Annotated in this window: 51 protein-coding genes (2 of these 51 cut by a window edge); 25 read left to right on the forward strand and 26 right to left on the reverse strand. The window is 69.3% G+C overall.

What is annotated here, in order from left to right; genetic code table 11:
• The 4 genes from fdhF to ACO073_RS10675 form a co-directional block, all read left to right on the forward strand.
• On the forward strand, positions 1-2,689 hold the 3' portion of the coding sequence (gene fdhF, locus ACO073_RS10660; RefSeq protein ID WP_421997266.1) for a formate dehydrogenase subunit alpha. Its footprint begins 155 nt before the window's first position; only the last 2,689 of its 2,844 coding nucleotides appear in the window; its start codon lies beyond the left edge, outside the window; the stop codon is at positions 2,687-2,689.
• A gap of 3 nt (positions 2,690-2,692) precedes the next feature.
• A complete protein-coding gene (locus ACO073_RS10665) occupies positions 2,693-2,944 on the forward strand; it encodes a formate dehydrogenase subunit delta (RefSeq protein WP_421997267.1) in 252 nt (83 codons plus the stop codon).
• A complete protein-coding gene (locus ACO073_RS10670; RefSeq protein ID WP_421997268.1) occupies positions 2,928-3,353 on the forward strand; it encodes a GNAT family N-acetyltransferase in 426 nt (141 codons plus the stop codon). The genes ACO073_RS10665 and ACO073_RS10670 overlap by 17 nt, the downstream gene beginning before the upstream one ends.
• A gap of 126 nt (positions 3,354-3,479) precedes the next feature.
• The gene (locus ACO073_RS10675) at positions 3,480-5,744 is read left to right on the forward strand and encodes a xanthine dehydrogenase family protein molybdopterin-binding subunit (protein WP_421997270.1); all 2,265 of its coding nucleotides are present in this window, start codon (positions 3,480-3,482) and stop codon (positions 5,742-5,744) included.
• Between the two features lie 51 nt (positions 5,745-5,795).
• Here ACO073_RS10675 and ACO073_RS10680 read toward each other — a convergent pair whose 3' ends face one another.
• Genes ACO073_RS10680 through ACO073_RS10690 form a run of 3 tightly spaced genes read right to left on the reverse strand, consistent with a single transcriptional unit; the run spans position 5,796 to position 8,169 of the window.
• A complete protein-coding gene (locus ACO073_RS10680; protein ID WP_421997271.1) occupies positions 5,796-6,224 on the reverse strand; it encodes a GFA family protein in 429 nt (142 codons plus the stop codon).
• Complete coding sequence (locus ACO073_RS10685; RefSeq protein ID WP_421997273.1) at positions 6,221-7,105, reverse strand: uracil-DNA glycosylase family protein; 885 nt, start codon at positions 7,103-7,105, stop codon at positions 6,221-6,223. Before ACO073_RS10685 ends, ACO073_RS10680 begins: the two co-directional genes overlap by 4 nt.
• Complete coding sequence (locus ACO073_RS10690; protein ID WP_421997274.1) at positions 7,102-8,169, reverse strand: homoserine O-acetyltransferase family protein; 1,068 nt, start codon at positions 8,167-8,169, stop codon at positions 7,102-7,104. The genes ACO073_RS10685 and ACO073_RS10690 overlap by 4 nt, the downstream gene beginning before the upstream one ends.
• A 119-nt stretch (positions 8,170-8,288) precedes the next feature.
• On the opposite strand from ACO073_RS10690, the gene ACO073_RS10695 reads away from it, so the two are divergent.
• The 3 genes from ACO073_RS10695 (at position 8,289) to ACO073_RS10705 (ending at position 12,777) form a co-directional block, all read left to right on the forward strand.
• Positions 8,289-9,944 carry an electron transfer flavoprotein-ubiquinone oxidoreductase gene (locus tag ACO073_RS10695; protein WP_421997275.1) on the forward strand — a complete coding sequence of 552 codons (1,656 nt, stop codon included), beginning with the start codon at positions 8,289-8,291 and terminating at the stop codon, positions 9,942-9,944.
• Positions 9,945-9,948: 4 nt separating this feature from the next.
• Positions 9,949-11,724 carry a tetratricopeptide repeat protein gene (locus ACO073_RS10700; RefSeq protein WP_421997276.1) on the forward strand — a complete coding sequence of 592 codons (1,776 nt, stop codon included), beginning with the start codon at positions 9,949-9,951 and terminating at the stop codon, positions 11,722-11,724.
• Between the two features lie 177 nt (positions 11,725-11,901).
• A complete protein-coding gene (locus tag ACO073_RS10705) occupies positions 11,902-12,777 on the forward strand; it encodes a 4-(cytidine 5'-diphospho)-2-C-methyl-D-erythritol kinase (RefSeq protein ID WP_421997277.1) in 876 nt (291 codons plus the stop codon).
• 4 nt (positions 12,778-12,781) lie between these two features.
• Here ACO073_RS10705 and ACO073_RS10710 read toward each other — a convergent pair whose 3' ends face one another.
• Together ACO073_RS10710 and ACO073_RS10715 are read right to left on the reverse strand one after the other, a co-directional pair.
• Entirely contained in the window at positions 12,782-14,593 is a 1,812-nt protein-coding gene (locus ACO073_RS10710) for a peptidoglycan-binding protein (RefSeq protein ID WP_421997278.1), read from the reverse strand.
• Between the two features lie 25 nt (positions 14,594-14,618).
• Entirely contained in the window at positions 14,619-15,641 is a 1,023-nt protein-coding gene (locus ACO073_RS10715) for a COX15/CtaA family protein (protein ID WP_421997279.1), read from the reverse strand.
• Between the two features lie 142 nt (positions 15,642-15,783).
• Between ACO073_RS10715 and ACO073_RS10720 the strand changes: the two genes are divergently transcribed.
• Positions 15,784-19,272: an FAD-dependent oxidoreductase gene (locus tag ACO073_RS10720; protein ID WP_421997280.1), complete on the forward strand. Its 3,489-nt coding sequence runs from the start codon at positions 15,784-15,786 to the stop codon at positions 19,270-19,272.
• A gap of 115 nt (positions 19,273-19,387) precedes the next feature.
• On the opposite strand, the gene ACO073_RS10725 is transcribed toward ACO073_RS10720, so the two are convergent.
• The gene (locus tag ACO073_RS10725; protein WP_421997282.1) at positions 19,388-20,071 is read right to left on the reverse strand and encodes a class I SAM-dependent methyltransferase; all 684 of its coding nucleotides are present in this window, start codon (positions 20,069-20,071) and stop codon (positions 19,388-19,390) included.
• A complete protein-coding gene (locus tag ACO073_RS10730) occupies positions 20,025-21,440 on the reverse strand; it encodes an MATE family efflux transporter (protein WP_421997283.1) in 1,416 nt (471 codons plus the stop codon). Before ACO073_RS10730 ends, ACO073_RS10725 begins: the two co-directional genes overlap by 47 nt.
• A gap of 94 nt (positions 21,441-21,534) precedes the next feature.
• On the opposite strand from ACO073_RS10730, the gene ACO073_RS10735 reads away from it, so the two are divergent.
• The 5 genes from ACO073_RS10735 to ACO073_RS10755 all read left to right on the forward strand — a co-directional run bounded on the left by ACO073_RS10735 (position 21,535) and on the right by ACO073_RS10755 (position 25,051).
• Positions 21,535-21,831 (forward strand): cupin domain-containing protein, encoded by a 297-nt coding sequence (locus tag ACO073_RS10735; protein WP_421997284.1) that lies wholly within the window; start codon positions 21,535-21,537, stop codon positions 21,829-21,831.
• A 171-nt stretch (positions 21,832-22,002) separates the two neighbouring features.
• Positions 22,003-23,559, forward strand: a complete 1,557-nt coding sequence (locus ACO073_RS10740; RefSeq protein ID WP_421997285.1) for a DEAD/DEAH box helicase — start codon at positions 22,003-22,005, stop codon at positions 23,557-23,559.
• A gap of 90 nt (positions 23,560-23,649) precedes the next feature.
• Positions 23,650-23,889, forward strand: a complete 240-nt coding sequence (locus tag ACO073_RS10745) for an Lrp/AsnC ligand binding domain-containing protein (RefSeq protein WP_421997286.1) — start codon at positions 23,650-23,652, stop codon at positions 23,887-23,889.
• A gap of 2 nt (positions 23,890-23,891) precedes the next feature.
• The gene (locus ACO073_RS10750) at positions 23,892-24,434 is read left to right on the forward strand and encodes a TIGR00645 family protein (protein WP_421997287.1); all 543 of its coding nucleotides are present in this window, start codon (positions 23,892-23,894) and stop codon (positions 24,432-24,434) included.
• The gene (locus ACO073_RS10755) at positions 24,431-25,051 is read left to right on the forward strand and encodes a hypothetical protein (RefSeq protein WP_421997289.1); all 621 of its coding nucleotides are present in this window, start codon (positions 24,431-24,433) and stop codon (positions 25,049-25,051) included. Before ACO073_RS10750 ends, ACO073_RS10755 begins: the two co-directional genes overlap by 4 nt.
• A 41-nt stretch (positions 25,052-25,092) precedes the next feature.
• Here ACO073_RS10755 and ACO073_RS10760 read toward each other — a convergent pair whose 3' ends face one another.
• Together ACO073_RS10760 and ACO073_RS10765 are read right to left on the reverse strand one after the other, a co-directional pair.
• Complete coding sequence (locus ACO073_RS10760) at positions 25,093-26,235, reverse strand: amidohydrolase family protein (RefSeq protein ID WP_421997290.1); 1,143 nt, start codon at positions 26,233-26,235, stop codon at positions 25,093-25,095.
• A 204-nt stretch (positions 26,236-26,439) separates the two neighbouring features.
• Positions 26,440-27,054: a hypothetical protein gene (locus tag ACO073_RS10765; RefSeq protein WP_421997292.1), complete on the reverse strand. Its 615-nt coding sequence runs from the start codon at positions 27,052-27,054 to the stop codon at positions 26,440-26,442.
• A gap of 74 nt (positions 27,055-27,128) precedes the next feature.
• Here ACO073_RS10765 and ACO073_RS10770 point away from each other — a divergent pair, with 74 nt between their 5' ends.
• Both ACO073_RS10770 and ACO073_RS10775 read left to right on the forward strand, forming a co-directional pair.
• Positions 27,129-28,766, forward strand: a complete 1,638-nt coding sequence (locus ACO073_RS10770) for a GMC family oxidoreductase (RefSeq protein WP_421997293.1) — start codon at positions 27,129-27,131, stop codon at positions 28,764-28,766.
• Positions 28,763-29,872, forward strand: a complete 1,110-nt coding sequence (locus ACO073_RS10775; protein WP_421997295.1) for an amidohydrolase family protein — start codon at positions 28,763-28,765, stop codon at positions 29,870-29,872. The genes ACO073_RS10770 and ACO073_RS10775 overlap by 4 nt, the downstream gene beginning before the upstream one ends.
• On the opposite strand, the gene ACO073_RS10780 is transcribed toward ACO073_RS10775, so the two are convergent.
• Together ACO073_RS10780 and ACO073_RS10785 are read right to left on the reverse strand one after the other, a co-directional pair.
• Entirely contained in the window at positions 29,873-31,369 is a 1,497-nt protein-coding gene (locus ACO073_RS10780) for a CoA-acylating methylmalonate-semialdehyde dehydrogenase (protein ID WP_421997296.1), read from the reverse strand.
• A gap of 89 nt (positions 31,370-31,458) precedes the next feature.
• Positions 31,459-33,264, reverse strand: a complete 1,806-nt coding sequence (locus ACO073_RS10785) for an acyl-CoA dehydrogenase family protein (RefSeq protein WP_421997298.1) — start codon at positions 33,262-33,264, stop codon at positions 31,459-31,461.
• Between the two features lie 74 nt (positions 33,265-33,338).
• On the opposite strand from ACO073_RS10785, the gene ACO073_RS10790 reads away from it, so the two are divergent.
• A complete protein-coding gene (locus ACO073_RS10790) occupies positions 33,339-34,232 on the forward strand; it encodes a LysR substrate-binding domain-containing protein (protein ID WP_421997300.1) in 894 nt (297 codons plus the stop codon).
• Here ACO073_RS10790 and ACO073_RS10795 read toward each other — a convergent pair.
• The 3 genes from ACO073_RS10795 to ACO073_RS10805 all read right to left on the reverse strand — a co-directional run bounded on the left by ACO073_RS10795 (position 34,220) and on the right by ACO073_RS10805 (position 36,908).
• Positions 34,220-34,702: a cupin domain-containing protein gene (locus tag ACO073_RS10795; protein ID WP_421997302.1), complete on the reverse strand. Its 483-nt coding sequence runs from the start codon at positions 34,700-34,702 to the stop codon at positions 34,220-34,222. The two genes, ACO073_RS10790 and ACO073_RS10795, sit on opposite strands and share 13 nt — an antisense overlap.
• Before the next feature lie 61 nt (positions 34,703-34,763).
• Complete coding sequence (locus ACO073_RS10800) at positions 34,764-36,449, reverse strand: N-acyl-D-amino-acid deacylase family protein (RefSeq protein WP_421997303.1); 1,686 nt, start codon at positions 36,447-36,449, stop codon at positions 34,764-34,766.
• 123 nt (positions 36,450-36,572) lie between these two features.
• Positions 36,573-36,908: an EthD family reductase gene (locus tag ACO073_RS10805; RefSeq protein WP_421997305.1), complete on the reverse strand. Its 336-nt coding sequence runs from the start codon at positions 36,906-36,908 to the stop codon at positions 36,573-36,575.
• Between the two features lie 36 nt (positions 36,909-36,944).
• Here ACO073_RS10805 and ACO073_RS10810 point away from each other — a divergent pair, with 36 nt between their 5' ends.
• Entirely contained in the window at positions 36,945-37,736 is a 792-nt protein-coding gene (locus ACO073_RS10810) for a dienelactone hydrolase family protein (protein ID WP_421997306.1), read from the forward strand.
• Between the two features lie 12 nt (positions 37,737-37,748).
• On the opposite strand, the gene ACO073_RS10815 is transcribed toward ACO073_RS10810, so the two are convergent.
• The 5 genes from ACO073_RS10815 to ACO073_RS10835 all read right to left on the reverse strand — a co-directional run bounded on the left by ACO073_RS10815 (position 37,749) and on the right by ACO073_RS10835 (position 42,418).
• Positions 37,749-38,693, reverse strand: coding sequence for an arginase family protein (locus tag ACO073_RS10815; protein ID WP_421997307.1), 945 nt, complete (start codon positions 38,691-38,693; stop codon positions 37,749-37,751).
• A gap of 2 nt (positions 38,694-38,695) precedes the next feature.
• Positions 38,696-39,952, reverse strand: a complete 1,257-nt coding sequence (locus ACO073_RS10820; RefSeq protein ID WP_421997308.1) for a M20/M25/M40 family metallo-hydrolase — start codon at positions 39,950-39,952, stop codon at positions 38,696-38,698.
• Positions 39,952-40,617 (reverse strand): amino acid ABC transporter permease, encoded by a 666-nt coding sequence (locus tag ACO073_RS10825; protein WP_421997309.1) that lies wholly within the window; start codon positions 40,615-40,617, stop codon positions 39,952-39,954. Before ACO073_RS10825 ends, ACO073_RS10820 begins: the two co-directional genes overlap by 1 nt.
• A gap of 80 nt (positions 40,618-40,697) precedes the next feature.
• Positions 40,698-41,504 carry an ABC transporter substrate-binding protein gene (locus tag ACO073_RS10830; protein ID WP_421997311.1) on the reverse strand — a complete coding sequence of 269 codons (807 nt, stop codon included), beginning with the start codon at positions 41,502-41,504 and terminating at the stop codon, positions 40,698-40,700.
• Positions 41,505-41,656: 152 nt separating this feature from the next.
• A complete protein-coding gene (locus ACO073_RS10835) occupies positions 41,657-42,418 on the reverse strand; it encodes an amino acid ABC transporter ATP-binding protein (protein WP_421997312.1) in 762 nt (253 codons plus the stop codon).
• Positions 42,419-42,572: 154 nt separating this feature from the next.
• Between ACO073_RS10835 and ACO073_RS10840 the strand changes: the two genes are divergently transcribed.
• The 3 genes from ACO073_RS10840 (at position 42,573) to ACO073_RS10850 (ending at position 45,107) form a co-directional block, all read left to right on the forward strand.
• Entirely contained in the window at positions 42,573-43,451 is an 879-nt protein-coding gene (locus ACO073_RS10840) for a LysR family transcriptional regulator (protein ID WP_421997313.1), read from the forward strand.
• Positions 43,441-44,727, forward strand: a complete 1,287-nt coding sequence (locus tag ACO073_RS10845) for a M28 family peptidase (protein WP_421997314.1) — start codon at positions 43,441-43,443, stop codon at positions 44,725-44,727. Before ACO073_RS10840 ends, ACO073_RS10845 begins: the two co-directional genes overlap by 11 nt.
• A gap of 80 nt (positions 44,728-44,807) precedes the next feature.
• Complete coding sequence (locus ACO073_RS10850; protein ID WP_421997315.1) at positions 44,808-45,107, forward strand: hypothetical protein; 300 nt, start codon at positions 44,808-44,810, stop codon at positions 45,105-45,107.
• Positions 45,108-45,152: 45 nt separating this feature from the next.
• Here the strand turns inward: ACO073_RS10850 and ACO073_RS10855 are convergent, their stop codons facing one another.
• A complete protein-coding gene (locus tag ACO073_RS10855) occupies positions 45,153-46,292 on the reverse strand; it encodes an alpha/beta fold hydrolase (protein ID WP_421997316.1) in 1,140 nt (379 codons plus the stop codon).
• A 52-nt stretch (positions 46,293-46,344) separates the two neighbouring features.
• Here ACO073_RS10855 and ACO073_RS10860 point away from each other — a divergent pair, with 52 nt between their 5' ends.
• Positions 46,345-46,767 (forward strand): VOC family protein, encoded by a 423-nt coding sequence (locus ACO073_RS10860; protein ID WP_421997317.1) that lies wholly within the window; start codon positions 46,345-46,347, stop codon positions 46,765-46,767.
• Positions 46,768-46,982: 215 nt separating this feature from the next.
• Here ACO073_RS10860 and ACO073_RS10865 read toward each other — a convergent pair whose 3' ends face one another.
• The 5 genes from ACO073_RS10865 to ACO073_RS10885 form a co-directional block, all read right to left on the reverse strand.
• Complete coding sequence (locus ACO073_RS10865; protein ID WP_421997318.1) at positions 46,983-47,369, reverse strand: hypothetical protein; 387 nt, start codon at positions 47,367-47,369, stop codon at positions 46,983-46,985.
• A gap of 143 nt (positions 47,370-47,512) precedes the next feature.
• Positions 47,513-48,679 carry an acyl-CoA dehydrogenase family protein gene (locus ACO073_RS10870; RefSeq protein WP_421997319.1) on the reverse strand — a complete coding sequence of 389 codons (1,167 nt, stop codon included), beginning with the start codon at positions 48,677-48,679 and terminating at the stop codon, positions 47,513-47,515.
• 10 nt (positions 48,680-48,689) lie between these two features.
• Positions 48,690-49,484: an alpha/beta fold hydrolase gene (locus ACO073_RS10875; RefSeq protein ID WP_421997320.1), complete on the reverse strand. Its 795-nt coding sequence runs from the start codon at positions 49,482-49,484 to the stop codon at positions 48,690-48,692.
• Between the two features lie 94 nt (positions 49,485-49,578).
• Positions 49,579-50,349 (reverse strand): glucose 1-dehydrogenase, encoded by a 771-nt coding sequence (locus tag ACO073_RS10880; protein WP_421997321.1) that lies wholly within the window; start codon positions 50,347-50,349, stop codon positions 49,579-49,581.
• Complete coding sequence (locus ACO073_RS10885; RefSeq protein WP_421997322.1) at positions 50,346-51,275, reverse strand: DMT family transporter; 930 nt, start codon at positions 51,273-51,275, stop codon at positions 50,346-50,348. The genes ACO073_RS10880 and ACO073_RS10885 overlap by 4 nt, the downstream gene beginning before the upstream one ends.
• A 129-nt stretch (positions 51,276-51,404) precedes the next feature.
• Between ACO073_RS10885 and ACO073_RS10890 the strand changes: the two genes are divergently transcribed.
• Genes ACO073_RS10890 through ACO073_RS10905 form a run of 4 tightly spaced genes read left to right on the forward strand, consistent with a single transcriptional unit; the run spans position 51,405 to position 55,654 of the window.
• On the forward strand, positions 51,405-52,376 hold the full coding sequence (locus ACO073_RS10890; RefSeq protein WP_421997324.1) for a Bug family tripartite tricarboxylate transporter substrate binding protein: 972 nt from the start codon (positions 51,405-51,407) through the stop codon (positions 52,374-52,376).
• Positions 52,377-52,384: 8 nt separating this feature from the next.
• Positions 52,385-54,094, forward strand: a complete 1,710-nt coding sequence (locus ACO073_RS10895) for an N-acyl-D-amino-acid deacylase family protein (RefSeq protein ID WP_421997325.1) — start codon at positions 52,385-52,387, stop codon at positions 54,092-54,094.
• Positions 54,095-54,118: 24 nt separating this feature from the next.
• A complete protein-coding gene (locus ACO073_RS10900; RefSeq protein WP_421997326.1) occupies positions 54,119-54,703 on the forward strand; it encodes a VOC family protein in 585 nt (194 codons plus the stop codon).
• Positions 54,704-54,760: 57 nt separating this feature from the next.
• Positions 54,761-55,654: a class I SAM-dependent methyltransferase gene (locus ACO073_RS10905; protein WP_421997327.1), complete on the forward strand. Its 894-nt coding sequence runs from the start codon at positions 54,761-54,763 to the stop codon at positions 55,652-55,654.
• Here ACO073_RS10905 and ACO073_RS10910 read toward each other — a convergent pair.
• Positions 55,621-55,720 carry the end of a metal-dependent hydrolase gene (locus ACO073_RS10910; RefSeq protein ID WP_421997328.1) on the reverse strand. Its footprint extends 794 nt past the window's final position, so only the last 100 of its 894 coding nucleotides appear in the window; its start codon lies beyond the right edge, outside the window; the stop codon is at positions 55,621-55,623. The genes ACO073_RS10905 and ACO073_RS10910 overlap by 34 nt on opposite strands.

Below are 55,720 nucleotides of genomic sequence, written 5' to 3' on the forward strand. Positions count from 1 at the left end.
CGCCACCGACTCGGTCGAGTCGTTCGGCTCGTGTCGCCTCTGCCTGGTCGAGATCGCCGGCCGTCCCGGGACGCCGGCCTCGTGCACGACTCCGGTGGGCGAGGGCATGGTCGTGGCGACCCAGACGGAGCGGCTGAAGCAGATCCGCAAGGGCGTGATGGAGCTCTACATCTCCGACCATCCGCTCGACTGCCTGACCTGCGCCGCCAACGGCGACTGCGAGCTGCAGGACATGGCGGGTGCCGTCGGCCTGCGCGACGTGCGCTACGGCTACGACGGCGAAAACCACACGCGCCAGGCCAAGGACGAGTCCAACCCCTACTTCACCTTCGACCCGTCGAAGTGCATCGTCTGCTCGCGCTGCGTACGGGCCTGCGAGGAGGTCCAGGGGACCTTCGCGCTGACCATCCAGGGCCGCGGCTTCGATTCGAAGGTGTCGGCCGGCGCGGCCGAGCCGTTCGTCGATTCCGAATGCGTGTCGTGCGGCGCCTGCGTGCAGGCCTGCCCGACGGCGACGCTGTCGGAGAAGAGCGTGATCGAGATCGGCACGCCCGAGCACTCGGTGGTGACGACCTGCGCCTATTGCGGCGTCGGCTGCAGCTTCAAGGCGGAGATGCGCGGCGACGAGCTGGTGCGCATGGTCCCCTACAAGGACGGCAAGGCCAATCGCGGCCATTCCTGCGTCAAGGGCCGCTTCGCCTGGGGCTACGCCAACCACCGCGAGCGGATCCTGAAGCCGATGATCCGCGAGACGATCGACCAGCCGTGGCGCGAGGTGACCTGGGAGGTCGCGATCGGCCGCGTCGCCTCCGAGTTCAAGCGCCTGCAGGCGAAGTACGGACGCCTGGCGATCGGCGGCATCACCTCGTCGCGCTGCACCAACGAGGAGACCTACCTCGTGCAGAAGCTGGTGCGCGGCGGCTTCGGCAACAACAACGTCGACACCTGCGCCCGCGTCTGCCACTCGCCGACCGGCTACGGGCTGAAGACCGCCTTCGGCACCTCGGCCGGCACCCAGGATTTCGATTCGGTCGAGCAGTCCGACGTCATCCTGGTGATCGGCGCCAACCCGACCGACGCCCATCCGGTGTTCGCCTCGCGCATGAAGAAGCGGCTGCGCCAGGGCGCCGAGCTGATCGTGATCGACCCGCGGCGCATCGACCTCGTGCGCACGCCGCACGTCGAGGCGAGGTACCACCTGCCGCTGCGGCCGGGCACCAACGCCGCCATCCTGAACGCGCTGGCCCATGTCATCGTGACCGAGGGCCTGGTCAACGAGGCCTTCGTCCGCGACTACTGCGACCGCGACGCCTTCGAGCACTGGGCGGCCTTCGTCGCCGAGCCGCAGAACAGCCCGGAGTCGATCGGCCTGATCGCCGGCGTCTCGGCCGAGGCGATCCGCGGCGCCGCGCGGCTTTACGCGTCGGGCCGGAACAGCGCGATCTACTACGGGCTCGGCGTCACCGAGCACAGCCAGGGCACGACCGCCGTCATGGCGCTGGCCAACCTCGCCATGGCGACCGGCAACCTCGGCCGCCCCGGCGTCGGCGTGAATCCGCTGCGCGGCCAGAACAACGTCCAGGGCTCCTGCGACATGGGCAGCTTCCCGCATGAGCTGTCGGGCTACCGCCACATCTCGGACGACGCCACGCGCGACATGTTCGAGAAGCTGTGGGGGCGGCCGCTCGACGCCGAGCCGGGCCTGCGCATTCCCAACATGTTCGACGCCGCCATCGACGGCACGTTCAAGGGCATCTACGTGCAGGGCGAGGACATCCTGCAGTCCGATCCCAATACCCGGCACGTGCAGGCGGCGCTCGCGGCCATGGAATGCGTGGTCGTCCAGGACCTTTTCCTGAACGAGACCGCGAACTACGCCCATGTCTTCCTGCCGGGCTCGACCTTCCTCGAGAAGGACGGGACCTTCACCAACGCCGAGCGCCGCATCAACCGCGTGCGCCGGGTGATGGCGCCGAGGAACGGCATGGCCGACTGGGAGATCACGCTCGCCATCGCCCGGGCGATGGGCTTCGAGATGGGCTACGGGCACCCGTCGGAGATCATGGACGAGATCGCGCGGCTCACGCCCACCTTCACCGGCGTGTCCTACGACCTGCTGGAGAAGGTCGGCTCGGTCCAGTGGCCGTGCAACGAGAAGGCGCCGCTCGGCACGCCGGTCATGCATGTCGGCGGCTTCGCCCGCGGCAAGGGCAACTTCATGATCACCGAGTACGTGCCGACCGACGAGAAGGTCGGGCCGCGCTTCCCGCTGCTGCTCACCACCGGCCGCATCCTCAGCCAGTACAATGTCGGCGCCCAGACGCGGCGCACCGACAACGTGGTCTGGCACCACGAGGACATGCTGGAGATCCATCCCCACGATGCCGAGGAGCGCGGCGTGCGCGACGGCGACTGGGTCAAGCTCGACAGCCGCGCCGGCGGCACGACCCTGCGCGCGCGGATCACCGAGCGGGTGGCGCCGGGCGTGGTCTACACGACGTTCCATCACCCGGAGACCCAGGCCAACGTCGTCACCACGGAGTACTCGGACTGGGCGACCAACTGCCCCGAGTACAAGGTGACGGCCGTCCAGGTGTCGCCGTCCAACGGCCCGAGCGAATGGCAGCGCGAGTATGCCGAGCAGGCCGAGCACAGCCGGCGCATCGCCGCCAAGGTGGCGGCGGAGTAGCGCATGGCCTCGGCGTCGCTCGACAAGCTGGTCTCCATGGCCAACCAGATCGGCCGGTTCTTCCTGCCGCAGCGCGACGGCGATCCGGTCGCGGGCATCGCCGACCATCTGGAGAAGTTCTGGGACCCGCGCATGAAGGCCAACATCGTCGCCCACTGGCGGGCGGGCGGGGCGGGGCTCGATGCCCCTGTTCGCGAGGCGATCGGAAGGCTAAAGGAGGCGAAACACGGAGCGCCTCTTGAAGCCGGCGGATGAGCTGAGGATCGAGTTCGACCAGGCGGGCACTTCCGCCGAATTCGTGCGCGAGCATCTCAACTATTACAATGTCGGGGTCACGGGCCTGTCGGCCTACTACCCGGTGCATTTCTTCCTGAAGAACAAGCGCGGCGAGACGCTGGGCGGCCTGCTGGGCGGCATCTGGGGCGGCTGGCTGCACATCTCGTTCCTGTGGGTCGACGAGGCCGTGCGCGGCCAGGGCTGCGCGACGCGGCTCATGGACGAGGCCGAGGCCTATGCCCGTGAGCGGCGTTGCCACTCGGCCGAGCTCGATACCCATTCCTTCCAGGCCCGGCCGTTCTACGAAAAGCGCGGCTACGAGGTGTTCGCGACCCTCGACGACTATCCCGAGGGGCACAAGAAGTTCTTCCTGAAGAAGAAGCTGTAGACGATTCGGACCCCGGTTTCGCAGGATGTGCGCGATTGAGCCATATCCCGCTTGATCTGGAAGGCGTGAGCCGGTCTGATTGCGGGGCGAATTCTCTCGTTCACCGCACATTCAGGGACGAACGCCATGACCACGGAAAACCCCGACAACAAGTGGATCGGCAAGCGCACCCCCCGGCCCGACGGCGCCGACAAGGTGACCGGCCGGGCGGCCTATGCCGCCGACACGACCATGCCCGGCATGATCTGGGGCAAGGTCCTGCGCAGCCCGCATCCGCACGCCCGCATCCGGTCGATCGACACGTCGAAGGCCGAGAAGCTGCCGGGCGTCATGGCGGTGGTGACGTCGAAGGACATCGTCGACTTCCCGATCGACAAGGGCCCTGTGATGCTGGGCATCCAGGACATGCGCTGGATGTGCCGCAACGTCATGGCCCGCGACAAGGCGCTGTTCCACGGCCATCCGGTCGCCGCCGTCGCCGCCATCACCCAGGCGGTCGCCGTCGAGGCGCTCAAGCTGATCAAGGTCGACTACGAGGTCCTGCCCTGGGCGATCAGCGTCAAGGACGCGATGAAGCCCGACGCGGCCATCCTCCACGAGCACGTCAAGTTCGAGGGCAAGCCCTCCAACATCGCCGGCACCCTCGAGCACAAGAAGGGTGACGTCGAGGCGGGCTTCAAGGAAGCCGACGTCATCGTCGAGCGCGAGTTCGAGACCGAGGCGGTCCACCAGGGCTACATCGAGCCCCACGCCTGCCTGGTCAGCGTCGTCGACGGCAAGGCCACGATCTGGAGCTCGAGCCAGGGCCAGTTCATGGTCCGCGCCATGTCGGCGCTGCTCACGGGCATGCAGCAGAGCGACATCCGCGCCATCCCGGCCGAGATCGGCGGCGGCTTCGGCGGCAAGACCATCATCTACCTCGAGCCGCTGGCCCTGATGCTGGCCAGGAAATCGGGCCGCCCGGTCAAGATGGTGATGACGCGCGAGGAGGTGTTCCGCGCCTCCGGCCCGACCTCGGGCTCGATGAGCAAGGTCAAGATCGGCGCCAAGAAGGACGGCACGATCGTCGCCGGCCAGGGCACCTACTGGCTGCAGGCCGGCGCCTTCCCCGGCTCGCCGATCCGCGGCGCCGCCGGCTGCGCCTTCGGTCCCTACGACATCCCGAACGCCCATACGCTGGGCTACGACGTCGTCTCCAACCGCTCCAAGGTCGCGGCCTACCGCGCGCCCGGCGCGCCGATCGGCGCCTATGCCGTCGAGTGCGTGCTCGACGAGCTGGCCGAGAAGCTCGGCATGTGCCCGCTCGAGCTGCGCCTGAAGAACGCCGCCAAGCAGGGCACCAAGGCCGTGCACGGGCCGGTCTATCCCGTCATGGGCTACCAGGAGACGGTGCGCGAGGCGCTCGCCCATCCGCACTACAAGGCGCCGCTCGGCCCCAACCAGGGCCGCGGCGTGGCCAGCGGCTACTGGTTCAACGCCGGCGGCGAATCGAGCGCCGAGATGCGCGTCAACGAGGACGGATCGGTCGTCGTGATGACCGGCCATCCCGACATCGGCGGCTCGCGCGCCTCGACGGCCAACATCGCGGCCGAGCTGCTGGGCATCGACCACAGCAAGATCCAGGTGCTGATCGGCGACACCAGCAGCATCGGCTTCTCGAACCTGACGGGCGGCAGCCGCGTCACCTTCGCGTCCGCCATGGTGGTCACCCAGTCGGCCGAGAAGGTCATCAAGACGCTGTGCGAGCGCGCCGCCAAGATCTGGAAGATCGAGCCCGAGGCGGTGACCTGGGACAACGGCTACGCCCGTCCGGCCGGCGAGAACGCCGGCAAGTTCGAGCCGCTGTCGCTGGCCCAGATCGCGGCCCGCGCCAGCGAGACCGGCGGCCCGATCGGCGCCGGCGCGTCGAGCAACACCGCGGGCGCCGAGGGCGGCTTCAGCACCCATATCTGCGACGTCGAGGTCGATCCCGGCACCGGCCGCGTCTGGGTGACGCGCTACACCGCCTTCCAGGATGTCGGCCGGGCGATCCATCCCGACTATGTCGAGGGACAGATCCAGGGCGGCGTCGCCCAGGGCATCGGCTGGGCGCTGAGCGAGGAGTACATCTACAACAAGGACGGCAAGCTCGATAATCCGGGCTTCCTCGACTATCGCATGCCCGTCACGTCGGATCTGCCCAGGATCGACGCCGTGATGATCGAGGTTCCCAACCCGAAGCATCCGCAGGGCGTCCGCGGCGTCGGCGAGGTGCCGCTGGTGCCGGTGATGTCCGCGGTCGCCAATGCCGTCCACCAGGCGCTGGGGCTGCGCCTCTACAGCCTGCCCATGTCGCCGCCGAAGGTGCTGGAGGCGCTCGAGCCCGAGCCGTTGGCCCGCGCCGCCGACTGACGGCGGCGTCTTGCGGAGCGCGAACCCTAAGGGCCGCGCTCCGACGAGCTTCTAGGGGCGGAAGTGCCGCTCATGCTGTTCGACCAGCGGCGAGAGGTCCGACCAGTCGCGCCGCGAGCGCAGGAACACGTGGCGGACCTTGAGACGGTCCGCCGTGATCCAGGACGGATCGTCGAAGGCGCCGGCGGGCAGCGTGCGCACGCCGGGCACCGCCTCCAGGGTGAAGCCGAGGCTGGTGCCGCAGCGAGCACAGAACTCGAGCTCGAGCCAGCGGCCCGATTCGTCCGAGACGTGACGATGGCGCGCGATGCAGTCGCCCGTCATCTCGACCTGGTCGCGGTCGTAAACGACCTCCGTGCCGAAGGCGGTGCCGGTGCGCCGCTGGCACCAGGTGCAATGGCAGATGGTGACGCGCGACGGCTCGCCGGTGGCCCTGAAGCGCACGGCGCCGCAGATGCAGCCGCCGGCACGGACGGTCATCGGAGGCCGAGCTCGCGCAGCTTCCTGTCGAGGGACAGCAGGTCCGACCAGCTCTGCCGCTTGCTGGCGGGCGTGCGCAACAGGTAGGCCGGGTGGAAGGTCGGCAGCGCCGGCACCGTGGTGCCGTCGTCGAGGGCGAGGGTGGCCCACTTGCCGCGCAGCCGCATGATGCCTTCCGTCGTGTCGAGCACCGACTTGGCGGCCGTGCCGCCGGCCAGCACCAGCACCTTCGGCCGCGCCAGCTCGATGTGGCGGCGCGTGAAGGCCAGGCAGATCGCCTGCTCGGCCAGGGTCGGCGTGCGGTTGCCGGGCGGCCGCCAGAACAGGATGTTGGTGATGTAGAGGTCGCGCTCGCGGCTCATGCCGATGGCGGCAAACATGCGGTCCATGAGCTGGCCGCTGACGCCGACGAACGGCTTGCCCAGCCGGTCCTCGTCGCCCCCCGGGGCCTCGCCCACGATCATCACCGGCGCACCCGCCACGCCGTCGGCGAACACCGTGTTCTTGGCCGTGCGCTTCAGCGCGCAGCCCTCGAAGGCGCGGACCGCCGCCTCCAGCGCCTCGACCGTGTCGCAGCCGCGCGCCAGCGCGCGGGCATCCTCGACGAGCTGCGGCGATTCGATGGGAACCGGCGCGCGGACGACCGGTGCGGGGGTCGGACGGCGCGACGTCGGCGCTGCCGGGGACGCCGGCGTCGGCGTGGCGCCCAGGGCCGGGGTCGCGGCGGGGGCCGGACCGCCGGCCGGCAGCACGACGGCAGCCAGTGGCGGCGGCGCGGCGAAGCGGTCGATCGCCTCCTCGCCGATCGTCTCGTCGATCCCCTGTTCGACGTACCAGCGCAGCAGCGCTGCGATGTCCTCGCGCTCGACCGATGGGATCATCGCAGCCGCTTCAGGAAGGCGCCCAGGATCGGCGCCCACAGGGCGGCATCGGCGTGGCTCGCCATATGGCCCTTGTCGGTGGGCAGCTCGACATAGGTGACATCGACCCCGGCCTTGCGCATGTCGGTCACGTAGCCGGGGCTGAGCGCGATGTCGAACAGCTTGTCGGTCGGCGACTGCACGTACAGGACCTTGGTGCCGCGCAGCTTGGCGTACTCGCCGGTGATGTCGAAGGAGCCGATCGCCCGGCGCAGCACGACCATGGAATGGCCGTCGTAGATCTGCGCCCACGCCTTCGCGCTGGCGCGGATCGCCGCCTCGCGCGCCTTCGGATCGGACATCGTCTCGGCCAGGATCTCGTTCTGGCCGTAGTTCATCAGCGTCTCGAAGCGGATCTCCTCCAGCGTGCGCGCGATGCCGCCCTTGTCGTAGTACCAGCCGCCGTTCCAGTTGGGATCGCTGGCGAGCCGCGCCTGCAGCGCCTCCAGCCGGTCGAGGCCGCCGGGCGCGCGCGGCGCCGTCACCGACGGCACGATCGCCTTCATGAAGCCGGGAAAGGACGCCGCCCACTGGAACGACTGGAAGCCGCCCATCGACGGGCCGATCACGGCGATGAGGCTCTTCAGTCCCAGCGAATCGACCAGCAGCTTCTCGGCCGCCACGATGTCGCGCATCGTGATCTCGGGAAAGGTCGGGCCGTAGGGCTTGCCCGTCGCGGGATCGGTGCAGTTGGGGCCGGTGCTGCCGTGCGCCGAGCCGAGCGCGTTCACCGACACGACGAAGGTGCGGTCGGTGTCGATCGCCTTGCCCGGGCCGATCAGCCCGTCGAACCAGCCGGGCGCGCCGGGGGCGACGCCGCGACCCTCGTGGCCGGATGCGTTGCGGCCGGCGGCATGGTGGCTGGACGTGTAGCCGTGCACCACGAGAATCGCATTGTCGCGCGCCGGCGACAGGGTGCCGTAGGTCTCGTAGGCGAGCTCGAGGACGGGCAGGGTGCGGCCGCTTTCCAGGGAAAAATCACGGGCGGTGAAGGTCTTGCTCTCGATACCGGTAAGCTCTGCCACTGGAATTCCCCTTTTCGCCGGGTGGCGATCCCGCCCCCGACAGGCTATCTAGACCGACAAGGATCGCCGCCGCCCGGCGGGACGTCCATGTTTAAAAGGCCCTGCAGAGCGAGACGGTAATGGCGCGCGAGTCGATGGAATACGATGTGCTGATCGTTGGCGGCGGCCCGGCCGGGCTGTCGGCGGCGATTCGCCTCAAGCAGCTCGCCGCAGAACGCAGCCACGAAGTGTCGGTCTGCGTGATCGAGAAGGGATCCGAGATCGGCGCCCACATCCTGTCGGGCGCCGTCGTCGATCCGATCGGCCTGAACGAGCTCATCCCCGACTGGAAGGAGAAGGGCGCGCCGCTCGAGACCGAGGTCACCGACGACCAGTTCCTGTTCCTGTCGAAGAGCGGCTCGTACCGCTTCCCCAATTTCCTGCTGCCGCGGCTGATGAACAACCACGGCAACTACATCGTCAGCCTGGGCGACGTCTGCCGCTGGCTCGGCCAGCAGGCTGAGGCGCTGGGCGTCGAGATCTACCCCGGCTTCGCCGGCGCCGAGGTGCTCTACAACGACGACGGCTCGGTCAAGGGCGTGGCCACCGGCGACATGGGCATCGGCAAGGATGGCCAGCACAAGGACAGCTACACGCCCGGCATGGAGCTGCATGCCAAGTACACGCTGATCGCCGAGGGCGTGCGCGGCTCGCTCGCCAAGCAGCTGATGACGAAGTTCGACCTGCGCGACGGCGTCGATCCGCAGAAGTTCGGCATCGGCCTGAAGGAGCTGTGGCAGGTCGACCCGGCCCGCTTCAAGAAGGGCCTGGTCGCGCACACGCAGGGCTGGCCGCTCAGCGAGAGCGGCAGCTCCGGCGGCTCGTTCATGTACCATTTCGGCGATAATCTGGTGGCGATCGGCCTGGTCGTGCACCTGTCGTACGAGAACCCGTACCTGTCGCCCTTCGACGAGTTCCAGCGGTTCAAGACCCATCCCGACGTGGCCAAGTACCTGGAGGGCGGCAAGCGGCTGGTCTACGGCTCGCGCGCCATCAACGAGGGCGGCCTGCAGTCGATCCCCAAGCTCACCTTTCCGGGCGGCGCGCTGATCGGCTGCTCGGCCGGCTTCGTGAACGTCCCGCGCATCAAGGGCAGCCACAACGCCATCAAGAGCGGCATGCTGGCGGCCGAGGCCGCCTTCGAGGCGCTGGCCGCGGGCAAGGGCGGCGGCGACGAGCTGATCGCCTATCCCGTGAAGCTCAAGGCCTCGTGGCTGTGGAAGGACCTCGACAAGGTCCGCAACGTGAAGCCGGCCCTGCAGTGGGGCACCACGCTGGGAACGCTCTACGGCGGCCTCGACATGTGGCTGCACGATCTCGGGCTGCGCGTGCCGTGGACCATGCGCCACAAGAAGGCCGACCACGAGTGCCTGCGGCCGGCCGCCGAGTTCCAGCCGATCCAGTATCCGAAGCCCGACGGCACGCTGTCCTTCGACAAGCTCTCGTCCGTGTTCCTGTCGAACACCAATCACGAGGAGGACCAGCCGGTCCATCTCAAGCTGCGCGATCCCTCGATCCCCATCGCGGTCAACCTGCCGCTTTACGCAGAGCCCGCGCAACGCTACTGCCCTGCCGGCGTCTACGAGGTCGTGACCGCCGACAACGGCCAGCCGCGCTTCCAGATCAACGCGCAGAACTGCGTCCACTGCAAGACCTGCGATATCAAGGACCCCGCCCAGAACATCGACTGGACCGTGCCCGAGGGTGGCGGCGGGCCGAACTATCCCAATATGTGAGAGCATGCGACGTACACATCTGGCGCTGCTGTCGGCAGCGTCGCTCCTGATCCTTCCCGCCGTCGGCAACGGCCAGCAGGCCCCCCAGCCGGGGGCAAAACCGCCGGCGCAGCGCGCGGCGCCGCCGCTGCAGGCCACGCCGGTGTCGGCGATCCCGCTCGGCGGCCGCTACCTCGCGGCGCGCATCGGCGAGCAGGACCACGATTATGCCGCCGCCAGCGACCAGGCCGACCTCGCGCTCGCGATGGCGCCCAAGGATCCGGAGCTGGTGTCTCTGGCGTTCCGCCTGCGTCTCTTCGCCGGTCGCTTCGATCAGGCCGTGCAGCTCGCGCCGCAGGTCCTGGCGCTCAAGCCGGCCGACGGGCTGGCCCACCTCGTGCTCGCCGTCCAGTCGATCAAGAAGGGCGACTACCCGGCCGCCGAGCAGCAGATGGGCCGGATCGGCGGCGAAATCCAGCTGGGGCCGTTCCGCGAATACGTGATGGCGTGGCTGAAGGCGGGCGAGAAGGACTTCGCCGGCGCCCGCGCGCGTCTCGCCAAGCTCAAGGCGGCCGCCGGGCAGAGCACCGGGGGACCGTCGCTGGTGATCGAGGGCCAGATCGAGGAGATGGCGGGCGACAAGGCGGCGGCCGAGGCCAGGTACCGGAGCGCCGCGTCGCTCGACAAGACCGGCCTGCGCACCATCGTCGCGGCCGCCGAGGGGCTGCGCCGGCTGGGCAAGGACGACGAGGCCCGCGATCTCCTGAAGAAGTACGGCGAGAAGTACGCCGACGCCGTGGTGATGGACGGGCTGGTCGGACCGAACGCGCCGATGCCGCCGGCACCGTCGACCGCTGCCGGCATCTCCGACATCCTGTTCGACATGGGCGGCCTCCTGTCGGCCGATCCGCGCAACCAGCGGACCGACCTGTCGCTGCTTTTCTATCAGCTGGCGGCCAGCCTGCAGCCCGAGAACGACTTCGCCTGGCTGATGATCGCGGGCATCTACGAACAGTTCCAGATGGTGCCGAAGGCCATCCAGTCCCTGTCCGCGATTCCGGCCCGGTCGCCGCTCTACTGGCAGGCCCGGCTCAGGACGGCAGCGCTCGATGCGCAGGAGGACAAGTTCGACCAGGCGGTCAGCCGGCTGAAGGAGCTCATCGCCGAGAAGCCCGACCGGATCGACGCGGCGCTGACGCTCGCCGACCTGCTGCGCAGCAAGGAGAAGTACGCCGACGCCGTCGAGGCCTACGACACCGCGATCCAGCGCATCAACCATCTCGAGGAACGTCACTGGACCATCTTCTTCGGCCGGGGGATCGTGCTGGAGCGCACGAGGCAGTGGCCCAAGGCCGAGGCCGACATGAAGAAGGCGCTCGAACTGTCGCCCGAGCAGCCGCATGTGCTGAACTATCTCGGCTACAGCTGGGTCGATCAGGGCCTTCATCTCGACGAGGGCATGAAGATGCTCAAGCGGGCCACGGAGCTCCGGCCCGACGACGGCGCCATCACCGATTCGGTGGGCTGGGCGTATTACCGGCTCGGCCAGTACGACAAGGCGGTCGAGTGGCTGGAGCGGGCGGCCGAGCAGAAGGGCGACGATCCGACGATCATCGAGCATCTCGGCGACGCCTACTGGCATGTTGGGCGCAAGCGCGAGGCGCGTTTCCAGTGGGAGCGCGCGCTCAACCAGAACCCGGACAAGGACCGCATCTCGATCATCCGGGACAAGCTCTCGAGCGGGCTCAGCGCCTCGAACGACAAGCCGACCGTCTACGAGAAGGCCAAGCAGGGCGGCTAGAGCGTGGCGACTTCCGGTCGACTCATCTGCCGGGGGCGCGCCTCTCCGTGGCTCTCTTCGCTGGCGTAGGTCGTGAAGTTGCCGGAGCGCGGACCTCCAGGTCCGCTCAATGTCATGACGCGGACCTGGAGGTTCGCGCTCCGATGAGGCGCCACGGAGTGGCGTGCGCCCGGCAAGATGGCGATTGATCTCAAGTCATCGCGTGCGAGATCCGGCCGGCCGGCGCATGCCAAGGTCAACCTGTGGCTGAACGTCGTCGGGCGCCGGCCCGACGGCTACCATCTGCTCGACTCGCTGGTGGCCTTCGTCGACCTCGCCGACACGGTGGAGGTGGCGGTCGGCGACCGGCTGGCGCTGGAACTCGACGGGCCGTTTGCGCCGACGCTGCAGGCCGACCCGGACAATCTGGTCCTCAAGGCGGCCCGGCTTCTGGCGGATCGCGCCGGCGTGTCGCCGCGGGCGTCGATCCGGCTCGCCAAGCGCATTCCCGTCGCTGCCGGCCTCGGCGGCGGATCGGCCGATGCCGCGGCCGTGCTGCAGGAGCTGGTCGACCTCTGGCGCGTCGCGCTCCCCGAGGACGAGCTGTTCGACCTCGCCGCGCGGCTCGGTGCGGACGTGCCGATGTGCCTGGCCGGCCGGCCGGCCTTCGTCTCGGGGGTCGGCGAGCGCCTCCTGCCGGCGCCGCCGCTGCCGCCCTGCGCGGTGCTGCTGGTCAATCCCGGGGTGGGGCTCGCCACGCGCGATGTCTTCTCCGCCCGGCCGGGACCCTTCTCGCCATCCCGTCCGCCGCCCCAGGGGTGGCAGGGCCTCGAAGATTTCGCGGCGCTGCTGGCCGGCCGCGGCAACGACCTCACGGCCGCGGCGATCTCGCTCCAGCCCGTCGTCGGGCGCGTGCTCCAGACGCTGGAAGGGTCGGGCGCGCGGCATGTCGCGATGAGCGGCAGCGGCGCCACCTGCTTCGCGCTCTTTGACGGGCCCGAGCCGGCGGAGGCGGTCGCCGCGGCGCTGCCGGCAGCCTGGTGGCGGCACGTCGGCCGGTTCGTCGCGGCCTGACCGCTCAGTTCGGCCGGGCGGCCAGCGCGCGCTTCAGGGAATCGAACAGCGCGCGGTTCGCTTCGCCGGTCGGCGCGAGGCCTGCCGACTGCTCGTAGTCGCGGATCGCCTTCTCTGTCACCGGCCCCATCACGCCGTCCGGCGGATCCTGCACGAACTTCAGGTCTCTCAGGAGACCCTGGACGACCTTGATCTGGTCGACCGGCGAGGCCGGCCAGCCGTCGGGGTCGGGCGTGGCCGCGGCCTGGACGAGGTCTCGCGACGTGGGCGGGGGCGGCGCCTCGGGAGCCGGCAACGAGAAGGCCGTGGCTGCCGGCGTGGCCTCCGCGGCCGCGGCGGGCGCCGCGACCGGCGCCTGGAAATCTGCCGATGTCGGCGGAGGCGGCGCCGGTTCGACCGTACCGAGATCGACGGCCGGTGGCGCGGGCGCCTGTGCGGCCTCCGCCGGCGCGGGGATGCCCGGGGTCTCGCTCCTTGGTTCGGCTTCGGGCCTGGGCGTCTTCGCGGCGGCCTCGCGGCTGGCCAGCGCGGCCTGCAGGCTCGCGAAGACGTCGCGCGTCGGCTCGCCGGTCTCGCGCAGGGCCGCACTCTTCTGGAAGGCGCGGATGGCGCTGCGCGTCAGCGGTCCCATGGCGCCGTCCGCCTTGTCGCGCAGGAAGCCGAGATCGATCAGCGCCTGCTGGACGACGCGGATCTGCTCGCTGGCTTCCCTGGGCCAGCCCGGCGGGCCGGACTCCGGCTCGGGCGTGGCGGGCGGCGCGGCCGCCGTCCCGGTCGGTGGTGGCTCGGCCGGCTTGGGCGGCTGGAGGGCCTCGACGATCTTGCGGAACTCGCTTTGCCCGATCTTCTGCGCCCGCTCGAGATCGGCGGGCAGCAGGATGCGCTGCAGGATCTCGACCCGCTGCGCGGCCGTCTTGCCGAGCGCGCTCTCGCTGCCGCGGTTCGTCTGGCGCTCGAACTCGGCGGTGATGGCGAACCATGCCAGCGCCACCGCCTGGTCCTTGACGCCGGCATCGCCGCGCTCGTGGATGTCGCCGAGCGTGAACATCGACGCAGCCATGCCCTGGCGGGCCGCCGACTGCAGCAGCTCGACGGCCGCCGCGCCGTCGCGCGGCGCGCCCTTGCCGTCGCGCAGGAGCAGCGCGAGGTTGTGCTTGGCCGCGGGAATGTCGCCCTCGACCGCCTTGCGATACCATTCGACGGCCTTGGTCGAATCGCGCTCGACCACGAAGCCGCGCTCGTACATCACGCCGACGTTGAACGCCGCCTGCGCCGAGCCGCGCTGGGCGGCGCGCAGCAGCCAGCCGGCGCCGGCCTGCTGGTCCTTCGGCACGCCGACGCCCTGGATCAGCCGACGCGCCAGCTCTTCCATCGCGGGCATCTCGTCGCGACCCGCGCGCGTGCGCAGCTCCTCGAGAGCTACGATCGACCAGTCAACGCCCGAGGCCAGATCGCCGGTCGGCTCCGCGCCGCTGGCCGCGAAGTCGGCCGTGGTCGGCTCGGGTGGCAAGGCCGCGGTCGGAACGTCGAGCGGCTGCGGAGGCGTGCCTGCGCCTGGCGCCGTCGTCGCGACCGCCGATGCGCTCGCGGCGGGATCGGTCGCCGCGACGGGGGCCGCCTCGGATGCCGGCGCGGGCACCGACGGTGCGGGTGCGGGCGTCGGCGCTGCAGCGGACCTGGCGGCGGGCTCGGGAACGGGCGTCGATATCGGCATCGCGGGCGGCGGCTCGCCATGGGGAATGTCGAGCCATGCCGCGGTCGAGACGGCGGCCACGACTCCAGCCGCCGTGCCGATGATCAGGAGCGATCGCCTCATCGCGAATGCCGGCTCGGTTCGGCTTTCATCGCACGATCATAGCCGACGCCGCGCCGGCCGGAGAAGGCAGGGCACGGTGCCGCACGACGATCAGCAGGGTCAGGAGAATCACGGCGCCGGCCTGGTGCATGGTGGCGATTGCAACATCGACGCCTGTCAGGATCGTGGCGACTCCAAGGCCGATCTGGACCACGGCCATCGCTCCGGCCGCCCAGGCTTCCGGACGGCGGGCGCCCAGCGCCATGACCAGGATGCCGAGCCCCAGCAGCTTGGCCAGCCAGCGATGGACGAACTGGATCGTGGTCGGGTTCTCGAACGGGTTGATCCACCACGGTTCCAGGCCGAACAGGTCGGGCGGGATCCAGTAGCCCGACATCGTCGGGAACGTCGTGTGTGCGGTGCCGGCGCGAAGCCCGGCCATCAGGGCGCCCCACGTCATCACGACCAGCAGGAAGGCGATGAGGGCCGTGGCGGCGCGTCGCAGGCCGGGCGCCTCGCGACGCGCCGCCTGCGGACCAAGCTCCAGGATCAGCCATACCGTATAGGCATAGAGCACGACTGCCAGGAGGAGATGCGCGGCCAGGCGGTAGTGGCTGACTGACGGCCGGTCGACCAGGCCGGAAGCGACCATGGCCCAGCCGAGTGCGCCCTGCAGGCCGCCCAGGACCAGGAGGGCGAGGAGCCGCGGCTTCAGCCACGGCGTGAGGCGGCCGCTCAGCCAGAACCAGGCGAGCGGCAGCGCGAAGACCAGGCCGATGAGACGGCCCCACAGACGGTGCACGAACTCGAGCCAGAAGATCTGCTGGAATTCGGCCACGGTGAAACCACGATTGATCAGGCGGCCCTGCGGCGAGGAAGAATACTTCTGCAGCTCGGCCTGCCAGGCGGCATCCGAGAGCGGTGGCAGCCAGCCGGTGACGGGCCGCCACTCGACCATGGACAGGCCCGACTCGGTCAGGCGCGTCAGCGCGCCGATCACGATCATGAAGAAGATCATGGCGGCCACGACCATCAGCCAGGCGCGGACGGAGGCGGGAGCGGTTCGCATGCGGGCGGACCATGCGGCAAGCCGGCAGGCGCGTCATCTGGCATAAGTGTCGCGAATCGCGGGTCCTTGCGCTCCGGTCCGGCCTTGTCTAAGCGGTTCGCCTACGAACGATTCTCCCCTCAGCCCACCCGGATTTTCGCGCATGCCGCCGCTTTCGCTGAGCCACGGGCTCGGTCTCACGGACCTCTATGATCGCGAGGGGCTGGTGCGCCTCGATGCGGCGTTCGTCGGCTGGCTGAAGGACGGCCATGTCGATCTGCATGCCCGGCTGATGGCGGCGCGGGCCGCGCCCGGCGCGCTCGCGGACAAGGACGCGTCCAACCTGCTCATCGAGATCGCGCGGCCGCTGGAGGACTTCGTCGCCTCCCTGTTCGGCGTTGCGCAGGAAGCCGCCGAGCTGCGCGCGCGTCACAGCCGGCTGGCGCCGGTGTTCGACTGCAAGCGCCTGTTCGTGCAGCGCTACGTCACGCGGGCGATCAAGCCGGAAGCGGCGGCGGACCTGCAGGGAGAGGTCGTGACCGCAGCGGTCGGCCTCGCGCAGGATCCCGCCGGTGACATCGAGGAATGGGAGCTCGCCTTCGCGCTCGCCGTGCGCGACCTGCTGGGCGCGGAGTTCAAGGTCGCGTCGCCGACGCCCGAGATCGAGGCCTTCGCCCGCTACGCGGCGTGGGCGCTGCACACGCCGGAGGGCAGGCGGCGACATCACGACGGGCCGCTGTTCAAGGTGCCGCACAAGCTCGATGCCGAGCACCTGGTGCCGATCGAGACCGAGGTGGTGGACGGCGTGACGCGCCTGCGCCTGCCGCGGCCTATGCTGCGCCACCGCGAGGGATTCGGCCTGACCGACCAGGGGTTCGACCTGGTGCGGGCGCTCGACCAGGCGAACTACTGCATCTGGTGCCACAACCAGGGCAAGGACAGCTGCTCGCGCGGGCTCAAGGACCGCAAGACGGGCGCGTTCCAGAAGTCGCCGTTCGGCGTGACCCTCGCGGGTTGCCCGCTCGAGGAGAAGATCTCGGAGATGAACCTGCTGAAGAGCGAGGGCTTCTCCATCGGCGCCATGGCCATGGCGGCGGTCGACAATCCGCTGATGGCGGCGACCGGCCATCGCATCTGCAACGACTGCATGAAGGCCTGCATCTACCAGAAGCAGGAACCGGTCGACATCCCGCAGATCGAGACCCGCACCCTGAAGGACGTGCTGGCGCTGCCGTGGGGCTTCGAGATCTACTCGCTGCTGACGCGCTGGAACCCGCTCGACCTGCGCCGGCCGCTGCCGCGCCCCGCCAGCGGGCGGACCGTGCTGGTGGTCGGCCTGGGCCCCGCCGGTTTCAACCTGTCGCACCACCTGATGAACGACGGTCATGCCGTCGTCGCCATAGACGGGCTCAAGATCGAGCCGCTGCCGGTCGAGCAGTCGGGTGTCTCGTCCGACGGGGCGCGCCATCCCTTCCTGCCGGTGCAGGACATCGACTGGCTGCGCGAGGATCTCGGCGAGCGCGCGATGGCCGGCTTCGGCGGCGTCGCGGAGTACGGTATCACCGTGCGCTGGGACAAGAACTACCTGAAGGTGGTGCGGCTGCTGCTGGAGCGGCGTCGCCAGTTCTCGATGTTCGGCGGCGTGCGCTTCGGGGGCACCGTCACCGTCGAGGGCGCCTTCGCGATGGGCTTCGACCATATCGCGCTCTGCGCCGGCGCCGGCAAGCCGACCGTGCTCGACATGCCGAACGGGCTGGCGCGCGGCGTGCGCGCCGCGTCGGACTTCCTGATGGCCCTGCAGCTCACCGGCGCCGCCAAGAAGGACTCGATCGCCAACCTGCAGATCCGCCTGCCGGTGGTGGTGATCGGCGGCGGCCTGACGGCGATCGACACGGCCACCGAATCGCTCGCCTACTACCCGCTGCAGGTCGAGAAGTTCCTGGCCCGCCACGAGACGCTGGCGGCCGAGCGCGGCGAGGCCGCGGTCTTCGCCCGGATGAATGCCGAGGAGCGCGAGATCGCCGGCGAGTTCATCGCCCATGCCCGCGCCATCCGCGCCGAGCGCGAGGCTGCGGCGGGCGAGGGCCGCGCTCCCGAGATCGCCCGCCTGGTGAACGGCTGGGGCGGCGTCACCATCGCCTATCGCCGGCGGCTGATCGATTCGCCCTCCTATACGCTGAACCACGAGGAGGTGCTGAAGGCGCTGGAGGAGGATATCCGCTTCGCCGAGGGCCTGACGCCGGTCGCCGTCGAGGTCGACGCCAACGGCCATGCCGCGGCGCTCAAGGTGGTCGGCGAGCAGGAGGGCCGCAAGGTCGAGGCGACGCTGCCGGCGCGGACCATCCTGGTGGCGGCGGGCACCCAGCCCAACACGGTGCTGGCGCGAGAGGATGCCACCCACGCATTCATCGACGGCAAGTACTTCCGCGCGCTCGACGAGGCGGGTGAGCCGGCCACGCCCGAGCGCGTGGCCAAGCCCGCCGAGGTCCGCGTGCTGATGTACCGGGCTGCCGACGGCCGCTTCATGTCGTTCTTCGGCGACCTGCATCCGTCCTTCGCGGGCAACGTCGTGAAGGCGATGGGCGGTGCCAAGCAAGGCTATCCCGTGCTGACGCGCACCCTCGATACGCTGCCGGCTGCCCGGCGCACGCCGGCCGAGATCCTGGCGCAGGCAAACGACGAGTGGCGCGCCCGCGTCGTGCGTGTCGACCGGCTGACGCCGACCATCGTCGAGGTCGTGGTCGAGGCGCCGGCCGCCGCCCGCAACTTCGAGCCCGGCCAGTTCTATCGCCTGCAGAATTACGAGGCGCGGTCGAAGCGGGTGGACGGCACGCTGCTCACCATGGAGGGGCTGGCGCTGACCGGAGCCTGGGTCGACAAGGACAAGGGCCTGCTGTCGCTGATCACCCTCGAGATGGGCGGCTCGTCCGACCTCTGCGAGCTGCTGGCGCCCGGCGAGCCGGTCATCGTCATGGGCCCGACCGGCATGCCGACCGAGATCGAGCCCGGCGAGACCGTCGTGCTGGCGGGCGGCGGCCTCGGCAACGCCGTGCTGTTCTCGATCGGCCAGGCCTTCCGCAAGGCCGGCAGCAAGGTCCTCTACTTCGCCGGCTACAAGAAGCCGTCCGACCGCTACAAGGTCGAGGAGATCGAGGCCGCGGCCGACGTGGTCGTCTGGGCCTGCGACGAGGAGCCGGGCTTTGCCGTCGAGCGGCCGCAGGACAAGAGCCTGGTCGCCAACATCGTCGAGGCGATGCGCCGCTACGCGGCGGGCGAGCTCGGCGAGCAGCCCATCCCCTTCAAGGATGCCGACCGCATCATCGCCATCGGTTCGGACGGCATGATGAACGCCGTGCGGCAGGCCCGCCACGGTGTCCTGGCGCCTTGGCTCAAGCCGCAGCACCGGGCCCTGGGATCGATCAACTCGCCCATGCAATGCATGATGAAGGAGATCTGCGCCCAGTGCCTGCAGCTCCATCGCGATCCGGAGACGGGCAAGGAAACGGTGGTCTTCTCCTGCTTCAACCAGGACCAGGAGCTTGATCGCGTCGACTTCGACTGCCTGCGCCAACGCCTGCGCCAGAACGGCGTGCAGGAGAAGATCGGCGCCCTCTGGATCGACCGCGCGCTGCGGCAGATCGGGGCGCGGTAGCTTCGTGAGTGGAACGTGAGGGGCCTCCGGCCCGCTCATGATCCTTGCCTTCTCTGCTCGGTGCGGGCTCTCGCGCCTCAGAAGGCGCTGCCGCCCGCCGGCGCGTGTGAACGCGCTAAGGCGTGCGCACGAACCGGAACAGGACCTTGTCCTGGCTGTAGTAGCGCAGCTGGTCGACGATCTTGGGGAAGTAGGCGCTGCCCACCGTCACCGGCATGAAGGCGTCGAGGTCGAGCGGGCGCACCGCGACGCTGAAGCCTTCGTCGGTGAAGGCCTGCGAGACCTGCTCGAGCGAATGGTCGTGGATCGGGATCGACGATGTCTCCGAGATGACCTTGCGCCAGTGCGGCCACACCGCGCTGTCGACATGGCAGCCCATGGCCGCGATGTAGGCGCCGCCCGGCCGCAGCGCCGCCCGGATGTCGCGGGCATGGGCGGCGAGGTCGCCCAGCAGGTAGAGGACCTCGTGGCTGAACACCTGGTCGAAGGTCCGGCCGAGCGAGGCGGCGCTGTCGGCCACGCGGTACTCGACCGGCCGGTGCCCCTTCAGGAGCTCGGCGCGCGCCACCGATTCGCGGGCGATGTCGATGCCGACCGCGCTCTTGTAGGGGTAGCGGTCGTAGAGCATGCGCAGGAAGCCGCCCTGGTTGCAGCCGTAGTCGAGGATGGCGGAGTCGTGCAGGTCGTGCGGCACCGACACGTCGATCATCCGCCGCCAGATGGGCGCGTGCGCCGCGCCCATCGCCTCTTCTTCAGCGGGGTTGCGGTTCCAGGTTGCGATCGTCGAGGGCTGCTGCATCGCCTGCTCCGGTTGCCGCGGCAACCCTAGCACGGCGCGGTCCCCACGGGACGACGAACAGCGGGCCGGCGATCAGGCCGCCGAAGACGATCATGCCCGCGGCGATGGCGATGAAGACGCCGGCCAGGCCCCAGCCCATGATCTCGACCGCGAACCAGCCGCCCACGGTGGCGACCAGCAGGCGGGCGACGCCGGCAACGAAAGGCGGCGTCATGCGGCCGGCGCCCTGGCTCGCGAAGGAGAGCGTCATGCCGAGCCCGAACAGGCAGTAGAAGGGCGCCACGCGAGTGATGTAGGCGACCGTGGCCGCCACTACCTGCGGATCGTCGGTGAAGAGCCGCGCCCAGCCCTCGGGCACGAAGGCGAGGATCCAGCCGCAGGCGCCGAGCGCCGCCGCCGCGGTGAGGCTGCCGATCCAGGCGGCGTGCACCGCGCGCTTCCAGTCGTGGGCGCCGGCCGCGACGCCGACCAGCGTCGTCAGGCCGGAGCCGATGCCGAAGGCCAGCGGCACCAGCATGAATTCGAGGCGCACGCCGATGCCGTAGCCGGCGAGCGCGGCGACGCCGAACCCGCCCACCAGGCCGGTCACCAGGATGGCGGTGAGATTGGCGGTGAAGGCCGAGAACGAGGCGATCAGGCCGACCCGCAGGATGTCCCAGAACAGCCGCCCGCGCAGCGCCACGCCGCGCACCGCCGGCACGAAGCCGAGCTTGCCGCGCCACAGGGCGCGTGCCTGCAGCAGCGCCGACACCGCGGAGGTCGCGAGCGAGGACAGGGCCGGCCCCGCCATGCCGAGGCCCGGCCAGTCGCCGATGCCGAGCGCCAGGACATAGGACAGCGGCACCTGGGCGAGCGAGGAGAACAGCATGTAGCGGCCGGGCGTCGCCGCATCGCCGCCGCCGCGCAGCAGCGCCGACAGGAAGAAGTTGGCCCAGATCGCGAGCGCTCCGGTGAACAGGACATGGCTGTAGGTCAGCGCGTGACCCAGCACCGCCCCGGTGCCGCCGAGCGACCGATAGAGCGCCGGCGCCGCCGTCCAGGCGAGCAGGGTGAAGAGAAGCGCGAGGCCGAGGCCGAGCACCAGCGCGTGCAGCACCAGCGCGCGCGCATCCTCGGTGCGGCCACCGCCCACCGCGCGGGCCATGGCCGCCGCGACACCGCCGCCCATGCCGCCCGCCGCCATCATGGTCATCATCATCATGAACGGGAACACCAGCGCGAAGCCCGCCAGCGCTTCTGTTCCCAGGCGCCCGAAGATGAACGTCTCGGCCATGGCGACGAAGGTCTGGGCGACCATGACCGCCGTGGTCGGCGCGGCGAGCCGGAACAGGCTGCGTCCGATCGGGGCGGTGAGCAGGGGATGAGACAAGGGGTGCCTCGCTTTTGCGTGTATATGCACTTTCTATCAGGCCGCTCCCGACTGTTCACCTGACAAAAGCCGCGCCTCGCATTAGCTTTCGCCCATGAGTACCGATTCCCGTCCCCTCGCCAAGCCGACCGTCCAGATCGAGAACGATCGCGTCATCGTCACCGAATGGCGCTTTCCGCCGGGAGCCCATACCGGCTGGCACCGTCACAATCACGACTACGTGGTGGTGCCGGTGACGACCGGCGAGCTGCACATCGACGATGGCAAGGCGACGGTGCCGGCGCCGCTGCGTGCCGGCGTCTCGTATGCCCGCCTGACCGGCGTCGAGCACGACGTCATCAACCCCAACGATTTCGAGTTCGTGTTCGTCGAGGTCGAGCTCAAGGCCTGATCGGCGCGGCGCCGGGGCGTGGCCGCGCGACGCTGCCCCGCAGGGCGGCTGCATTGACTTGCGCCCCGGCAGGGCTCATATGAGGGCCGCCAGTGGTCCGGCCCCCTTCCGATGGGCCCTTGCGAGACCGCGCCCAAAGGTCCCCCGGAGGGACTAAGCCACGGAAACTAAATGAGTTTTGAGAGTTTGGGGCTGAGCGCCCCGGTTCTGCAGGCAGTCGCCGACAAGGGCTACACCCAGCCCACGCCCATCCAGGAAAAGGCCATCCCCATCGTCCTGATGGGGCGCGATGTCCTTGGATGCGCGCAGACGGGTACCGGCAAGACCGCCTCCTTTGTCCTCCCGATGATCGACATCCTCGCCGAGGGCCGCGCCAAGTCGCGCATGCCGCGCACGCTCATCCTGGAGCCGACGCGCGAGCTGGCCGCCCAGGTGGCCGAGAACTTCGACATCTACGGCAAGAACCACAAGCTCACCATGGCGCTGCTGATCGGCGGCGTGAGCTTCGACGACCAGGAGCGGGCGCTGGAGCGTGGCGCCGACGTCCTGATCGCCACCCCGGGCCGCCTGCTCGACCATTTCGAGCGCGGCGGGATCCTGCTGAACGACGTCAAGATCCTGGTGATCGATGAAGCCGACCGCATGCTTGACATGGGATTCATCCCCGATGTCGAGCGGATCGTCGGCCTCCTGTCGCCGATGCGCCAGACACTGTTCTTCTCGGCCACCATGCCGCCGGAGATCCGCCGCCTGGCCGACCGCTTCCTGAGCAACCCGAAGGAAGTCACCGTGTCGCCGCCGGCCTCGGCCGGCACCAACATCGTTCAGGGACTGACCGTGGTCCCCGATGCCGAGAAGCGCGAGGCCTTGCGCGCGCTGATCCGGAGCCAGGACATCAAGAACGCCATCGTGTTCTGCAATCGCAAGCGCGACGTGGCGCTGCTGCAGGGCTCCCTGAAGAAGCACGGATTCAACGCCGGCGCCCTGCACGGCGACATGAGCCAGCCGGCGCGCATGGAGACTCTCGAGCGCTTCAAGCAGGGCGAGATCCAGATCCTTGTGGCGTCCGACGTCGCCGCGCGCGGCCTCGACATCGTCGACATGAGCCACGTCTTCAATTTCGACGTGCCGTTCTCGCCCGAGGATTACGTCCATCGGATCGGACGCACCGGCCGCGCCGGCAAGACCGGTCATTCCTTCACCCTGGCGTCGCCGTCGGAAGGCGACCTTGTGCAGGCGATCGAGAAGCTGATCGGCACGACCATTCCCCGCATCGAGATTCCGGGCATGGAAGCCGCCGCCTTCGAGGCCTCGGACGGGCGTCGGCGCGGCCGCGGTCGCGGCCGTGGACGGACCGCCGACAAGCCGCGCGCGCCGCGCGGCGAGCAGCGCGAGGGCTCGGAGCGCGGTCCCGCGAGACGGTCCGAATCGCGGCGCGGCGAGGGCCGTTCGTCCGACACTCGTTCCGTCGACACCCGTTCCTCCGACACCCGCGCCCCGGAAGCCGCCGTCGTCGAAGCCCGGCCGCGCGACGAGGCGCCGCGCGAGACCGCAGGCGGCCATCGCGCCGAACGGTCGCGTAGCCGTCCGCCGCGCGATCGCAAGCCCGAGTCGGCGGCGCCGCGGCGCGAACGCCGCCACGATGGGCGCCACGAGGGCCGCGACGAGCCGGCTCCGATGGGGCTGGGCGACCACGTGCCGGCGTTCCTGGCCCGTCCGACCCGCTGAGGCCGGTCGCCGCATTTCCGGAGTCGGATCGGCCGGGTCGATTCCAGCCGATCCCATCTTGCTCTACAGTGGCCCCGGAAAAGGGGGACCATGCAGACCATCTTCATCATGGTGAAATGCGATCTCGGTAAAGCCTACGAGGTCGCGGACGATGCCTGCGCCATCGAGCGGGTGTCCGAAGTCTATTCGACCTCCGGCCAGTACGATCTCCTGATGAAGTGCTATCTCGACGACAAGACCGACATCGGCCATTTCGTCACCAGCCAGATCCAGACGCTGCCGGGCGTGAAGGACACGTTCACCCTGATCACCTTCAAGGCGTTTGCCTGACCATGGCCGACCAGGACCGGACCGCGCCCGGGAAGATCGAGCTCGGCATCGAGCGGGTCATCATGGCCAGCCGCTGGCTCCAGGCGCCGCTTTACATAGGGCTGGTGCTGGTGCTTGCCGTCGTGGTCGTCAAGTTTCCCTTCAAGGTCTGGGACCTGGCCCAGCAGGCCCTCGTCGTCCAGGAAGGCGACCTCGTCCTGGCCGTGCTCTCGCTGGTCGACCTCATCATGGTCGCCAACCTCGTGGTGATGGTCATCATCTCGGGCTACGAGAACTTCGTCAGCCACATCGACGCGCGCAGCACGGCCGACAGGCTGAGCTGGTTCGGCAAGCTCGACGCCGGATCGCTCAAGATCAAGCTCGCCAGCTCGATCGTGGCGATCTCGTCGATCCACCTGCTGCAGCGCTTCCTGGAGGCGCCGTCGATCCCGAACGACAAGCTCTACATCCTGATCGCAATGCACCTGACGTTCGTGGTGTCGGCCCTGCTCCTCACCTACATCGACCGCATCTCGGCGGCGAAGAAGGTCGACGGCGGGCATTGACGATCGCCGGTGGCCGCGCGGCCCTCGCGATCTGGGTCGACATCGACCCGGCCGACGACGCGCTGTTCGAGCATTGGCACAGTCGCGAGCACGTCCAGGAGCGGGTCGCCTGTCCCGGCTGGCGGCGCGGCAGCCGCTTCAAGGGCGTCGAGCGGCCCGGCCGCTATCTCCTGTTCTACGATGCCGAGTCGCCGGCCGCGTTCGAGAGCGACGCCTATTATGCCCGGCTGCGCGATCCCACCCCCATGAGCCGCGCGATCTTCCCGAAGTTCCACGACACCTGGCGCACGGTCTGCACGGTCGAGCGGCGGGTGGGGGACGGCATCGCCGCGGCGGCGGTGACGCTGCGCCTGCCGGCGGGCGAACCGTGCCCGTTCGACGCCTTGGCGGCCGCGGGGCCGGCTCGCCTCGACCTGCTGGCAGGAGAGGCCGGAGTCGGCCAGGCCCAGACCGCGGAGAAGGACCTGCGCGGGGCGCGCGATCGCCAGATCGACCGCGCCGTCGTCGCCTTCTTCTGGTCCGTCGAGGCCGCGCGCGCTGCCCGCGACGCGCATGCGCCTGGAGGCGAGCTCTTCAGCCTGCGCCACACCGTGTCGAAGACGGATCTGCCGGGCTGACCCCTCCATCCGCTGCGCGGGCGGAGGGGTCACGCCCCATGTCAGTTGATCAGGCCGTAGAACTTGCCGGCATTGGTGCAGGTGATCATCCGGGTCACATCGGCCGGGACCTCGGCGAACTGGTCCTTGATGTACTGGTCGGAGTGCGGCCACACGCCGTCGCCGTGCGGATAGTCCGAGCCCCACATCAGGCTCTCGGCGCCCATCTCGTCGATCAGCTTGGCGCCGATCCGGTCGAACTGGAACGTCGCCTTGCACTGGCGGCGCCAGTAGTCGGACGGCTTCATCTTGAGGCCGAGGTCGGTGAAACGGTCCTCCCACTCGAAGTCCATGCGGTCGAGCGCGTAGGGGATCCAGCCGCAGCCCGATTCGCCGAAGGCGATGCGGATGTTGGGATAGCGCTCCAGCACGTTGGCGGCGATCACCGCGGCGAGGATGTTCACCAGGTTCATCTGGAAGCCCGAGACGACGGTGAAGAACACCGAACGCCCGACGCGGCCACCGTGCTTCTCGATCGTGTCCGGCGGGATCGTGGGAAAGGTGTGGAAGTGCAACGGGAGCTGCACGTCGTTGACCGCCTTCCACAGCGGCTCCCACATCGGATGCCACATCGGCTCCATGTCCCACGAGCAGGAGAGCTCGAGGCCCCGGATGCCCATCTTGGCCACCCGGTAGATCTCCTTCACGGCGGCGTCGATGTCGCCGTAGGGCAGGCAGGCCAAGCCGATGTGCCGGTCCGGATAGTGGCTGCAGAAATCCTTCAGCCAGTCGTTGTAGATCCGCAGCATCTCGTTCGAGGCGTCGCGGTCGTTCAGCCGGCTGGATGCGCCCAGGATGCCGTAGATCACCTCGGCGTCGACGCCGTCGCGGTCCATGTCCTTGATGCGCAGATGCGGGTCGGAGACGCGGCGGATGCCCTTGGCGCCGTCGGCGTAGAGGCCGGTCTCGGCCATGACGTCGACCCGGTGGTGCTTGCCGGGGACGTACTTCGCGCCGGCCGGGCCGACGCCGTTCTTGTAGCCGAAGGTCGCGCCGTTCCTGGCCGTCCATTTCGGCCCGTCGTCCGTCTCGACGACGAAGGGCATGCGCTCCTTCATCTCGCGCGATGCCATCGACGTGAAGAGGTCGGGCGGCATCCAGGGCAGGTCGAGATGGCAGTCGGCGGAAATACGATTGTACTGCATGCTTCGCTCCCGAATTTGGCCGTTTGTGTTGGTTCGAATTCTGCGCGCCGCCCGGCCGTCGGGGCAAGGACCAACTGCCCAGTTTCGTCTGGCAGGCGGAAACGGCGAGCTACTCCGGGTGGCCAAATGATGGCAGCGGCGATCGCGATTTCGGTGAAAAGGTGCTGCGGTGCAATTGAGAAGACGACGGCTTCGGGCGGCGTGTCAGCGGCCGACCGAATCGAAGTAGGCTCCTTCGGCGCCCATGAAGATCATGGTGCCGATGACCAGAACGATGGGCAGGGCGCGACGCCAGCCGGGCAGGCCGGCCTCCTTGACCAGAGAGCGGCGGCGCAGCCAGCCCCACAGGGCGTAGAGGAGCCAGGTCGGCAGGGCGATCATCAAGGTGAACCATGCCGCGCCCTGAAAGGCGCCGACGCCGGCTGCTTCCCCGCCGACCCCCTGCAGGCGGAGTTGGATTACCAGCAGGATCGCGAGCACGGTGCGTACAAGGAGCAGCAGCGTCGCTGCCGTAGCCAGGCCCCACAGCAGTCGGCGGAAGATCGAATCGGCGAATGGGCGCACCAGCCAGGCGGCCAATCGCGGCGCTGCCACGGCGGCGCTCCCCGTAGTCAGCAGGCCGAGCACCAGCACGTGCGTGGCTATGAGGGCGTGAGTAGCGAGCCAAGCGATGGCGACGACCAGGATCGCGAGCCAGATCGCCTCGCCGACCGTACCCGCGACGCCGAACAGCCGGTCCCAGCCGACATTCTCGCCGCGCTCCTTCGCTTGCTGGAGCGCCTCATCGGTCCGGTAGCTGTCGAAGCCGCCGCGTTTCATGCCGTGAGAGCCTACGGCGGTCCCGTACTTTTCGCCATTGCCCGCACATCCCGCGGACCGCATCATCCGCCGCCATGGAAACCGCCACCCCTCTCGACGGCGAGTTCGACTACATCATCGTGGGCGCGGGCTCGGCCGGCTGCGTTCTGGCCAATCGCCTGTCGGCGGATCCGGCCAACCGCGTGCTGCTGCTCGAGGCGGGTGGCCGCGACAACTGGATCTGGTTCCACATTCCGGTCGGCTACCTCTTCGCCATGGGCAATCCGCGCGCCGACTGGATGTTCCAGACGGAGAAGGAGCCCGGCCTCAACGGTCGCGCCCTCAACTATCCGCGCGGCAAGGTGATCGGCGGCTGCTCGGCCATCAACGGCATGATCTCGATGCGCGGCCAGGCCGCCGACTACGACCACTGGCGGCAGCTCGGCCTGGCCGGCTGGGGCTGGGACGACGTCCGGCCGATCTTCCGCAAGCTCGACGGCCATTTCCTGGGCGACACCGAACATCATGGCGGCAGCGGCGAATGGCGCGTCGAGCAGATGCGGCTCACCTGGGACGTGCTGGACGCGGTAGCCAAGGCAGCGACCGAGATGGGCGTGCCGCCGACCGAGGATTTCAACACCGGCGACAACAACGGCGTGGGCTATTTCCACGTCAACCAGAAGCGCGGCCTGCGCATGTCGACGGCGCGCGCCTTCCTGAAGCCCGTGCTCGGCCGGCCCAACCTGCGGCTGGAGACCGGCGTGCTGGTCGAGAAAGTCGTGTTCGAGGGGCGGCGCGCGGTCGGCGTCCGCTTTCGCCAGGCCGGCGGCGGAGGCGGCCGGCTCGTGGAGGCGCGGGCGCGGGGCGAGGTCATCCTGTCGGCCGGTGCCATCGGATCGCCGCACATCCTGCAGCTCTCCGGCGTCGGACCCGCCGACTGGCTGGCCGAACAGGGCATCGCGCCGGTAGTCGACCGGCCGGGCGTCGGCCGCAACCTGCAGGATCATCTGCAGCAGCGCTCGATCTACAAAGTGTCCGGCGTCAAGACGCTGAACACGACCTACCATTCGCTGGTCGGGCGTGCCCTGATGGGCCTGCAGTATGCGCTGTTCCAGACCGGCCCGCTCACCATGGCGCCGTCGCAGCTCGGCATCTTCACCATGTCCTCGCCGGACCACGAGCGGGCCAACATCGAGTTCCACGTCCAGCCCCTGTCGCTCGACAAGTTCGGCGAGCCGCTGCACCGCTTCCCGGCCATCACCGTCAGCGCCTGCAACCTGCGGCCGACCTCGCGCGGCACCGTCCGCCTGCGCTCGGTCGATCCGGCCGACAAGCCGATGATCGCGCCGAACTACCTCTCGACGCCCGAGGATCGCCGCGTCGCCGCCGACGCGATCCGCGTCACGCGCCGCCTGATGCGCCAGCCGGCGCTGCAGCCCTACCATCCCGAGGAGTATCTGCCCGGCCCCGCGGTCGGCGACGACGAGGCCTCGCTGGCCAAGGCGGCCGGCGACATCGGCACGACGATCTTCCATCCGATCGGCACGGCCAAGATGGGGCTGCCCAGCGACCCGATGGCGGTGGTCGACGAGCGCCTGCGCCTGTTCGGCCTCGAGCGCCTGCGCGTCGTCGACGCCTCGGTGATGCCGACCATCACCTCGGGCAACACCAACACGCCCACCATCATGATCGCCGACAAAGGGGCGGCCATGATGATCGAGGATCGTCGGTGATCGTCGATTGCCACGCCCATGTGTTCGCCCACTGGATCGGCTCCTGCGGGCATCCGACGCGCGAGATGCACCGGCGCTACCTGCAGAAGGTCGTCACCCGGACGGCGGCGTCGACCTTCCGGCTTCGCGACGGCGCGCGCGCCGACACCGCCGCCCTGTTCCGGGCGGGAGACGAGGGATGGAGCGGGCTCGCCGACGTCGACTTCCGCGTCGGGCGCTTCGGGCAGCTCGAGTTCACCCATGACGGCGAGGATTACGCCATCCAGTACATGCCCGTGGGCATGCAGGAGCTGGCAGCGCCGCCGGAGCTGATGCTCGCCCAGATGATGAACGCCGGCGTCGACCACTGCATCCTGCAGGCCGGCGGCGGCTACGGGGCGATGACCGAGATGAACGCCTTCGCCGCTCGGCAGTATCCGGAGCGGATGACCGGGCTGATGCACGTCGACGAGGCGCTGGCGGCCGAGCCGGCGCAGCTCGCCGCGATCGACCATGGCGTCCGCGTGCTGAAGCTCCGCGGGCTCTACTTCAACGTCGACGGGCTCAGCCGGCACGGCTTCCCCTGGCCCCTCGACGCGCCGCGGATGGAACCGCTCTGGGACCGGCTGGAACGGCTGGGCGTCGTGCTGTGCATCGAATTCGGCGCCGGGCCGAGCTACGACAGGGCTGGCTACCTGGCACATGTCGCGGCCTTCGGCCGGGTGCTCGCGCGCCATGCCGACCTGCGCGTCCACCTGGCGATGAGCCCGCCCGTCGCCTACTTTGCGCGCGACGGTCGGTACGAGTTTCCCGACGAGCTCCTGCGCGTCTATCGCCACGAGCCGCTGGTGCTGGAGGTGGTCTTCCCGATCACCTACGGCGGGATCTGGGACTATCCCTACCCGGAGGCCCAGGCCCTGATCGCCGACCTGCGCGATCAGCTCGGGGCGGGGCGGCTCGTCTGGGGCTCGGACATGCCGAACGTCGAGCGATTCTGCACCTACCGGCAGTCGCTCGACTACGTGCGGCGGTATTGCCCGTTCCTGACCGCGCGCGAGAAGGACCAGATCCTCGGCGACACGTGCGCGGCGTTCTACGGCCTCGGCCAGACTGCTCCCGCCAGCTAGCTAGTTCCTCGCCTTGAAGGCGAACTCCGCGCCCGAGCGGATGCCGGTCGGCCAGCGTGCCGTCACCGTCTTGAGCTTGGTGTAGAAGCGCACGCCTTCCATGCCGTAGATGCCGTGGTCGCCGAAGATCGAGGCCTTCCAGCCGCCGAAGCTGTGATAGGCCACCGGCACGGGGATCGGCACGTTGATGCCCACCATGCCGATCTTGACGCCGTTGGCGAAGGCGCGGGCGGCGTCGCCGTCGCGGGTGAAGATCGCGGTGCCGTTGCCGTAGGCATGGTCGTTCACCAGGCCGATCGCCTCGTCGAAGCTCTTCGAACGCACGACCGAGAGGACGGGACCGAAGATCTCGTCCTTGTAGATGGTCATGTCCTTGGTGACGTCGTCGAACAGGCATCCGCCCATGAAGTTGCCGTTCTCGTAGCCCTGCAGCTTCAGGCCGCGGCCGTCGACCACGAGCTTTGCGCCTTCCTTCACGCCCTGGTCGACATAGCCCATGACCTTGTCGCGATGCTGGCGCGTCACCAGCGGGCCCATCTCCGACTGCGGGTCGAGGCCCGGGCCGATCTTCAGCGCCTGGACGCGCGGCGCCAGCTTCTCGATCAGCCGGTCGCCGACATCGCCGACCGCGACGGCGACCGAGATCGCCATGCAGCGCTCGCCGGCGGCGCCGTAGCCGGCGCCGATCAGAGCATCGGTCACCTGCTCGAGATCGGCGTCGGGCATGACCACCATGTGGTTCTTGGCGCCGCACAGCGCCTGGACGCGTTTGTTGCGCTGCGTGCCCTGGTGATAGACGTACTCGCCGATCGCCGTCGAGCCGACGAACGAGATCGCCGGCACGTCGGGATGGGTGAGCAGGGCGTCGACCGCGACCTTGTCGCCGTTCAGCACCTGGAAGATGCCGGCCGGCAGGCCGGCCTCGGCGAACAGCTCAGCCAGCAGCATCGGCGCGCTCGGATCCTTCTCCGACGGCTTCAGGATGAAGGCGTTGCCGCAGGCCACCGCTATGGCGCCCATCCAGCAGGGGATCATGATCGGGAAGTTGAACGGCGTGATGCCGGCCACCACGCCCAGCGGCTGGCGGATCGACCAGGAATCCATGTCGGTCGCGACCTGCTCGGTGAAGTCGCCGCGCATGTGATGGGCGATGCCGCAGGCGAACTCGACGACCTCGATGCCGCGCCCGACCTCGCCCTTGGCGTCGTCGAAGGTCTTGCCGTGCTCGAGCGACATCAGGCGCGCCAGGTCGTCGAGGCTCTTCTCCATCAGGCTCTTGAGGTTGAACATGACGCGCTGGCGGCGCAGCGGCGGCGTCGCCGCCCAGGCCAGCTGCGCCGTCTTCGCGGTCTGCACCGCGGCATCGATTTCCGCTTCGGAGGCGAAGGCGACCCTGGCCGTCACCTCGCCGGTCGCCGGATTGGTAACGTCGCCCGCGCGGCCGCTCTTGCCTGCCACGTGTTTGCTGCCGACATAGTGCCCGATCTCCGCCGCCATCTCGCTCCTCCACTCGGTGCCGGCGTTCTACCACCGGGCCGGAAAGGCGTGAAGGCGGCGTCGTGCAGCGCGCCGTCGCTGGGCGCGTGTCAGGCCTGGAGGAGCGCTTCCGCCTGGTCGAGCGTCACCGGCGGGTCGTCGAGCAGGGCCGAGATCGCCGGTTCCTCCCAGGCGGTGCTGGAGCCGATCGAGAGCTTGGGCTGGTCGGCCAGGCGGTGCTCAAGGACGAACCGCGCCATCAGCAGCCGCCGCGCATCGCCGCCCTCGGCGCCGAGGCGCGCGCCTTCGTTGGCCATCAGGGCGGCGGTCGTGACGTGGTATAGCGCGCTCGCCGCGACGCGGCTGAAGCGCTCCTTCTCGGGCGAGTCGGCGACCTCCTCGGCGAAGCGGACGGCCTGCGCCACCGTCGATTCGAGCCGGGTGCGGAACTGGCCGGGCAGCCCGCGCGCCTCGGCGAGGCGCTCGCCCAGCAGCTCGCCGAGCGCGAGATGGGCGCGCTCCTTGCCGACCGCGCGCTGGATGACGTCGAGCGCATTGACGCTCGAGGTGCCGTCCCAGATGACGCCGAGATGGGCGTCGCGCACCAAGCGCGCGTTGGGCCAGTCCTCGATGTAGCCGTTGCCGCCGCGCGCCTCCATCGCCGCCGTGGCGACGGCGATGTTGTCGCGCGAGGCGCGGTACTTGCCGATGGGCGTCAGGATGCGCACGGCCTTGTCGGCCTGCGCGTCGCCCGGCCGCGCCATCATGGTGGAAACCAGCATGAGCAGCGACAGCGACTGCTCGGTCTTGACCAGCATCTTGAGGAGCTGGCGGCGCATCAGCGGGTGCTCGATGACGCGCTTGCCGAACGCGTTGCGATGGCGCGCCACCTGCATCGCTTCGTTGAGGCAGCGGCGCATCATGCCGGCGGCGCGCGTGAGGTGCGAGACGCGGCTGGGATTGACCATCTCCAGCATCTGCTTCATGCCGCGCTCGATGTCGCCCAGCGGATAGGCGATTGCCCCGTCGAACACGATCTCGCCGCTCGGCATCGACTTGCTGCCGAGCTTGTCCTTGAGGCGCACGATGCGATAGGCGTTGCGCGTGCCGTCGGGCAGGGTCCGTGGCATCAGGAACAGGCCGAGCCCGCGGCTGCCGGCGCGGGCGCCTTCCGGGCGGGCCAGCAGCACGGCGATGTCGCCGTCGGCGTTGGAGCAGAACCACTTCTCGCCGTAGAGGCGCCACGCGTCGCCGTCGCGCACGGCGGTCAGCTCGGCGGCGCCGGCGTCGGAACCGCCGATCTTCTCGGTCATGAACTGGGCGCCGTAGAGCAGGCGGTCCATGTCCTGCGTCCACATGCGGTCGAGGTAGCGCGCCTTCAGCTCGTCGCTGCCGTAGCGTTCGAGCAGGTCGGAGGTGCAGTCGGTCAGGTTGACCGGGCACAGCACGCCGAACTCGGCCTGCGAGAACAGGTAGAAGAACGCCTGCTTGGCGAGCTGCGGCATGGGCTCGGACCAGCCGAGGACGCCGCCGCGATGGGTCATGGCGTGCATGCCGAAGCGCGCGAAGGCGATGCGGCGGATCTCGTCATAGGCGGGGTGGACCTCGATCCATTCCTCGTCGCGGCCGAAGCGGTCGCGATAGTGCAGCACCGGCGGGCGCTTGTCGGCCAGGTCGGCGAGCTGGTTGAGGCGGCCGCCCGCGAGCTCGCCGAGCTCGTGCAGGTGGGGCGCGAGATGCTCGCGCAGCGGCGCGTCGAGATAGAGGGTCAGGAGATCGCGCAGGCTGCGGTCGATCTCGTAGAAGTTGAGGCCGCTGCAGTCCGGGGCGAGATGCTGCGACCGGCGGGCCACGGCCGGGCGGCGGGCGAGGTCGGAGGGCGAGCTGGCGGCGGAGAAGGGGGCGAGGTCGTTCATGAGCCCAGCATGATCGGCGTCGGACGCGCGCTCAAACGATTTCTTGGCCGTGCATTTTGAGTCATACTCAAACCATGCCGTCGCGCCGCCTGCCGCCGCTGCACGCCGTCCGGGCCTTCGAGGCCGCCGCCCGGCACCTGTCGATCAGCCATGCCGCCCGCGAGCTGAACGTGACGCCGGGTGCCGTCAGCCGCCACGTGCGGGCGCTGGAGGAGGAGCTCGAGGCGCCGCTGTTCGTGCGCCGCGCCACCGGGCTGGAGCTGACGCCGGTCGGCCGGTCGCTGGCCGAGGGCGCGCGCGAAGCCCTCGACCGCCTGGAGGAGGCGACGACCGGCGTCCGCTTGCGCCACTACCGCCGCCTGTCGATCGGGGTCTACGGGCACTTCCTGTCGCGCGCGCTGCTGCCCGTCCTGCCGGGGCTGAAGCGCGTCCATCCCGAGCTGGAGCTCGACCTGCACGCCAGCACCAACCCGCTCGACATGCTGCCGAGCCGCTTCGATGCGGTGATCGCCGTCTCCGGCGTGGGCCGGCAGTCGGGCCTCGTGGTGCGGCCGCTGATGCCGATCACCACGGTGGCCGTGGCGGCGCCACGCCGTCTCAGGAAGGGCCCCGTCGACTTCGCGCGCGTGCCGCTTCTCCATACCCGCCCGCGGTCCGAGGACTGGCGGCGCTGGCTCGACCAGGCGGGGCTTGCCTCGGTGCCCGTGCGCGGCGGCAGCAGCTTCGAGAGCGCCACCCAGACGCTGGAGGCGGTCGCTGCCGACCTCGGGCTTGGCATTGCCATCGAGGGCCTGCTGGGACCCGACCTGGCGAGCGGACGCGTCGCCATCGCCCATCCGGTGCGCCGGCCGACGCGCCGGCACTTCACGCTGCAGTACGAGACCCGCTTTGCCGAGGATCCGTCGCTCTCGGCGTTTGCCGACTGGCTGTGCACGGCGCTGGAGGCGGACGCGCGCTACGCGGCGTGAGGCGTGCCGTCCTTGCGGGTGTGCACGTAGCGGCCGTCGGCACCGGCCCGGGCATGGTTGTCGATGTCGGGATAGGTGACTTCGTCGAAGGAGGTGCGGTCGCCGACCACCAGGATGGTGGCGTCCTCGGCCGAGCGGTTGACCAGCCGGTGGGCGTCGCTGCCGCCGGCGGGGAAGCCGGCGCACATGCCGGCCCGCAGCGTCTGCTCGCCTTCGTTGGTCTCCAGCACCAGCTCGCCCGAGACCACCCAGATGAACTCGTCCTGGCGGGAATGGGCGTGCCGGGCCGAGGACTGGCCGCCGGGCACGATGCGCGTGAGGGTGACGCCGAAGTTCTTCAGCCCGGCATGGTCGCCGAGTCGCCGGTTCCAGCGCCGGCTGTTGTCGGCGCGGAAGGCCGCCGGATAGCTCGTGGCGTTGCTCTCGGCGACGTCGGCCGGATCGAAGGCGGGCAGGCGGGGCTTGGACATGGAAGAAGCCTAGGCCTCCCCGGCCGCCGACGCGACCGAGAGCCTCTCATGCGCCCATGAATCAGGATCCGAACGCCCGGATCACCTCGCCCGGCCGCGAGGCGGGATCGGCGCAGAAGCCACCGGCGTCGGCCACGCGGGCGCCGTTCACCCAGACGCCGTGCAGCCCGACGGCGGAGGTCGTGAGCCGCGCCGCGCCGGCCGGCAGGTCGTGCGCCCGCCGCTTGGGGCCGCGCGCCACCGTCGCCGGATCGAACAGCATCAGGTCGGCGGCATGGCCCTCGCGCAGCAGGCCGCGGTCGCGCAGCCCGAACAGCTTCGCCGGCTGGCCGGTCAGGCGATGGACGGCCTGCGGCAGGTCGAGCACGCCGAGCTCGCGGCTCCAGTGGCCCAGCAGGTGCAGGCCGAAGCCGGCGTCGCAGAAGAAGGTGAGATGGGCGCCGGCGTCGGACAGCGAGATGTGGGTGTCGGGATCGGCCAGGATGCGGCCGACCGCCGTCTCGTCGTTGTGCAGGAGCTGGGCCACGAACTGCGTGTCGAGGTCTTCCGACAGCGCGAAGTCGAGGATGCAGTCGAGCGGATCCTTGCCGGCTTTTGCCGCGACCTCGGCGAGCGGGATGCCTTCGAGGGCGCGGTTCTCGGGCTTTGCGGTCTCGACGACGAAGAGCTTGTCCCATTCGCTGTTGAAGACCAGGCGGCCGCGCGACGCCGCGAGCTCGCGGCGGACGGAATCCCGCCAGCCCTTGTCGCGATAGACCTTCTTCAGCGCCTCCGGATCGTGTGCCGCCATCGCCGGCTTCCACGCCTGCATGCTCTCGAACAGGTACGGACTCTTGAACGTGAAATCCATGCTGAGCGGACAGCACGAGGTCTGGGCGACCAGCTCGTGGCCGCGCGCCCGCGCGGCATTCACCTGCTCGAGCCAGGTGAAGGCGGCGGTCGGATTAGTGTTGGAGTGGAACAGCGCGGCGATGACCACCGGCCGTCCGGCCTCGACCGCCAGTTCCTCGAGATAGGGGATGGTGGTCTTGCTGCCCTTGGTCAGCATGTAGACGCCGCGGCCGCTCTCGCCCATCGCCCGCACCAGCGCCCGCATCTCGCGGTCGTCGGCCAGCCGCGAGGGCATGGGCGTGCCGCCCTCGCCGTTGTGCGCCTCGGCCGTCGAGGTCGCGAAGCCGACGGCGCCGGCGGCCATCGCCTCGCGGACATGGCGACGCATGGCGGCGACCTCGTCGTCGGTCGCGGTGCGCTCGGTCGCGTCCTCGCCCATCACGAAGGTACGGATCGCCGAATGGCCGGCGAAGCAGGCGACGTTGGGGCCGACGCCCTGCTTCTGCAGCATGTCGAGATACTGCGGAAAGCTCTCGAAGCCCCAGGTGATGCCGGCGCGCAGCGCGTCGAGCGACATGCCCTCGACATGGGTGAGATGGCGCATGGTGAGGTCGCGGTCGGCCGGCTTGCAGGGCGCGATGGTGAAGCCGCAGTTGCCCAGGATCGCGGTCGTGACGCCGAGCGCGGGCGAGGGGTCGACGAACGGGTCCCAGGTGATCTGCGCGTCGTAGTGGGTATGGCCGTCGATGATGCCCGGCGCCAGCGCCAGCCCGTCGGCCTTCACGGTTTCCTTTGCCGCGCCGAGCTTCCCGCCGACCGCCATGATCCGACCGCCGGTGACGCCAAGGTCGCCGTGCACCGGGGCACTGCCGGCGCCGTCGTGGATCTCCGCATCCTTGATGACGAGATCGAACATGGGGCTTCCTCCTGATTTTCCGCCATGGTGCGACGGACGACCGGCCTTTTCCAGAGTCCAAAGGGCGACGAGCGCCGACGATCGATGCAGCCGGCGAAGGCCTGCCCCGCGTCAGTGTCGGGCTTACGGGCCGATGACGACCTTCTCCTCGACGACGTAGCTGCGGATGCGGCCGATGAAGCGGGCGCCGTCGGCGTGCAGGGCCTTCATCTCCGGCGTCTTCGCGGCGGCCTCGAGCGCGGCCCGGTCGTCGAACCAAAGCTCGGCGACGCCATCGACCGCCACGTCCGTGGCCGGAATGTCGGAGCGCGTGCGTTCGTCCAGGATGTGGTTCTGCACGTAGCGGCGCAGGCCGGGCACGGCATGTGCGAGCGGGGCGTGGACCTCGACCCAGTGAGTCATGAACTGCTCGTGCGTCCAGCCGTCCTTGCGGGTCAGAAGACCGATCGTCTTGATCATGATGGGCGTTTCCTCCAGGCGCGGCTACTATGGGACATGCGCCGTCTCGTTGCGATCGCCATTGCCCTGATCCTGGTCTGCGGCAGCGCCTCGGCGCAGGGGGTGCGCTTCCCCAGCGTCGCCGTCGGCAACAGCCCCGCCGGTCCCGAGATCACCGGCTGGATGTATCGGCCCGCGGGTGCCGGACCCTTTCCCGCGATCATCCTGGCGCATTCCTGCGCCGGCGTGTCGCCTCACACCGAGACTTGGGGCAAGCGCTTGGCGTCGTGGGGCTACGTCGTCCTGGCGCCGGATTCCTTCGGCCCGCGCGGCGAGAAGTCGGTGTGCACGAGGGGCGTGGTCGTCAGCGGCAACATGCGCGTGGCCGACGTCGCCGGCGCCCTGCGGTTCCTCGCGACCCAGCCGGACGTGCGCGCGGATCGCATTGGGCTGATCGGCCACAGCCACGGCGGCTGGACCGTCATGCGGTCGGTGCAGAAGTCCTACGGCCTGGCGGCGATGGGCCTGCGCGCGGCCGTCGCCTACTACCCGTCCTGCGCGCCCCAATTCGACCGCGACGTCGACATCCCGCTGCTCGTCCTGATCGGCGACAAGGACGACTGGACCCCGGCCGACCGCTGCCGCCAACTCCAGGCCGCGGGCTTCGTGCGGCCGGACCTCGTCGATGTGGTCTACTATCCGAACGCCTATCACAGCTTCGACAGCAACGCGCGCGACCGCACCGTGCCGGGCGGGGGCGGCAAGGTCCATCGGCTGGCCTACGACCCCGAGGCCGCGGCCGATGCGGAAGCTCGCACCCGCGCCTTCTTCGCGAGCCTCTTACGCTGACGCCGCCCCGTTCTAGCCGCCGTCCGCGAGACCCATCTGGCGGCAGAGCAGCACAAGCGTCTCGTAGATGACGTGGGCGCAGAGATGGGCGGCCATGCCGTTGACGTCCTGCGGCGGGCTCACCGTGTTGACGTCGATGGCGACGATGTTGAGGTCGGTCAGGCAGCGCAGGAGATCGATTCCCTCGCGCGCCGACAGGCCGCCCCAGGACGGCGTGCAGACGCCGGGCGCGGTCGAGGGATCGAAGACGTCCATGTCGAAGCAGAGATAGACCGGCCGCTTGCCGACCTTGTCGCGGAACTCGGCCATGCGCTGGGCGAAGCCGCCGCGCACCAGCTCGTCGATCGACACGATCTTGTAGCCGAGGCTCATGGCCCGCGGCACCACGCCCTGCGCGTAGGTCGTGCTGCGGATGCCGACGTGCCAGGAGAACTCCGGGTCGACCAGCCCTTCCTCGGCCACATGCGTGAACTGGGTCGCCGAGTTGTACTTCTCCTCGGCGCCGTAGGGATAGGAATCGGTGTGCGAATCGATGTGCAGCGCCGCCATCTTCTTGTGCTTCTTGCCGACCGCCCGCGCCACGGGAACGGTGACCGAGCCGTCGCCGCCGATGGTGATCGGGATGGCGCCGGCCTCGACGATGCGGTCGACCGCCTGCTCGGTGCGCTCGAAGGCGTCGACGATCTTCGACGGCGTCAGCCTGACGTTGCCGCAGTCGACCAGGCCCAGGGCCTCGACCGGATCGAAGTCGGCGTTGGTCGGATTGAAACGCCGCATCAGCGCCGACTGCTGGCGCACCGAGTCCGGGCCGCCGCGCGCGCCGATGCGCATGTTGGTGCCGCAGTCGAACGGGATGCCCAGGATCGCCGCCTTGTTCTGCGGGCCGGGCCGGCCGTAGGGCGCGCCCATGAAGGTGAGCGGCGAGGTGAACAGCTCGGACTCCGGCAGGCGGTCCATGATCATTGCTCCGCGGAAAGGAAATCGTAGGCAACCAGCGTATGGATCTTGGCGACGGCCACCAGCTCGTCCACCAGGACGTACTCGTCGGCGCCGCCCATGTTGAACGGTGTCAGGCCCAGCACGACGGTGGGCACGCCGTGCGGACGGTACCAGCGCGAATCCGAGCCTCCGACCCGCATGTTGACGGCCGGCGCCTGTCCCAGGACCTCGCCTGCGACCGCCGCGGTGCGCCGCACGATCTCCTGGCCGGGATCGGTGAAGGACGGCTCGAAGCGGCGGATGGCCCGCCACGAAACGCCGTCCATCGCGCCCAGCCAGTCGTCGAGGCGAGCCGCCAGCACATCCGTCGTCATGCCGACGGGCAGGCGGATGTCGGCGCGGGCGATGGCGTGCGTGGGCACGAGGTTGGGGGAGGTTCCGCCCTCGATCGTGCCGATGTTGACCGTGACCCGCCGCAGCGTCTCGGCCTCGCCGTCGCCCGACAGCGGCTCGGAGATCGGCTTCGCCCGGGCGATCGCCTCCGTGACGACCGGTGGCGCCTGGAAGGGCACCGTCTCGAGGTCCTTCAGGCGGTCAAGCGCGGCGCGCAGTCGGTCGATCGCGTTGGTGCCGCGATGGACGTGCGCGCCGTGCGCCGGCGATCCCGTCGCCTCGACCTCGACCCACATCAGGCCCTTTTCGCCGAAGCGCACGATGCGGGGCGAGCCGACGTCGCCGCAGATATTGGCGTCGCCGGCGGCGTGCGGGACGTGCTGCAGCAGGTAGCCGGTGCCGAGCGAGCCCATGTTCTCCTCATCGCCCGCGAGCGTCAGCACGATCTCGCCGGACCAGGCGTCGCGATGACGGGCGAGCAGGGCGGCCGCCAGCAGCGAGCAGGCCATGCCGCCCTTCATGTCGCAAACGCCGCGGCCGTAGAGCTTGCCGTCGGCCAGCACGCCGCCCAGCGGCGGCACGGTCCACGGCAGCTCCTCGAGCAGCGGGAACGTGTCGAGATGCCCGTTGAAGATCAGGCGGCGGCCCGGCCGCGCCCCCTCGAGGCGCCCGACCAGGCTGACGACCCGGGGCTCGGGTTCGAAGCGCTCGACCGTCATGCCGGGAATGTCCCGCAGCAGCGCCTCCGCGACGGCGGCCACGTCGTGCGTGTCGCTCGGCGGGTTGGGCGAGGCGACGGCGACCAGCTGCCGGGTCGTCTCGATCAGGGAGTCGCGCGCCGCCTCGACGTCGCGCGCCAGTCGCTCGCGAAGGCTGGCGACCATCAGCGGGCCTGCAGCCGCCGTTCCCACCAGCGGATCGCCATGGCAAGCGGCCAGCAGATGAAGAAATAGACGACGGCGATGAAGGTGAAGGTCTCGAGCGGCCGGAAGTTGGTGGCCGACAGTTCCATGCCGCGCCGCGTGATCTCGCTCACCGAGATCACCGCGCCCAGCGAGGAGAACTTGATGAGCTGCACGAAGTTCGAGGCGAGCGGTGGCAGGGTCATGCGGATCGCCTGCGGCAGGACGATGCGTCGGAACGACTGGATGGGCGAGAGCCCCAGCACCTGCGCCGCCTCGCGGTGGCCGACCGGAACGCTCTGGATGCCCGAGCGGTAGACCTCGGAGATGAAGGCGGCCTGGTAGAGGGCCAGGCCGACGATGAGGGCCGTCAGCGATTCGATGCGCACGCTGAAGACGATCGGCAGCACATAGTAGACCCACAGGAGCTGCACCAGGATCGGCGTGTTGCGCACGACCTCGCCGATCGAGACTCCGATCCAGCGCAACACCCGGAAGCGCGACATGTCGAGCATCGCGATGACGAGGCCGCCGGCCATCGCCAGCACGAGGGTGATGGCCGAGATGATCAGCGTCATCTGCAGGCCGCCCATCAGGAAGTCGAAGCTTCCCCAGACCGTGTCCCAGCGGAACTGGTACTTGAACATCTACACCTCATCGGAGAGCGGACCTCCAAGTCCGCCCTCCCGGGTCTGAGCGGACTGGAGGTCCGCGCTCCGAAGAAGCCTTACGGCGCCACGATCGGATCGAGCTTGTGCTTCTTGGCGTACTTCATCAGGCGGCCGTCGAGCTTGATCGTGTCGACGAACAGGTTGACGTAGTTCAACCAGATCTGGTCGCCCTGGGGCACGACGTAGGAGTAGGGCGTGATCGCCAGCTTCTCCTTGGGCAGGATGTAGGTCGCCCAGTCGAACTCGTCCGTCACCTTGATGGCCGTCGGGAAGTCCGTGATGATGACATCGACGCGGCCGGCGACCAGCTCCGCTTCACGCGTGTTGGGCGGCGCCACGGACACGATCTCGGCGTTCTTGACGTAGTTCTTCATGAACGGCTCGATATAGCTGCCGAGCGACACGGCGGCCTTGATGCCCTTCTGGTCGATGTCCTCCCACTTCTTGACCTTGCTGTCCTTGCGGGTGACGGCATAGATGTTCGTCAGCAGATAGGGCCTGGAGAACTCGACGGCCTGGGCCCGCTTCAGCGTGGCACCGACGCCGAACATGCCGATCTCGCACTTCCCCGCCTGCAGGTCGGCGATGAAGCTGCCGAAGCTCGATTCCACGATCTCGAGCTTGGCGTCGAGCTCCTTGGCCAGCTCCTTGGCAAGATCCGCATCGATGCCCTCGATCTCCCCCGTCTTGGGATTGCGGAAGGAGATCGAATAGTAGAGCGGGTATTGGCAGACCCTCAGCTTCTTGTTCTTGGTGATGTCGTAGAGGCGCGACTGCGTCTGCTGCGCCTCGGCGCCGGCCGACGCCATCATCCCGACCAATCCTGCGAGGGCCAGCGCCCCCAATGCCTTCTTCACACCCATGATCTTTCTCCTCTGTTATCCGTCGCCCCGAGCGAAGCCGTGGGGCCTTCCTTCACCACACACGCTGCTGTCGTTGAGAGAAGATCCCTCCACGCGCGCCCTGAGGGCGCTTGGTCGGGATGACGGGACGCCTCGCTGCGCTCGTCATCCCGTCACTCTTCCTCGAACTGCTGCAGGAAGCGCTTGGCGCGCTCGGTCTGCGGCGCATCGAAGAACGCCGCTCCCGGCGCCTCCTCGACGATCTCTCCGCGGTCCATGAACACGGTGCGTGTGCCGACATGGCGCGCGAAACCCATCTCGTGGGTGACGACCAGCATCGTCATGCCCTCGCGAGCGAGCTGGCGCATGACGGCGAGCACCTCGCGGCGCAGCTCGGGGTCGAGCGCGCTGGTTGCCTCGTCGAACAGCAGGACCTTGGGCGACATGGCGAGCGCGCGGGCAATCGCCACACGCTGCTGCTGGCCACCCGACAGGCGGGCCGGATAGGCATCGCGCTTGTCGCCGAGATCGACCTTGGCGAGCAGGGCCTCGGCAATGGCGATTGCCTTTTCCCTGGGCATGCCCTTCACGCGGATGGGCGCTTCGATCAGGTTCTCCAGCACCGACATGTGGGGCCACAGGTTGAAGTGCTGGAAGACCATGCCGATGTCGGAGCGGACGGCGCGCGCCGACGCGCGAGTCTGCCGGTCGGGCTCCGGCTGGGAGATCGTCTTGCCCTGCATGACGATGCGGCCCTCACTCGGTTTCTCCAGCAGGGCGAGGCAGCGCAGCAGCGTGGTCTTGCCGGACCCTGAAGGGCCGACAACGCAGACAACGTCGCGTTCCATCACCGGCAGCGAGACGTTGGTCAGCACCTGATGGGCGCCGAAGCGCTTGGTCACGTCCTCCGCCCCGATGATCGGCGTTTCCGCCATCCAGCCGTCCTCTGTCCTGTCGAGCCTGAACCTTCAGTTTGGCATAAGCAAATCCTATGCCCAACTTGTTCGTGCCCGCTAGCCGGCAAGGAATTTGCTAGAAGAGCACCAGAAATGGGCTGGAAGGCCCATAAACCGACGTTATAGATAATTCATGGACGTTCGCCTCCTCGAAGCCTTCCGGGCCGTCGTCGACCATCGGTCGGTCACGGCCGCGGCCGGTGCCCTCGGGCTGACGCAGCCGGCCGTCAGCACGCAGATCGCGCGGCTGGAGGAGACGATCGGCTTTGCCCTGTTCGAGCGCTCGGGCGGGCGTCTGAAGCCCACGGCGGAGGGCGTGCTGTTCTACGCCGAGGCGAACCGGGTCCTGGGCGAGGTCGACCGGCTGCAGGCGGCGACGGCACAGATCCGCGAAGGCCAGGCGGGGAGGCTCGCCATCGCCAGCCATCCCTGGGCGGCGATCTCGCTGCTGCCGAAGATCGTCTCTGCGTTCGTGGCGCAGCGTCCCGGAGTCTCGGTGCGGTTGATCTCGCGCCATTCCGACGTCGTGAGCCAGCTCCTGCCGGCGGAAAGCTTCGACATCGGCATCGCCGAGCTGCCGCTCGACGAGACGTCGGTGAAGCTCGCGCGATACCAGATGCGATGCGTCGTCATCCTGCCCCCGGGCCACGCGCTGGCGTCGCACGAGGTCCTGACGCCGGCGCTGCTCTCGGGTTTGCCGATGGTGGCGCCGTCCCGCTCGCTGCAGCTTCCGCCGCGGCTGATCGCGGCCTTCGCCGCCGCCGGGGCGCATCTCAACAGCGTGGTCGAGGCCGAGTTCCTGGCGAGCCTGTGCGGCCTGGTCGCGGCCGGCACCGGCTGGTCCCTGGTCGATCCCTTGTCGGCCGAGACGTTCGGCCATCTCGGCTTCGAGGCGCGGCCGTTCGAGCCCGCGATCCCTTACGAAATCGGCGTCTTCCATCGTGCCGACCGCGAGCCCTCGATGCTCGCGGCGGCCTTTCTCGATCTGCTGGAGGCAAGGCTTGGCGGCTGACCTGAGGCTCGATCCGGCGATCGCGGCCGAGATCCTGGGCGATCGCGGCCTGTGGCGCGATTTCAACGACATCTGCGATTGCGGCGGCCGCCTGGCCGGCACCGAGAGCGAGAAGCGCGCCTTCGCATTGCTGCGGGAGCGGGTGCGCGCGGCCTCGCCGGCGAATGCGGGGCGCTCGATCCCCGTCCCCTACGGCGGCTGGCGGGCGCGAAAGGCCACGCTGCGCCTGGCCGATGGCAGCCAACCCTCCTGCCACCCGCTGGTGCGCACGATCGCGACGCCGGCCGCCGGCCTGACCGCCGAGGTGATCGACCTCGGCCGCGGCACGCCGGAGGAGTTCGAGGCCCACGACGCCGAGATCCGCGGCCGCATCGTGCTGGTGCGTCACGAGCTGATGTTCGCGGCCGGGACGATCCACCGCCGCCGCAAGTACGACGCCGCGCGGGCCCACGGCGCGGTCGGTTTCCTGATCGCCGGTCCGCTGTCCGGGCACGTGGTGGCGGGATCGTCGGGTCGCCAGGCGGGCGAGGGGATCCCGGCGCTCGGCATCGCACCCGAGACGGCAGCGCGCCTGGCGCGGCACGCCGGCGGCTTCCCGACCGCGACGATGACCATCGAGACCGAGGAGACGCCGGCAGAGACCGAAACGCTGGTCTACGACTATCCCGGACAGACCGACGAATGGGTGGTGCTGAGCGCCCATGTCGACGGCCACGACCTGGCCGAGAGCGCGATGGACAACGGCACCGGCCTGGCCGCCGTCCTGTCCGTCACGCGCGCGCTGGCGCCGCGGGCCTCGGGCTTCCGGCGCGGCCTGCGCGTGATGTTCTTCAGCGTCGAGGAATGGGCGCTGACCGGCTCGGCACAGTATGTCGAGGCGCTGGGCGCCGACGAACGGTCGAGGATCGCCGTCAACGTCAATCTCGATTCGGTGGCGGGCAGTCCCCGCCTGGCGGCCCTGTCCAGCGACTATGTCGGGCTCGAGCCCTTCATCCTCGGCACGGCGGAAGCCAACGGCCTCGACGTGCGCACCGTCCGGCCGCTGATGACCAATTCCGATCATGCCAACTTCGCGCAGGGCGGCATCCCGGCGATGCGGCTGGTCGCGGGCTTCGACGACCCGGCGGCCAACCTGCGCGTGGTGCTGACGCCCGCCGATACGCGCGACAAGGTGGTGCAGGGCGAGCTCAGGACCGCGACGCTGCTCACGGCCGCGCTGGTTGCCGCCGCCTGCACCGCCGACCCCGCGGAGGCTGCGCGCTGGCGGCGGCGATAGGCCGTCGCTTCGGTGCTTCCATCCTCGTCAGCAATCCCTACATTCGGTTCCGGTCAACCACGTCGAGGGGAGAGACGGGAATGGAAGGGCAGCCCGATACGGACTTCGGGGAGCTGACGCGGCGCTTCGAACGCTTCGTCGCGACCCTGGAGCGCGTGCGGCGCCAGCCCAACCGCCGGGAGGCCTATCATCTGCTGGTGGCCCTGGAGTGTTTCGCTGCCGGCGACGCGGCCGGGGCGGAGCGGGCGATCCAGAATGCCGAGCGGCTGGCGGCGCTGCCGGCCGCGGTTGCCGCCATGTCGGGCATTCACGACCACATGACCACGCAGGACCTGCGGCGTCGCCTGCAGCAGGCCCTGGCCTCTTCGTCACCGAACTGACACAGCCGGGCGGTGGGCAGGCGACGGCGGCGCGCGCCGTCCCGCTCAACTTTCCTTCAGGAAGCGCAGCAGCAGCCGGTTGACCTCGTCCGGCTGCTCCTGCTGCACCCAGTGGCCGGCGCCCTCGATGAGATGGATGTGCTCCATCCTCGTGCAGGCGGACTTCTGCATGCGCGTGATGGCGCCGGGCGTCTGGTAGATGCCCCAGTCGCTGCGGCCGGAAATGAAGGTCGCTGGGACGTCGATCGTCCGGCCGCTGAAGACCTCCAGCTCGGCCGTCAGCCGGCCGCCGGTCCGCACCCGATACCAGTTCAGGCCGCCCTGAAATCCGGTTCGTGCGTACTCGGCGGCATAGACCGCGAGCTCGTCCTCCGTCAGCCACCGGTTGGCGGCGATCTCGTCCGGCCGCGGCATCTCCCTGGCCACCGTCTCGGCCATGCCTTCGGCCAGGTCCATGATGTAGTAGGTCGGCATCTTCGCGAGTTCCGGGGCGGTCCAGCCCGCGAGCTCGAACGGCTTGTTGCCGGCCCAGTCGGCGCTCTTGTGATGGTAGTAGGCGCGCAGGAAAGCGTGCAGGCCCTGGCGGGGCTTCCACATGTTCTCGTTGGCGGGGCGCGTCGAGTAGTACCACTGGTAATGCTTGCGCGGCCGCGGCAGGGCGGCGAGCGCGGCGTGGATGTCCGGGCCCTTCGCGGGCGGCGGCCCGTCCGCCGTGTCGAACGGGATGGAGGGCGGCCCGGTGAAGGGCGCGCTCATCAGGACCAGCCGCTTGAAGATGTCGGGTCGGACCAGCGCGGCCTGGGCCGCGACCGAGGCGCCGAAATCATGGCCCACAACGGCTTCGGCCGACCGGTGGCCGAGGGCGAACAGGACGCCGATCGCGTCGCGCAGCAGGTTGAGGAAGCGGAAGCCGGCGAGATCGCCGTCGTAGTCTCCGTCCCATCCGGTCGTCCGGCCGTAGCCGCGCTGGTCCGGCGCGATGGCGTGATAGCCGGCCGCCGCCAGCGCCGGCAGCACCTTGCGCCAGCTGTAGGCGAGTTCCGGGAAGCCGTGCAGGAGCAGGATCGCCGGCCGGCCCTTCTGCTCGTGGCCGGCCTCGAGCACGTGGATGTCGAGACCGTTGATGCCGGGAAGGAGGCGGGCGCGCACGCCGTCCGGGAGGACGCTGGCAGAAAGCGGTTCCATGGCCCAAGACTACGCGCCTCGGTCGAGGGGAAACAACGGAGGAGATCGTCTCGTGCAGCAGCAGATCTCGTGCATCACGCTCGGCGTCGCCAACCTCGGGCGCTCCAGGACCTTCTATGTCGACCGGTTCGGCTGGCGACCCGTCTTCGAGAACGACGAGATCGTCTTCTACCAGATGAACGGCTTGATGCTGGGCACCTGGCTCGACGCAGCCCTCCAGGACGACAAGCGCCAGGGCGCCGTGCAGCGACCCGGCGCCTTCGCGCTCGCGCACAATGTGCCGGCGCCGGCGGACGTGCAGCCGCTGCTGGATCGACTGGCCCGCCATGGCGGTCGTTTGCTGCGGGCGGCGGACGCGCCCCCGCATGGCGGCCTGCGGGGCTACGTCGCCGATCCCGACGACCACGCCTGGGAGATCGCCTTCAATCCCGTCTGGCCGATCGCGGAGAACGGCTGGGTGACCTTCGCGACTTGAGGAGCGGGGCAGGCCGATAACCGGAGATATTCATCACGTGAGTCATCTACCGGAGTAATGCCCCGTAGGGGGAACATCCATCGCCCTCTTGCTGGGGGCGGGCCATTCCGTGGCGCGTCATCGGAGCGTGTACCTTGCGCGACGCTCTCGGGCCGTCGACGAAACGCGCCAGGGAATGGCGCGCCCCCGGCACTACGACATGATGTCATCGCGCTCTACTGGCCGGCGACCTGCGGTCCGTAGGTCGGCTGCTCGTCGGCGTAGATCAGGAGGCTGCGGGCCTGGGTCTCCTTCTCCAGGCAGGCCTTGAAGGCGGGGGTCCCCGGCCGCACCCCCTCGTTCCGGCAGGACTCGCGCGCCTCGACGGTCATGCGTGCCAGGGCGCGCCCCAGGGCCGGCTTGCCCCATTCGATCGAGCGCACGGTCGCGGCCATGCAGTATTCGTAGCCGTCGCCGCCCGGCAGAACGCCGGCTTCGCGGCAGATGCGGGCGGCATGGGTCTCCGCCGAGGCCGGCGGCACGGGCGGCAGGAAGGCGACAAGGACGCCGGTGACGACCAGCGCGCTCACGGCCACGGTGGCGTAGAAATGGCTCAGGCGCATGGTCCTCTCCTGGTCAGGGGTCTCGGAGAGAAACGCCGCGGAGGCGGGGCGGGTTGCCCGGTCAGAACGAAGTCGGAAGCCGGCCGCCCCTGTCCTGCCGCAGTCCGTCCCGGTCCGGCCCCGGAACGGTCTCGCCGCCCCGCTCAGTAGCTCTTGGGCAGTCCGAGGACGCGCTCCGCCACGTAGCAGAGGATGAGCTGCTCGCTCACCGGCGCGATGCGCGCGATCATGACCTCGCGGAGGAAGCGCTCGACGTGGAATTCCTTGGCGTAGCCGTAGCCGCCATGGGTCAGGATCGCGCGCTCGCAGGCATCGTACGCGGCCCTGGCGCCGAGATACTTCGAGGAATTGGCCTCCGCGCCGCACTCCTGGCCGCTGTCGTAGAGCCAGGCTGCCTTGAAGGCCATGAGGTTGGCCGCCTCGAGCGCCATCCAGCTTTCCGCCAGCGGATGCTGGATCGCCTGGTTCTTGCCGATCGGCCGGCCGAAGACGACGCGCTCCTTGGCATATTGCGTGGCGCGGGCGAGGGCGGCCTTGCCGATGCCGATCGCCTCGGCCGCGATCAGCACGCGCTCCGGATTGAGCCCGTGCAGCAGGTACTGGAAGCCCTTTCCTTCCTCGCCGATGCGGTCCTCGAGCGGCACCTTGAGCCCGTCGATGAACACCTGGTTGGTGTCGATCGCCTTGCGGCCCATCTTCTCGATCTCGCGCACCTCGATCTTCGATCGGTCGAAATCGGTGTAGAACAGCGACAGGCCGTCGGTCGGGCGCTTGCACTTCTCCTTGGGCGTGGTGCGGGCGATCAGCAGCATCTTGTCGGCGACCTGCGCGGTCGTCGTCCACGTCTTCTTGCCATGGACGACGTAGCCGTTGCCGTCGCGCTCGGCGCGCGTGTCGAGCATCGTCGTGTTGAGGCCGGCGTCGGGCTCGGTGACGGCGAAGCAGCCCTTGACCTTGCCCTTGATGATGTCGGGCAGGATGCGCTGCTTCTGCTCCTCGGTGCCGAACACGACGATCGGGTTGGGACCGAATATGTTGAGATGGACGGCCGACGCGCCCTGCAGCGCCGCGCCCGACTCGGCCACGGTCTGCATCACCAGCGCCGCCTCGGTGATGCCGAGCCCGGCCCCGCCATATTCTTCCGGCATCGCGATGCCCAGCCAGCCGGCATCGGCCATGGTGCGATAGAAGTCGTCGGGGAAACCCCCGTCCTTGTCCTTCTTCAGCCAGTATTTGTCGTCGAACTGCGCACACAGGCGGGCGACGCTGTCCTTGATGGCGAGCTGGTCTTCCGTGAAGGCGAAATCCATGGTCCAGGTCCTATCGGTTGGCCGCCAGGAAGCCCATCAGGGCGCGGTTGAACGGATCGGGACGCTCGACGTTGGGCAGGTGTCGCGCCTTGGCGATGCCCTCGTAGCGCCCGCCGGGAATCTTCGAGGCGATCAGCTTGTTGCGGTCGGGCGGCGTTCCGGCGTCCTCGTCGCCGCAGATCACCAGGGTCGGGATCCTGATGGTGGGCAGCCGGGCCTCGTAGTCGAAATTCTGGATCGCCGACATGCAGCCGGCCGAACCCTGGGGCGTGGTGCCGCTGATCGTGTCGCGGACCTCGCGCCAGCGCTTCGGGTTCACCTGCTTGAACTCGTCGGTGAACCACCGCTCCATCGTGCCGTCGGCGAGCGCGGCCAGGCCCTTGGTCCGCACCGTCGCCTTGCGCTCTTCCCAGGTCCCCGCCGAGCCGGGCGGCGTCGAGGGCTGGGTGTCGCAGAGCGTCAGCGACAGCAGCCGGTCGGGATTGGCGAGCGCGAAGCCCTGTCCGATCATGCCGCCGATGCTGAGGCCGACATAGTGGACCTTGGCGATCTCGAGCACGTCGAGCGCACCCTTCACGTCCGCCGCCAGCGCGTCCATCGTGTAGTCGCCGTCGACCGGCGCGCTGCCGCCGTGGCCGCGCATGTCGAGCCGCAGCACGCGGTAGCCCGCCGCCAGCAGCGGCACCATCTGCTCGACCCACATGCCGCCGTCGGCGTTCAGCGAATGGGTGAAGCACACCGTGGGCGCGTTCTGCGGACCGGCGAGGTCGAAGTAGACGCGGCGATTGTCGAGAGAGAGCAGCATGGTCGGTCTCCAGTCTTGCTGTCATCCCGAGCGTAGCGAGGGACCTTTACCGTTGCCGTAAAGGCCCCTCGCTTCGCTCGGGGTGACAGCGGGTTCACATGGCGCTGATGCCGCCGTCGATCACCACTTCCGAGCCGGTCATGAAGCTCGATTCGTCGGAGGCGAGGAACACCAGCGCCCAGCCCACCTCCTCGGGCCGGCCGAGGCGGCCGATCGGAACCTGGCGGCCGAGCTTCTGCTGCATCACGTCGTTGCCGAAGCGGTCGCGGTACTTGTCGAGGATGGGCGTATCGATGAAGGTCGGATGCACCGAGTTGGAGCGGATGTTGTAGCCCGACTTGGCGCAGTGCAGCGCCACCGACTTGCTGAGCAGGCGCACGCCCGCCTTGGCCGAATTGTAGGCCGCCATGTTGGCGCCGGCGATGATGCCGGAGATCGACGAGATGTTGATGATCGAGCCGCCGAGCTTGTGGGTGTGCTTCTTGATCTCGGCGACGCCGTGCTTGCAGCCGAGGAACACGCCGTCGAGGTCGATGGCATGGACGCGGCGCCATTCCTCGAGCTGGATCTCCTCGACGGTCTTGCTGAGCCCGATGCCGGCCGAGTTCACCAGCACGTGCAGGGCGCCGAACTTGTCGACCGTCTCGCGGATCGCGGCCTTCCAGTTGTCCTCGGACGTGACGTCGAGCTTCACGAAGTGGCCGGCCGAGCCCAGCTTGTCGGCGACGGCCTTGCCGCGGTCCGCGGCGACGTCGGCGACCACCACGCGGGCGCCTTCCCGGGTCATGAGGGCGGCGGCATTGGCGCCGAGGCCCGAAGCGCCGCCCGTGATCAGCGCGACCTTTCCGGCCAGACGGTCCGTCATGTCTTCTTTCCTCCCGCTCCTGCTGCGACCGATCTGGCCTCGCGATGGGCGATGTAGGTCGTCGAGCCCACGATGATCGCCGCGCCCACGAACGTCCAGACATCGGAGGTCTTGCCCCAGATCACCACATCCGACAAGGCGGCCCAGACGATGCCGAGGAAGGTGATGGGCTGCAGGGCGGAAATGTCGAGCAGGCGGTAGGCCCAGGTGATGAAGAAATAGCCGAGGGTGCCGAAGAAGCCGGAGGCAAGGAACAGCAGCAGCTGCTCGGCGGTCGGCGTCTGCCAGAACCACAGGCCGAACGGCGCGAAGCAGATGGCGCCGACGATGCTCTGCCAGAGCACGACCACGGCGGGCTTGTCGCGGCCCGACACGACCTTGGCGACGAGGTTGGAGCCGGCGATCAGCGGCACCGCCATCAGCATCATCAGCATGCCGGGATTGAGGGCGACGAGGCCGGGCCGGACGATCACCAGCATGCCGAAGAAGCCGATCCCGACCGCGGCCCAGCGGCGCCAGTGCACGGTCTCGTGCAGGAACAGGACCGCGCCCACGGTGACGAAGATCGGTCCGGTGAAGCCCAGGGCCGCCATGGTGGCGAGCGGCAGCCAGGCGACGGCCTCGTACCAGAGACCGTAGCCCGGCGTATGGAAGAGGCCGCGCAGGCAGTGGAGCTTGAGGTCGCGGGTGCGCATGCCCTGCGGCCCGACCCGCCACAGTAGGTACGGCGCGATCAGCGAGACCCCCGCCACCCAGCGGCCCCAGGACACGAAGAGCGGCGGCAGCTGCCCGGCCAGCTCCTTGGCCGAGGCGTTCAGGAAGTTGAAGAGGAGGCCCGAGATCACCGCCAGCAGAAAGCCGCGGGCGACGCGAGATGGAATGAGCCGCGAAAGCGTATCGGGCGCGTCGAGGACGGGCGCGGACATCGCCCAGCGGCTTGCCCTTTGCATGGGCGAGGGTCAAGGCACCGGTTTCGCAGATCCGCGGGGCGCAATTGTTTTCGCCGGTGCTTCCGGTACCGTCCGTCGCGCGGGAGACAGAAGAGGGGGTAGCGAATGTTGCGTCGCGGTATCTGCTTGATGATCGCCGGTCTGGCCGCCTGGTCCGTGCCGGCCGTGGCCCAGGAGGCCTATCCCAGCCGGACCGTGCGCTGGATCGTGCCTTTCCCCGCCGGCGGACCGACCGACACGCTGTCGCGCATCCTGGTCGCGCGGTTGGCCGAGATCTGGGGCCAGAGCGTCGTGGTCGAGAACAAGGGCGGCGCCTCGGGAGCGATCGGCACCGACATCGTGGCCAAGGCGCAGCCCGACGGCTACACGGTGATGCTGGGGACGCAGAGCACCAACGCGTCCAACATGATCTTCTTTCCCAATCTGCCCTACGACCCGATCAAGGATTTCCAGCCGCTCACCCTGATCGGCACGGCCTGCATGGCCCTGGTGACGGCGCCCAGCGTGCCGGTCAGCACGCCGCAGGAGCTGGTCGCCTGGGCGAAGACGCAGCCCGGTGGCATCACCTACGCCTCGGCGGCGCCCGGCAGCTCGCAGCACGTCGCGGCCGAGCTCATGGTCCGGCGGTCCGGCATGAACGCGATCCACGTTCCCTACAAGGGCAGCGCGGCGGCGATGCCCGACCTGATGACGGGCCGTGTGTCGTTCATGTTCGACAATCTGCCGTCGGCCCTGCCGGCCGCGCGCGCCGGCAAGGTGAAGGCGCTGGCCCAGACCTGCGCCAAGCGCTCGCCGTCGGCGCCCGACCTGCCGACGATGGAGGAATCGGGCTTCCCCGATTTCGCGATCGAGGGATGGTACGGCATCTTCGCTCCGGCCAGGACGCCCAAGCCGATCGTCGACAAGCTCTCGGCCGACATCAACAAGGTGCTGCTGGAGCCGGCCTCGCTCGAGAAGTGGAAGACGCTGGGCTTCGATCCGATCGGGACGACACCGGAGGCCTTCGCGGAGCGCCAGAAGGCCGATCTCGCCTACTGGAAGAAGATGATCGACTATACCGGCATCAAGGTGGAGTAGGCGTATCCATGGCGTACGACCTCAAGATCGTGGGCGGCGACATCGTCGACGGGACGGGCGCTGCCCGCCGGCGCGGCGATGTCGGCATCAAGGACGGCAAGGTCGTGGCGCTGGGCGAGGCGCCCGGCCCCGCCGACCGGGTCATCGACGCCGGAGGCCAGGTGGTCGCGCCGGGGTTCGTCGACATCCACACCCACTACGACGCCCAGGTCCTGTGGGACCCGATGCTCACCATCTCGCCCTGGCACGGCGTCACGACGGTGGTCGTGGGCAATTGCGGCTTCGGGATCGCGCCGACGCGGCCCGAGCATCGCGGGCTGATCCTGCGCACGCTCGAACGCGTCGAGGCCATGAGCCTCGCGGCCCTGGAGGCCGGCATCGGTGCCGACTGGCCGTTCGTCACCTTCCCGGAATACATGGACGCCGTGGAGGCCCGGCCGCTCGGCATCAACGTGGCCGTCATGCTGGGGCACACGCCGCTGCGCCTGTCGGTGATGGGGGAGGCGGCGACCGAGCGGGCGGCGCGCACCGACGAGATCGCCACCATGAAGCGGCTGGCCGCCGAGGCGATGGATGCGGGCGCCGTCGGCTTCGCGACCTCGGTGTCCAAGGTCCATGTCGGCTATTCGGGCCGGCCGGTGCCGAGCCGGCTCGCCGGCTTCGACGAGATGCTCGAGCTGGCCGACGCGGTCGGCCGCTCGGGGCATGGGATCATCCAGTACAATGTCGGGCGCGACCCGCGCTGGGAGGAATACGAGGCGCTGCACGCCAAGTCGGGCCGACCGCTGGTCTGGACCGCGCTGCTGGCGGGGTCGCTCGGGCCCAATTCCCACCGCCCCCAGCTCGCCCGGGCAGGCGAGCAGATCGCGCGCGGCCTGCCGATCTACCCCCAAGGCGCCTGCCGGCCCATCCAGTTCGAGTTCGATTTCCATTCGCCGGTCGTGTTCGACACCTGGGCATCGTTCGCCGCCGCGCGCGAGGCATCGGACGATGCCGCGCGCCGCAAGGTCTATGGCGATGCAGCCTTCCGCGCGCGGGTGAAGCGACAGGCCGATGGCCGCGGCCCCGACGACGAGGTCTTCATGGGCAAGGAGCTCGAGGGCGACACGCGCCGTGCCTCATTCAAGGGCTTCGTCATCGCCGAAGCGAAGGATCCGTCGCTGAAGGAGCGCAAGCTGGTCGACGTCGCCAAGGAGCGCGGCATCCACCTGGTCGACCTGATGCTCGACCTCGCGATCGAGGATCTCGATCTCCGCATGCGGGCGTCGCTGCTCAACTTCGTCGAGGACGAGGTGCGCGAGATCATCCAGGACCCGAACGTGATCATCGGGCTGGGCGACGGCGGCGCCCATCTCAGCCAGCTCTGCGACGCCTGCTATTCGACGCATCTGCTGGGTCACTGGGTGCGCGAGGACGGTGCGCTCTCCCTGGAGCAGGCGGTGCATCGCCTGACCGGTGCCACGGCGGCGCTGTTCGGCCTGAACGACCGCGGCCGCCTGGCCGTCGGCCTGCCGGCCGATGTCGTCGTGTTCGACCCGGCCACCGTCGGCGCCTCCGCGCTGGAACGGGTGAACGACCTGCCGGCGGGCGCCGACCGCCTGATCGCCCATCCGCGCGGCATCCAGGCCGTGATCGTCAACGGACAGGTCCTGCCGCCGCCGGGCGAGATCCCCCGGAATCCCGCCGGACGGCTATTGCGGCAGCGCGCGGCGGGGTAGAGTGGGGGCCAACGGAGGCCCGCCATGGACACGGTTCTGCCAGCCCGCACCCTCGATCCCAAGCCGATCGCGCCGTCGCTCTTCGCCCACTTCGTCCTGCGTTCGTCGAACATGCAGGCGATGGTCGACTGGTACTCGACGGCGCTGGCCATGCGCGTGGTCAAGCGCAACGACTTCATCTGCTTCCTGACCTACGACGAGGAGCATCACAGGCTGGCGATCGTGAACATTCCCGGCCTGCATGCGCCGGACCAGAAGAGCTGGGGGCTGGCGCACGTGGCCTACACGTTTCGGTCCGTCGGCGAGCTCCTGTCGACCTACCGGCGACTCAAGGACAAGGGGATCGTGCCCTACCGTCCGATCCATCACGGTCCGACGCTGTCGATGTACTACCATGACCCCGACGGGAACTCGGTCGAGATGCAGGTCGACTGCTTCAGGACCAAGGAGGAGACGGCGGCTTACTTCCAGACCGATTCCTTCACGCGCAATCCGATCGGCGTGAACTTCGATCCGGAGAGGCTGGTCGCGGACTTCGAGCGCGGCGTTCCCGAGGCCGAGCTGCTGCGCCAGCCCGACGGGCCGGCGGCGAGCCCCCAGGGTCTCTAGCGCAATCGACGGATCGAGCCTGCCTTGCCTGATGCACGCTGAGCCGAGTCTCCGGCCGTGAGCAGCGGCCCCATCCTCCCGTACTTCGACTTCATCCTGGCGCTGCTCGCGCAGAAGAACCGCGCGGTGGAGACGAGCTTCGGGCGTCACGTCCATTTCGGCTACTGGGCGGAACCGGATCGGGCCGCTGATGACGACGAGGGTTTCGCGCGCGCCGCCGAGCAGCTGTCGCTGGAACTCTGCCGGCTGGCCGGGATCGCCTCGGGCGACAGGGTCCTGGATGCAGGGTGCGGCTTCGGCGGCACGCTGGCCCTGCTCAACGACCACTATCGGGACTTGCGGCTGGTCGGCCTCAATCTCGAAAGCCGCCAGCTCGACCGTGCCCGCCAGCTCGTCCGCCCGGCCAACGGCAATCTCCTCGAGCTGCAGCAGGGCGACGCCTGCGCGCTGCCCTTCGCGGACGGCAGCTTCGACCGGGTGCTGGCGGTGGAATGCATCTTCCATTTTCCCAGCCGCGAGACGTTCCTGCGCGAGGCCTTCCGGGTGCTGCGGCCCGGCGGCACGCTGGCGCTCTCGGACTTCGTGCCCTCGACCCTGTTCCGGCCGGTGGCCCGCTTGGCGACCGAATCGCGGCATCTCGCGCGCTTCCAGTATTTCGGCCGCTGCGACATCGGCTGCACCGTTCGCGGCTATCGCCGTCTTGCGCGGGAGATCGGCTTCGAGTCGCTGGCGGAACGCGACGCGACGCGGAACGTCCTGCCGACCTGGGGCTACCTGAAGGTCCTGCTCGGCCAGGCGGCCAGGATCGAGGGGATCACCGGACCAGTCGTCCAGTTCATGGACGTGCTTCGGATCGTGAGCCGCCTGGGCCTGCTGAACTACTACCTCATCGGCCTGCGCAAGCCGATCGATGCGGCTCAGGCCGCGCCCGCCTCGCCGAAGTCGGGATAGCGTTCCTTCCAGCCGGCGATCAGGTCCCGATTGTCGTGGTCCCAGGGATGGAACGAGGGACGGTAG

The sequence above is a fragment of the Reyranella sp. genome, from assembly GCF_965229815.1.
GTDB lineage: Bacteria > Pseudomonadota > Alphaproteobacteria > Reyranellales > Reyranellaceae > Reyranella.

What these genes read in the sequence shown, in the direction of transcription:
- ACO073_RS10710 (WP_421997278.1), bottom strand. Translation starts at nt 14,593, where the DNA reads ATGAGGCGATCGCTCCTGATCATCGGCACGGCGGCTGGAGTCGTGGCC.
- ACO073_RS10895 (WP_421997325.1), top strand. Translation starts at nt 52,385, where the DNA reads ATGGCGTACGACCTCAAGATCGTGGGCGGCGACATCGTCGACGGGACG.
- ACO073_RS10790 (WP_421997300.1), top strand. Translation starts at nt 33,339, where the DNA reads ATGCCGTCGCGCCGCCTGCCGCCGCTGCACGCCGTCCGGGCCTTCGAG.
- ACO073_RS10685 (WP_421997273.1), bottom strand. Translation starts at nt 7,105, where the DNA reads ATGATCCCATCGGTCGAGCGCGAGGACATCGCAGCGCTGCTGCGCTGG.
- ACO073_RS10865 (WP_421997318.1), bottom strand. Translation starts at nt 47,369, where the DNA reads ATGCGCCTGAGCCATTTCTACGCCACCGTGGCCGTGAGCGCGCTGGTC.
- ACO073_RS10770 (WP_421997293.1), top strand. Translation starts at nt 27,129, where the DNA reads ATGGAAACCGCCACCCCTCTCGACGGCGAGTTCGACTACATCATCGTG.
- ACO073_RS10795 (WP_421997302.1), bottom strand. Translation starts at nt 34,702, where the DNA reads ATGTCCAAGCCCCGCCTGCCCGCCTTCGATCCGGCCGACGTCGCCGAG.
- ACO073_RS10695 (WP_421997275.1), top strand. Translation starts at nt 8,289, where the DNA reads ATGGCGCGCGAGTCGATGGAATACGATGTGCTGATCGTTGGCGGCGGC.
- ACO073_RS10725 (WP_421997282.1), bottom strand. Translation starts at nt 20,071, where the DNA reads ATGCAGCAGCCCTCGACGATCGCAACCTGGAACCGCAACCCCGCTGAA.
- ACO073_RS10765 (WP_421997292.1), bottom strand. Translation starts at nt 27,054, where the DNA reads ATGAAACGCGGCGGCTTCGACAGCTACCGGACCGATGAGGCGCTCCAG.
- ACO073_RS10700 (WP_421997276.1), top strand. Translation starts at nt 9,949, where the DNA reads ATGCGACGTACACATCTGGCGCTGCTGTCGGCAGCGTCGCTCCTGATC.
- ACO073_RS10885 (WP_421997322.1), bottom strand. Translation starts at nt 51,275, where the DNA reads ATGTCCGCGCCCGTCCTCGACGCGCCCGATACGCTTTCGCGGCTCATT.
- ACO073_RS10735 (WP_421997284.1), top strand. Translation starts at nt 21,535, where the DNA reads ATGAGTACCGATTCCCGTCCCCTCGCCAAGCCGACCGTCCAGATCGAG.
- ACO073_RS10745 (WP_421997286.1), top strand. Translation starts at nt 23,650, where the DNA reads ATGCAGACCATCTTCATCATGGTGAAATGCGATCTCGGTAAAGCCTAC.
- ACO073_RS10665 (WP_421997267.1), top strand. Translation starts at nt 2,693, where the DNA reads ATGGCCTCGGCGTCGCTCGACAAGCTGGTCTCCATGGCCAACCAGATC.
- ACO073_RS10740 (WP_421997285.1), top strand. Translation starts at nt 22,003, where the DNA reads ATGAGTTTTGAGAGTTTGGGGCTGAGCGCCCCGGTTCTGCAGGCAGTC.
- ACO073_RS10825 (WP_421997309.1), bottom strand. Translation starts at nt 40,617, where the DNA reads ATGTTCAAGTACCAGTTCCGCTGGGACACGGTCTGGGGAAGCTTCGAC.
- ACO073_RS10780 (WP_421997296.1), bottom strand. Translation starts at nt 31,369, where the DNA reads ATGGCGGCGGAGATCGGGCACTATGTCGGCAGCAAACACGTGGCAGGC.
- ACO073_RS10800 (WP_421997303.1), bottom strand. Translation starts at nt 36,449, where the DNA reads ATGTTCGATCTCGTCATCAAGGATGCGGAGATCCACGACGGCGCCGGC.
- ACO073_RS10720 (WP_421997280.1), top strand. Translation starts at nt 15,784, where the DNA reads ATGCCGCCGCTTTCGCTGAGCCACGGGCTCGGTCTCACGGACCTCTAT.
- ACO073_RS10760 (WP_421997290.1), bottom strand. Translation starts at nt 26,235, where the DNA reads ATGCAGTACAATCGTATTTCCGCCGACTGCCATCTCGACCTGCCCTGG.
- ACO073_RS10875 (WP_421997320.1), bottom strand. Translation starts at nt 49,484, where the DNA reads ATGCTGCTCTCTCTCGACAATCGCCGCGTCTACTTCGACCTCGCCGGT.
- ACO073_RS10870 (WP_421997319.1), bottom strand. Translation starts at nt 48,679, where the DNA reads ATGGATTTCGCCTTCACGGAAGACCAGCTCGCCATCAAGGACAGCGTC.
- ACO073_RS10675 (WP_421997270.1), top strand. Translation starts at nt 3,480, where the DNA reads ATGACCACGGAAAACCCCGACAACAAGTGGATCGGCAAGCGCACCCCC.
- ACO073_RS10715 (WP_421997279.1), bottom strand. Translation starts at nt 15,641, where the DNA reads ATGCGAACCGCTCCCGCCTCCGTCCGCGCCTGGCTGATGGTCGTGGCC.
- ACO073_RS10830 (WP_421997311.1), bottom strand. Translation starts at nt 41,504, where the DNA reads ATGGGTGTGAAGAAGGCATTGGGGGCGCTGGCCCTCGCAGGATTGGTC.
- ACO073_RS10880 (WP_421997321.1), bottom strand. Translation starts at nt 50,349, where the DNA reads ATGACGGACCGTCTGGCCGGAAAGGTCGCGCTGATCACGGGCGGCGCT.
- ACO073_RS10705 (WP_421997277.1), top strand. Translation starts at nt 11,902, where the DNA reads ATGGCGATTGATCTCAAGTCATCGCGTGCGAGATCCGGCCGGCCGGCG.
- ACO073_RS10805 (WP_421997305.1), bottom strand. Translation starts at nt 36,908, where the DNA reads ATGATCAAGACGATCGGTCTTCTGACCCGCAAGGACGGCTGGACGCAC.
- ACO073_RS10810 (WP_421997306.1), top strand. Translation starts at nt 36,945, where the DNA reads ATGCGCCGTCTCGTTGCGATCGCCATTGCCCTGATCCTGGTCTGCGGC.
- ACO073_RS10815 (WP_421997307.1), bottom strand. Translation starts at nt 38,693, where the DNA reads ATGGACCGCCTGCCGGAGTCCGAGCTGTTCACCTCGCCGCTCACCTTC.
- ACO073_RS10855 (WP_421997316.1), bottom strand. Translation starts at nt 46,292, where the DNA reads ATGGAACCGCTTTCTGCCAGCGTCCTCCCGGACGGCGTGCGCGCCCGC.
- ACO073_RS10835 (WP_421997312.1), bottom strand. Translation starts at nt 42,418, where the DNA reads ATGGCGGAAACGCCGATCATCGGGGCGGAGGACGTGACCAAGCGCTTC.
- ACO073_RS10840 (WP_421997313.1), top strand. Translation starts at nt 42,573, where the DNA reads ATGGACGTTCGCCTCCTCGAAGCCTTCCGGGCCGTCGTCGACCATCGG.
- ACO073_RS10900 (WP_421997326.1), top strand. Translation starts at nt 54,119, where the DNA reads ATGGACACGGTTCTGCCAGCCCGCACCCTCGATCCCAAGCCGATCGCG.
- ACO073_RS10680 (WP_421997271.1), bottom strand. Translation starts at nt 6,224, where the DNA reads ATGACCGTCCGTGCCGGCGGCTGCATCTGCGGCGCCGTGCGCTTCAGG.
- ACO073_RS10820 (WP_421997308.1), bottom strand. Translation starts at nt 39,952, where the DNA reads ATGGTCGCCAGCCTTCGCGAGCGACTGGCGCGCGACGTCGAGGCGGCG.
- ACO073_RS10850 (WP_421997315.1), top strand. Translation starts at nt 44,808, where the DNA reads ATGGAAGGGCAGCCCGATACGGACTTCGGGGAGCTGACGCGGCGCTTC.
- ACO073_RS10890 (WP_421997324.1), top strand. Translation starts at nt 51,405, where the DNA reads ATGTTGCGTCGCGGTATCTGCTTGATGATCGCCGGTCTGGCCGCCTGG.
- ACO073_RS10785 (WP_421997298.1), bottom strand. Translation starts at nt 33,264, where the DNA reads ATGAACGACCTCGCCCCCTTCTCCGCCGCCAGCTCGCCCTCCGACCTC.
- ACO073_RS10750 (WP_421997287.1), top strand. Translation starts at nt 23,892, where the DNA reads ATGGCCGACCAGGACCGGACCGCGCCCGGGAAGATCGAGCTCGGCATC.